48 protein-coding genes, 1 tRNA gene and 2 pseudogenes are annotated in these 45461 nt (G+C 68.7%); 30 read left to right on the top strand and 21 right to left on the bottom strand.

Going from position 1 to position 45461, the window contains the following annotated elements; translation table 11 throughout:
• From ACRC20_RS17090 to ACRC20_RS17080, 3 genes are all read right to left on the bottom strand, one after another.
• The coding region (locus ACRC20_RS17090) for a HAMP domain-containing protein (RefSeq protein ID WP_438687595.1) at positions 1 to 872 on the bottom strand (872 nt) is incomplete at its 3' end.
• A 13-nt stretch (positions 873 to 885) separates the two neighbouring features.
• On the bottom strand, positions 886 to 1602 hold the full coding sequence (locus ACRC20_RS17085; RefSeq protein WP_438687594.1) for a response regulator transcription factor: 717 nt from the start codon (positions 1600 to 1602) through the stop codon (positions 886 to 888).
• An 11-nt stretch (positions 1603 to 1613) separates the two neighbouring features.
• On the bottom strand, positions 1614 to 2177 hold the full coding sequence (locus ACRC20_RS17080; RefSeq protein ID WP_438687593.1) for a DinB family protein: 564 nt from the start codon (positions 2175 to 2177) through the stop codon (positions 1614 to 1616).
• Positions 2178 to 2311: 134 nt separating this feature from the next.
• Here ACRC20_RS17080 and ACRC20_RS17075 point away from each other — a divergent pair, with 134 nt between their 5' ends.
• Together ACRC20_RS17075 and ACRC20_RS17070 are read left to right on the top strand one after the other, a co-directional pair.
• Complete coding sequence (locus ACRC20_RS17075) at positions 2312 to 2764, top strand: MarR family winged helix-turn-helix transcriptional regulator (protein ID WP_438687592.1); 453 nt, start codon at positions 2312 to 2314, stop codon at positions 2762 to 2764.
• A complete protein-coding gene (locus tag ACRC20_RS17070; RefSeq protein WP_438687591.1) occupies positions 2761 to 4188 on the top strand; it encodes an MFS transporter in 1428 nt (475 codons plus the stop codon). The genes ACRC20_RS17075 and ACRC20_RS17070 overlap by 4 nt, the downstream gene beginning before the upstream one ends.
• Before the next feature lie 25 nt (positions 4189 to 4213).
• On the opposite strand, the gene ACRC20_RS17065 is transcribed toward ACRC20_RS17070, so the two are convergent.
• Both ACRC20_RS17065 and ACRC20_RS17060 read right to left on the bottom strand, forming a co-directional pair.
• Positions 4214 to 4954, bottom strand: coding sequence for a dienelactone hydrolase family protein (locus ACRC20_RS17065; RefSeq protein WP_438687590.1), 741 nt, complete (start codon positions 4952 to 4954; stop codon positions 4214 to 4216).
• A gap of 14 nt (positions 4955 to 4968) precedes the next feature.
• The gene (locus ACRC20_RS17060; RefSeq protein ID WP_438687589.1) at positions 4969 to 5661 is read right to left on the bottom strand and encodes a hypothetical protein; all 693 of its coding nucleotides are present in this window, start codon (positions 5659 to 5661) and stop codon (positions 4969 to 4971) included.
• Between the two features lie 150 nt (positions 5662 to 5811).
• On the opposite strand from ACRC20_RS17060, the gene ACRC20_RS17055 reads away from it, so the two are divergent.
• Entirely contained in the window at positions 5812 to 6819 is a 1008-nt protein-coding gene (locus tag ACRC20_RS17055) for a sucrase ferredoxin (protein WP_438687588.1), read from the top strand.
• A gap of 33 nt (positions 6820 to 6852) precedes the next feature.
• On the opposite strand, the gene ACRC20_RS17050 is transcribed toward ACRC20_RS17055, so the two are convergent.
• The 4 genes from ACRC20_RS17050 to ACRC20_RS17035 all read right to left on the bottom strand — a co-directional run bounded on the left by ACRC20_RS17050 (position 6853) and on the right by ACRC20_RS17035 (position 9281).
• The gene (locus tag ACRC20_RS17050) at positions 6853 to 7020 is read right to left on the bottom strand and encodes a DUF3073 domain-containing protein (protein ID WP_438687587.1); all 168 of its coding nucleotides are present in this window, start codon (positions 7018 to 7020) and stop codon (positions 6853 to 6855) included.
• A 122-nt stretch (positions 7021 to 7142) separates the two neighbouring features.
• Entirely contained in the window at positions 7143 to 8165 is a 1023-nt protein-coding gene (gene ygfZ / locus ACRC20_RS17045) for a CAF17-like 4Fe-4S cluster assembly/insertion protein YgfZ (protein ID WP_438687586.1), read from the bottom strand.
• A 22-nt stretch (positions 8166 to 8187) separates the two neighbouring features.
• Positions 8188 to 8697 carry a hypothetical protein gene (locus ACRC20_RS17040; RefSeq protein ID WP_438687585.1) on the bottom strand — a complete coding sequence of 170 codons (510 nt, stop codon included), beginning with the start codon at positions 8695 to 8697 and terminating at the stop codon, positions 8188 to 8190.
• A 38-nt stretch (positions 8698 to 8735) separates the two neighbouring features.
• Positions 8736 to 9281 (bottom strand): hypothetical protein, encoded by a 546-nt coding sequence (locus ACRC20_RS17035; RefSeq protein WP_438687584.1) that lies wholly within the window; start codon positions 9279 to 9281, stop codon positions 8736 to 8738.
• Positions 9282 to 9373: 92 nt separating this feature from the next.
• On the opposite strand from ACRC20_RS17035, the gene ACRC20_RS17030 reads away from it, so the two are divergent.
• Positions 9374 to 10231, top strand: coding sequence for an aminodeoxychorismate lyase (locus tag ACRC20_RS17030; RefSeq protein WP_438687583.1), 858 nt, complete (start codon positions 9374 to 9376; stop codon positions 10229 to 10231).
• Positions 10232 to 10324: 93 nt separating this feature from the next.
• On the opposite strand, the gene ACRC20_RS17025 is transcribed toward ACRC20_RS17030, so the two are convergent.
• From ACRC20_RS17025 to ACRC20_RS17000, 6 genes are all read right to left on the bottom strand, one after another.
• Positions 10325 to 10933, bottom strand: coding sequence for an FABP family protein (locus ACRC20_RS17025; RefSeq protein ID WP_438687596.1), 609 nt, complete (start codon positions 10931 to 10933; stop codon positions 10325 to 10327).
• Positions 10934 to 11022: 89 nt separating this feature from the next.
• The gene (locus ACRC20_RS17020) at positions 11023 to 11328 is read right to left on the bottom strand and encodes a DUF1416 domain-containing protein (protein ID WP_438687582.1); all 306 of its coding nucleotides are present in this window, start codon (positions 11326 to 11328) and stop codon (positions 11023 to 11025) included.
• 152 nt (positions 11329 to 11480) lie between these two features.
• Positions 11481 to 12314: a sulfurtransferase gene (locus ACRC20_RS17015; protein ID WP_438687581.1), complete on the bottom strand. Its 834-nt coding sequence runs from the start codon at positions 12312 to 12314 to the stop codon at positions 11481 to 11483.
• Between the two features lie 37 nt (positions 12315 to 12351).
• On the bottom strand, positions 12352 to 12846 hold the full coding sequence (locus ACRC20_RS17010; RefSeq protein WP_438687580.1) for a DUF4395 domain-containing protein: 495 nt from the start codon (positions 12844 to 12846) through the stop codon (positions 12352 to 12354).
• Positions 12847 to 13048: 202 nt separating this feature from the next.
• Positions 13049 to 13501, bottom strand: coding sequence for a thioredoxin family protein (locus ACRC20_RS17005; protein ID WP_438687579.1), 453 nt, complete (start codon positions 13499 to 13501; stop codon positions 13049 to 13051).
• Positions 13498 to 14286: an LmeA family phospholipid-binding protein gene (locus ACRC20_RS17000; protein WP_438687578.1), complete on the bottom strand. Its 789-nt coding sequence runs from the start codon at positions 14284 to 14286 to the stop codon at positions 13498 to 13500. The genes ACRC20_RS17005 and ACRC20_RS17000 overlap by 4 nt, the downstream gene beginning before the upstream one ends.
• Before the next feature lie 123 nt (positions 14287 to 14409).
• Here ACRC20_RS17000 and ACRC20_RS16995 point away from each other — a divergent pair, with 123 nt between their 5' ends.
• On the top strand, positions 14410 to 15147 hold the full coding sequence (locus tag ACRC20_RS16995) for a winged helix-turn-helix transcriptional regulator (RefSeq protein WP_438687577.1): 738 nt from the start codon (positions 14410 to 14412) through the stop codon (positions 15145 to 15147).
• A 14-nt stretch (positions 15148 to 15161) separates the two neighbouring features.
• Entirely contained in the window at positions 15162 to 15962 is an 801-nt protein-coding gene (gene mshD / locus ACRC20_RS16990) for a mycothiol synthase (RefSeq protein ID WP_438687576.1), read from the top strand.
• Here mshD and ACRC20_RS16985 read toward each other — a convergent pair.
• The 3 genes from ACRC20_RS16985 to ACRC20_RS16975 form a co-directional block, all read right to left on the bottom strand.
• The gene (locus ACRC20_RS16985) at positions 15947 to 17599 is read right to left on the bottom strand and encodes an FAD-dependent oxidoreductase (protein ID WP_438687575.1); all 1653 of its coding nucleotides are present in this window, start codon (positions 17597 to 17599) and stop codon (positions 15947 to 15949) included. The genes mshD and ACRC20_RS16985 overlap by 16 nt on opposite strands.
• A 24-nt stretch (positions 17600 to 17623) precedes the next feature.
• On the bottom strand, positions 17624 to 18664 hold the full coding sequence (locus ACRC20_RS16980) for an AurF N-oxygenase family protein (protein WP_438687574.1): 1041 nt from the start codon (positions 18662 to 18664) through the stop codon (positions 17624 to 17626).
• A 210-nt stretch (positions 18665 to 18874) separates the two neighbouring features.
• On the bottom strand, positions 18875 to 19843 hold the full coding sequence (locus ACRC20_RS16975; protein ID WP_438687573.1) for a pirin family protein: 969 nt from the start codon (positions 19841 to 19843) through the stop codon (positions 18875 to 18877).
• 44 nt (positions 19844 to 19887) lie between these two features.
• Between ACRC20_RS16975 and ACRC20_RS16970 the strand changes: the two genes are divergently transcribed.
• A complete protein-coding gene (locus ACRC20_RS16970) occupies positions 19888 to 20394 on the top strand; it encodes a MarR family winged helix-turn-helix transcriptional regulator (protein WP_438687572.1) in 507 nt (168 codons plus the stop codon).
• A 36-nt stretch (positions 20395 to 20430) separates the two neighbouring features.
• Positions 20431 to 21978, top strand: a complete 1548-nt coding sequence (gene purF / locus ACRC20_RS16965) for an amidophosphoribosyltransferase (protein ID WP_438687571.1) — start codon at positions 20431 to 20433, stop codon at positions 21976 to 21978.
• Between the two features lie 63 nt (positions 21979 to 22041).
• On the opposite strand, the gene ACRC20_RS16960 is transcribed toward purF, so the two are convergent.
• A complete protein-coding gene (locus ACRC20_RS16960) occupies positions 22042 to 23550 on the bottom strand; it encodes a UbiD family decarboxylase (RefSeq protein WP_438687570.1) in 1509 nt (502 codons plus the stop codon).
• Between the two features lie 145 nt (positions 23551 to 23695).
• Between ACRC20_RS16960 and ACRC20_RS16955 the strand changes: the two genes are divergently transcribed.
• From ACRC20_RS16955 to ACRC20_RS16875, 17 genes and pseudogenes are all read left to right on the top strand, one after another.
• Entirely contained in the window at positions 23696 to 24214 is a 519-nt protein-coding gene (locus tag ACRC20_RS16955) for a MarR family winged helix-turn-helix transcriptional regulator (RefSeq protein ID WP_438687569.1), read from the top strand.
• A gap of 32 nt (positions 24215 to 24246) precedes the next feature.
• Entirely contained in the window at positions 24247 to 24738 is a 492-nt protein-coding gene (locus ACRC20_RS16950) for a hypothetical protein (protein WP_438687568.1), read from the top strand.
• Between the two features lie 409 nt (positions 24739 to 25147).
• Positions 25148 to 26098 (top strand): transporter substrate-binding domain-containing protein, encoded by a 951-nt coding sequence (locus ACRC20_RS16945; protein ID WP_438687567.1) that lies wholly within the window; start codon positions 25148 to 25150, stop codon positions 26096 to 26098.
• A gap of 47 nt (positions 26099 to 26145) precedes the next feature.
• Positions 26146 to 27030, top strand: a complete 885-nt coding sequence (locus ACRC20_RS16940) for a 2OG-Fe(II)-dependent halogenase WelO5 family protein (RefSeq protein ID WP_438687566.1) — start codon at positions 26146 to 26148, stop codon at positions 27028 to 27030.
• Positions 27027 to 27797, top strand: coding sequence for a 2OG-Fe dioxygenase family protein (locus tag ACRC20_RS16935; RefSeq protein WP_438687565.1), 771 nt, complete (start codon positions 27027 to 27029; stop codon positions 27795 to 27797). The genes ACRC20_RS16940 and ACRC20_RS16935 overlap by 4 nt, the downstream gene beginning before the upstream one ends.
• Positions 27787 to 28530 carry an SDR family NAD(P)-dependent oxidoreductase gene (locus ACRC20_RS16930; RefSeq protein WP_438687564.1) on the top strand — a complete coding sequence of 248 codons (744 nt, stop codon included), beginning with the start codon at positions 27787 to 27789 and terminating at the stop codon, positions 28528 to 28530. Before ACRC20_RS16935 ends, ACRC20_RS16930 begins: the two co-directional genes overlap by 11 nt.
• Positions 28531 to 28561: 31 nt before the next feature.
• Positions 28562 to 29851 (top strand): ATP-grasp domain-containing protein, encoded by a 1290-nt coding sequence (locus ACRC20_RS16925; protein WP_438687563.1) that lies wholly within the window; start codon positions 28562 to 28564, stop codon positions 29849 to 29851.
• Positions 29848 to 31077, top strand: coding sequence for an MFS transporter (locus tag ACRC20_RS16920; RefSeq protein WP_438687562.1), 1230 nt, complete (start codon positions 29848 to 29850; stop codon positions 31075 to 31077). Before ACRC20_RS16925 ends, ACRC20_RS16920 begins: the two co-directional genes overlap by 4 nt.
• Before the next feature lie 42 nt (positions 31078 to 31119).
• Positions 31120 to 31632, top strand: coding sequence for a protogenin (locus ACRC20_RS16915; RefSeq protein WP_438687561.1), 513 nt, complete (start codon positions 31120 to 31122; stop codon positions 31630 to 31632).
• A 35-nt stretch (positions 31633 to 31667) separates the two neighbouring features.
• Positions 31668 to 32162 (top strand): hypothetical protein, encoded by a 495-nt coding sequence (locus ACRC20_RS16910; protein ID WP_438687560.1) that lies wholly within the window; start codon positions 31668 to 31670, stop codon positions 32160 to 32162.
• Between the two features lie 91 nt (positions 32163 to 32253).
• Positions 32254 to 33669: pseudogene (locus tag ACRC20_RS16905) on the top strand (ABC transporter substrate-binding protein); the annotation flags it as partial.
• Between the two features lie 269 nt (positions 33670 to 33938).
• Complete coding sequence (locus tag ACRC20_RS16900; protein ID WP_438687559.1) at positions 33939 to 34979, top strand: ABC transporter permease; 1041 nt, start codon at positions 33939 to 33941, stop codon at positions 34977 to 34979.
• The gene (locus ACRC20_RS16895) at positions 34979 to 36070 is read left to right on the top strand and encodes an ABC transporter permease (protein WP_438687558.1); all 1092 of its coding nucleotides are present in this window, start codon (positions 34979 to 34981) and stop codon (positions 36068 to 36070) included. The genes ACRC20_RS16900 and ACRC20_RS16895 overlap by 1 nt, the downstream gene beginning before the upstream one ends.
• Before the next feature lie 92 nt (positions 36071 to 36162).
• Positions 36163 to 36930: pseudogene (locus tag ACRC20_RS16890) on the top strand (ABC transporter ATP-binding protein); the annotation flags it as partial.
• A gap of 465 nt (positions 36931 to 37395) precedes the next feature.
• Positions 37396 to 38217 carry an ABC transporter ATP-binding protein gene (locus tag ACRC20_RS16885; protein WP_438687557.1) on the top strand — a complete coding sequence of 274 codons (822 nt, stop codon included), beginning with the start codon at positions 37396 to 37398 and terminating at the stop codon, positions 38215 to 38217.
• Between the two features lie 43 nt (positions 38218 to 38260).
• Entirely contained in the window at positions 38261 to 39349 is a 1089-nt protein-coding gene (gene purM, locus ACRC20_RS16880) for a phosphoribosylformylglycinamidine cyclo-ligase (RefSeq protein ID WP_438687556.1), read from the top strand.
• Between the two features lie 47 nt (positions 39350 to 39396).
• A tRNA-Phe gene (locus ACRC20_RS16875) sits at positions 39397 to 39469 on the top strand.
• A 150-nt stretch (positions 39470 to 39619) separates the two neighbouring features.
• On the opposite strand, the gene ACRC20_RS16870 is transcribed toward ACRC20_RS16875, so the two are convergent.
• Positions 39620 to 40084, bottom strand: coding sequence for a winged helix-turn-helix transcriptional regulator (locus tag ACRC20_RS16870; protein WP_438687555.1), 465 nt, complete (start codon positions 40082 to 40084; stop codon positions 39620 to 39622).
• Positions 40085 to 40150: 66 nt separating this feature from the next.
• On the opposite strand from ACRC20_RS16870, the gene ACRC20_RS16865 reads away from it, so the two are divergent.
• Complete coding sequence (locus ACRC20_RS16865; RefSeq protein WP_438687554.1) at positions 40151 to 40729, top strand: nuclear transport factor 2 family protein; 579 nt, start codon at positions 40151 to 40153, stop codon at positions 40727 to 40729.
• Positions 40730 to 40817: 88 nt separating this feature from the next.
• Complete coding sequence (locus ACRC20_RS16860) at positions 40818 to 41663, top strand: MBL fold metallo-hydrolase (RefSeq protein WP_438687553.1); 846 nt, start codon at positions 40818 to 40820, stop codon at positions 41661 to 41663.
• Between the two features lie 25 nt (positions 41664 to 41688).
• Here ACRC20_RS16860 and ACRC20_RS16855 read toward each other — a convergent pair whose 3' ends face one another.
• Positions 41689 to 42777 carry a helix-turn-helix domain-containing protein gene (locus ACRC20_RS16855; protein WP_438687552.1) on the bottom strand — a complete coding sequence of 363 codons (1089 nt, stop codon included), beginning with the start codon at positions 42775 to 42777 and terminating at the stop codon, positions 41689 to 41691.
• Positions 42778 to 43012: 235 nt separating this feature from the next.
• Here ACRC20_RS16855 and ACRC20_RS16850 point away from each other — a divergent pair, with 235 nt between their 5' ends.
• From ACRC20_RS16850 to ACRC20_RS16840, 3 genes are read left to right on the top strand one after another with little or no spacing between them, the layout of a single operon-like run.
• On the top strand, positions 43013 to 44188 hold the full coding sequence (locus tag ACRC20_RS16850; RefSeq protein WP_438687551.1) for a hypothetical protein: 1176 nt from the start codon (positions 43013 to 43015) through the stop codon (positions 44186 to 44188).
• Positions 44189 to 44223: 35 nt separating this feature from the next.
• On the top strand, positions 44224 to 44547 hold the full coding sequence (locus tag ACRC20_RS16845) for a hypothetical protein (RefSeq protein ID WP_438687550.1): 324 nt from the start codon (positions 44224 to 44226) through the stop codon (positions 44545 to 44547).
• Positions 44548 to 45081, top strand: a complete 534-nt coding sequence (locus tag ACRC20_RS16840) for a hypothetical protein (protein ID WP_438687549.1) — start codon at positions 44548 to 44550, stop codon at positions 45079 to 45081.
• Positions 45082 to 45461 lie beyond the last annotated feature (380 nt).

Genomic DNA, 45461 nt, shown 5'->3' with positions numbered 1-45461 from the left:
TGGGCGGAGAGGAGGGCGAAGTCGCGGGCGGTGGCGAGGGCGGCGTCGCTGGTGGCGCGTTCTTCGCCGATGCGCGAGAGCATGGCCCGCATGGCCTCCGCGATGGCCTCCACCTCCCGAGCACCCGTCACATGGGGCGGTTCGCCGACGCCGCCGGAGGAGGCGATCTGGTTCGTGGAGTCGGCGAGCTCGCGCAACGGCCGCACCGCGAACCCGCCCAAGAGCCACCCCAGCACCCCGCCAGCCACCACAGCGGCGAACCCGACCCCGACGATCACGCGGTGCTGGTCGTCGATCCGCTTGAGGGTGGGGTCCAGCGGTTCCGCCACCGAGAGCTTGATCTGGTCGCCCAGGCCGACGTTCACCGTGTAGACCCGGTACAGGCGCCCGTCGACCAACGCGGTGACGGGAGTGTTCCCGACCGGCAGGTCGGGAAGGGAGATGCCTCGGACGAGGTTCAGGCCCGAGGTGCGCACGGTGAAGTTGAGATTGGGGTCGAGATTGGCGTCGGGGAACTGCCTGCGGATCGCGGGCCCCTGCACGACGGTGGTCAGCCGTTGCAGCCGGGTGTCCGCCTGGTTGAAGTTGAAGTCCTCGATGAGGGTCCACAGGGGGATGGCGATCATCGTCACGATGATGAAGATGCCGATCGCCGCCGACAACGCCACTTGGGCCTGCAGGGAGCGCGAATGCCGACGGCTGAAGAGCATGCGCCGCACGCATGCCTCCCACCACTGGTGCAGCCTGTTCTGTTTCAGGTGGCTCGCATGGTGGTGGTGCGCGTCGTCCGGCAGGATGGTCGGCGGATGGGTTTCGTCGACCACGTGGCGCGCGGCCTCCGCGCGCGCATGCTGGTCGTCAGATCCCGTCATCGAGAGAGCGGTCCTATTGGCCTGCGCGCAGCACGAAACCGTAGCCGCGCACCGTGTGGATGAGCCGGTGCCTGCCTTTGAGCTCTAGTTTCTTGCGGAGGTAGCCGACGAACACGTCCACGACGTTCGTGTCCGCCGCGAAGTCGTACCCCCACACCCGTTCGAGCAGCTCGGTGCGGGAGAGCACCACGCCGATGTTCTCGGCCAGCGCGGCCAGCAGCTCGAACTCGCGCTTGGTGAGCTCCACCGGCTCGTCGTCCACGGTCACCCGCCTGCCGGGGATGTCGACGCCGAGGTAGTCGACATGGATGACGCCGAATTCGACGGTCGGGGCGGGGCGGCTCGTCGTGGAAGGCCTGCGCAGCAGCGCCTTGACCCGCGCGACGAGCTCGCCGAGGACGAAGGGTTTGGTGAGGTAGTCGTCGGCCCCGGCTTCGAGCCCTTCGATCCGGTCGCCGACGGAGCTGCGGGCGGAGAGGACGCAGATGGGGATGTCGTCGCCCATCGCGCGCAGCGCCGTCACCACGCTCACCCCGTCGAGGCCCGGCATGTTCATGTCCAAGATCAACGCGTCGGGATGCTGTTGGTGCACGGCGGAGAGCGCGGCGGCGCCGTTGTCAGCGGTGACCACGGAGAAACCAGACAAACGCAGTCCTCGTTGCAACGAGGACAGCACGTCCGGGTCGTCGTCCACGACGAGCACGGTCGGCGAGGGGGAGTTGGTCTCCATAATCCCGCATCTTACTCTGGGGGGAGCCCCAAAGCCGCTCGCCAGAGCGGATAGGCCTTCGCGCCGTCCAGGCTTTCTCGGATGATGTCGGCATGGCCCGCGTGCCGGGAGTGCTCGTCGACGAGGTGCGCGAGGATCCAGCGCGGCGAGAGCTCGGACTGGAAAACAGACAGCCAGGGATGGGCGGGCATCGGCAGGGACTTCTCGTACGCCTCGGCAGGGATGGCCCGGAAGTACGCCTCGGTGAGCTGTCCGGCCAGCCGCAGGCTCGCCACCGCGCCCGCGAGCGTCTCGTCCTCGCCGAGCTGGAAGCTCTTCTCGAACGCCTCGGCCCCGCCGCCTTGCGGCCTCGGGCCGGGTGCCCAGAACGTGAACGCCAGCGAGATCCAATTCTGCTCCCCGAACGCGGCGTGCTTGACCAGGCCCCCGAGGCTGAGGCTCGACGCGGTCGGCGTGGCCCTGGCCTGTTCCTCGCCCAGGCCGTGGCAGCTTGCGATGAGGGATTGGCGCTGCACGGCGAGGATGTCGAGCAGGATGTCGCGCTCGGCGTGCGGTCGGATCGGGGCTTCGGCCATACAGCAACTGTAGTGAACAGCCGTGCCGGCAATGTTCTCCGGCAGAGATGAACAACACGGCTGTGTATATATCGCGCATAATAAGTCAAAAATAGACTTCCTTCCGGAAAAGTATTCAGCTAAGCTGTGTAACTATGACGGAGACGACCATGGCCGCACTGGAGGCGGCGCAGTTGCAGGAAGACCTCATGGCGTTCCAGCGGCGGCTGCGCGCCAAGCGCGCGGACCACATGCTCACCCCGACGCAGCTGCAAGCCCTCGGGCACCTGCTGCGGGAGGGCTCGATGTCGTTGACCTCCCTCGCGCACTACGAGCAGGTCACCCCGCAATCCATGGCGCGGATCGTGGCGGTTCTGCTCGAACAGGGGCTGGTGCGGCGCGACCCCGACCCGCACGACGCGCGCGCGGGCATCATCTCGCTGACCGAAACGGGCGAGAGCACCCTCGCCGAAGACCGGCTGCGCCGCTCGAGCTGGCTGCAGGAGGTGCTCGACCAGGAGTGCACGGAGCACGAGCGCGAGCTGCTCTACCTCGCGGGCAAGCTCATCCGCCGTCTCGGGGCGGCGAGCTGGCGGGAGGCCCGATGAGCGCGCCGACGACCGGGCAGGAGCGGGCAAGCCCGGCGAGGCCGCAGGGCAGGGCCGAAGAACGGGACGTCCCGCTGCGCCTCTCCGCGTCGCTCGGCACTGGCTCGATGCTCCAACCGTTGAACTCGTCCATGATCGGCGTCGCCCTGGTCGGGATCGCGACCCAATTCGGCAGCGCGTCCAGCGTGGCCTGGGTGCTGTCGGCGTTCTACATCACCTCGGCGGTGTCCTCGACGGTCTCGGGCGCGCTCGCCGAGATGTTCGGCCCCAAACGGGTGTACCTCGTCGGCCTCGCGGCGATCGCCCTCAGCGCGGTGGTCGGGGGCCTCGCCCCGAACCTCGCCGTCCTGTTGTTGGCCCGAGTGCTGTTGGCGATCGGCACAGGCACGCAGTACCCGTCCGCGATGACCATCGTCCGGCGCTACGCCGACGACCACAACGCCAGGGCCAGCTCGGCAATCGTGGTGCTGTCGGTCTGCTCCCTCTCCGTCGTGGCGCTCGGCCCGACGATCGGCGGGGTCCTGGTCGGCGTGTGGGGCTGGCAGTCGATCTTCTGGGTCAACGTGCCGGTGGCCGCGCTCGCGGCGTTCCTGGTCTCCGCCGTCGCCCCGAAGGACGGGCCGATCACGCGCCTCGGCTTCGCCCAGCGGCTGCGCAGGCTCGACCTGCCGGGGATGGGCGCGTTCGCGCTCACGGTGACCTGCTCGATGCTTTTCCTCTTGTCGCTGACCACGAGCCCGGATTGGTGGTGGCTCGTGGCGGCGGCAGTCCTCGGCGGGGCGTTCGTCGGGCTGGAGCGCCGGGCCCCGTATCCGTTCGTCGAGGTGCGGTCGTTGACCGGCAACCGGACGCTCGCGACCACGATGCTCCGCGCGCTGTGCACGTACATCGCCTTCTACCTCGTCTTCTTGGAGATCCCGCAGTGGCTGCAAACGGCCAGGGCCCTCTCGCCTGAGCATGGCGGCCTGGTCCAATTGCCGATGGCGGTCGTCGGGGTGTTCGCGACGATAGCCGCAGGCCGCGTCTACGCGCGGGCGGGCGCGGTGTCGACGCTCTTGACCGGGACGCTCTCGCTGCTCGTCGGCGGCGCGGCGCTGGGCTTCGGCGTGCGGCACGACTCGCCGTGGCTGCTGCTGATGGCGGTGTTCTTGGTGCTCGGCGTCCCGAACGGGTTCAACAACATCGGCAACCAGAACCTCGTCGAATCCTCGGCCCGGCCGCATGAGCTCGGCGTCGCGCTCGGCTTCTACCGGACGGTGCAGTCCATCGGGGCGCTGGTCGCCGCCGCGATCATCTTCTTCGCGCAGCACGGCGCGGGCTCGGCAGACACGGTGCTGCACCGGGTCGGGCTGGCGGTGGGGGTCATCGGGCTCGTCCTGACGGCAGAGGTCGTGCTGCGCCGGAAGGCATTGGCGCGGCGCTGACGGCTCTGCGCTCAGCGCGCGGCGTTCAACCCAACATGCGGGCCAAGAAGTCCCAGCCCAGTTGGTGCGCGAGCGCGGCTTCTTGCGGGGCATAGCTCGGGAAAACCCCCTCGCCGATGGAGAACGCGTGGTCCACGCCCCGGAGCACGGCGACCGAGGACGGGGCCGAGCTGTGCGCCCGCGCCTGGTCGAGCAGGTCGAGCACTTCGGGGGGGTTGCCTTTGTCCAGCGAGCCGTAGACCCCGAGCCACGGCGCCCGCAGCTTGCCTGCCGACGCGAGCCCGCTTTCGACTCCTGGCCAGCGCTCCTCGGCGAGGGCGCCGCCGTAGTACGTCACGGCCGCGTCCACGGGCAGATTCGCGGCGGCGTACAGGGCCACCGTGCCGCCCATGCAGAACCCGGTGACCGCGACCTTGTGCGCGCCCTTCTGGCGCAGCAGCGAGATTGCCGCCGAAACGTCCTCGGCGATGCCGTCGCCGGTCAGTCCGGCGAGGAGCGGGCGGATGTCGTCGAAGTTCTCGGCGCTCTCGAAGACCGGGGAGCCTGCCCGGTGGTACAGATGCGGCACGGCGACGAAGTAGCCGAGCTGCGCGGCCTCGGCGGCGAAGCGGCGGATCGCGGACCAGGCGCCGAGCGCGTCGTGGACCACGACCAGCCCCACGACGGGGCTGTCCTGGCTATGGCCGCCCGAGGTGGGCATGTACACGCTGACCGGTGTGGGGCCGAAGGCCCATTCGTGGACGACCGGCGTGCTCGTTCGGCTCATCTGCCAGCCCGAGCTTATTTGATCGGGGCCGGGGCGAGGAGCGACTTGTTCGAGGCCGGGGCGGCCTCTTCGCTCGGGGTCGCCTGGGCGGGAGCCCCCTGGCTCGGGGCCTGCTGGGCAGTCGCCTTCGGGGCCGGGCTCAACCCGCCGAGGCCTTTCGCGAGCCCGCCGAGGTCCTTGAAGCCGAGGTCGACGCCGCAGGTCTTCTGGTAGCTCTCCCCGAAGCGCTGCAGCGAGTTCGCGGCATGCGTCGAGAGGTCCGCCACTTTGTTGGAGAGGTCCTCGCCGCTCGGCTTCGGCGCGCCGACGTTGGTCATCTGCTCTGCGAAGTCGGAGCCTTCGTCCAAAGTGCTCGCCAGCGAGAGCGTGGAGTCGTGCAGATCAGGCTCGCTGACCTCGTCCGCGGCGCCCCGGAGCTTGCCGCTCTCGTCCCGCAGAGTGTGCAGGATGTCTTGCGACTGCGAGTACAGGGAGACCAGGCTGCTGAGGTCCAATCCGTTTTGGACGCCGCCGACGAGGCGGGTGAGTTTGTCTTTCAGCCCGTTCAGGTCGCCTGCGGGCTCGGCGAGGGCGGCGCACGACGGGGAGGAGCCGGGCTTGGGCTGCGGGTCGCTCGGCGCGGGGTCGGCGGCCGCGACGGCGGCGGCGCTCAATGTCGCCGTGGCGGCGGCCAGCAAGGCCGCGAGACGGTGCGTGCGTCGCGTCATGAGAGTCAAACCTCCGGGTTGGGCCATGTCGTTCGGCTCCACTGTAGACACGCGGACCTGGCAACTCCCTGAAGACAGTGGCGGGTCTCGCGATTTCGTGACCTACTCGGGACAGAGCGACAAGGCGTTTTCCGCGCTACAGTGGGTCCGGTGACCCCCACCTGCTCTGCGGTTTCAGAGCGTGACGAGCCGTTGGCGGGGACGGCGGGCACGGGACGGCGCTGGCTGTGCGTGGAGCATCCGGGCCCATGGGGGCGCGATGTCATCGAGGCGAGGGTCTTCGGCGATCTCACCGACGCTGTGGCCGCATGGGCGGAGCGGGCAGGCGCCCGACTGCTGTGCGTGCGCAGGCCCGACGCGAGCTTTTGGCCCGACGGAGAGCCGCCGCGCGTGCGCCGCGTCCTGCTCGCCGCGACGGAGCAGACGGCAGGCGCGAGCCGTGCGCGCGAGGTGGAGCTGGGCGACATTCGGGATCTGCTGGACGCGGACCCGGAACTGCTGTTCTCCTGGGACGAGCAGTTCTGGGGCCAGGCCTTCTCGCCGGATCCGCAGGCGCAAGCCCAACGGGCTTGGAGCGAGGTGCGGCCGGTGCTCGTGTGCGCGCATGGGCGCCGCGACCAGTGCTGCGCGGTCAAGGGCAGGCCGGTCGCCTCGGCGCTCGCCGCCGCAGGCCAGGACGTGTGGGAGTGCTCGCACACCGGCGGCCATCGGTTCGCCCCCTCGGTGGTCTTCCTCCCCGAGGGGAGTGTGTACGGCAGGCTGACCCCGCAGTCGGCGACTGCTGTGGCCGCAGCCGCGGACCAGGGGCGGATCGAGCTCGTCGGTTTGCGGGGGCGGACCTGCTGGACGGCCCGAGAGCAAGTCGCCGAGATCGCGGTGCGCCGCCTTCTCGAAGACCGGGCCCAGCCCGGCGACGATGTGGCGGAGCTGCGCGCCAAGGAGCGAGAAGACGGCGACGTGGAGGTCGTGGCGAAGCTTCAAGGCGACCGAGAGCAGGTGTTTCTCGTGGTCGTTCAGTCGGAGGAGCTCCCGCCACGACCGGCGAGCTGCGGCGCGGAGCCCAAGCCGGTTGTCGCGCTGCGCTGTGCCGGAGTACGGCCGGTCGGAGTGCGGGCAGAAGCGATGGCTGCGCAGAAGCCGGGAAAGGCCTCGGAATGAAAAACGCGTGCGTGAGGGTCGGCTACGGCGAGGTCAGATACGACGATCCGGCTCGGCCTCGTACCACTGGTCGTCGTCAGACTCCTCGGCATGCGAGCCGCCCAGCTCACGCTTGAGCTGGTCGAAGTCTGTATTGGGCGAGTTGTACTTCAACGACCTCGCCACCTTTGCCTGCTTTGCTTTGGCACGGCCACGGCCCACGGGGAACCCCCTCGCGCTGATGGGAAACCTTAGGGGGTGGCTCCCATGTGTCTTCATTACTATTGGCTTACTTATTCATCATAGCGCGTCCTTGACGCAGGTGCGCACGATCCCCGTCGCATTCACCGAATGTTTCGACCAGCTGTGCTCGTCAAGCGCCATTTTGCCACAGCCGCGCGACCGGGCTTGTGCTCTTCCTCACCAAGGACGGAATCCGGATCGAGCTGCGCCGCCCGCCCTCCGACGACGAGCGGGCGGGCGGGGTCGAGCCCGCGCTTGACCAACGCCAGCGCGATCGCCCCGAGCTCGTAGTGCGAGGCCGTGGTGCCGAGGCGGCCGACCGAGGCGCCGTGCTCGTCGACGACCGCCTCGCCGGGGCGCAGGTCGACCGCGTCGTCGCCGTCGAGATGGACGAGGGCCAGTTGGCGCGGGGCGCGGCCGACGTTGGCGATTTTCGAGACCGTCTCCTGGCCCCGGTAGCACCCCTTCTCCAGGTGCACGGCCTTCCATTCGCCCAGCTCCGCGCCGCGCGGGTTCACCCAGCGCGCCTCGTGGGGGAGGGTCCGCTCGTCGGTGTCGAGGCCGAGCCGGGGCTCGAGCGCCGCGACCCGCAGCGCCTCGACGGCCCAGGTCCCGACCGGGCGGAAGCCCTGCGCCCCGGTCAGCGCCCCCCAGGTCTTCTCGAAAGACTCGGCGGAATGCACATCGTCGAAGCATTTGCCCTGTTCGAACGTGGTGATCACCCGGCGGTCCGGCGCGGCCTCGGGCACGACCTCGGCCCAGAAGACCATCTTGGCGAGGTAGCCGAGGAGCGCTTCGCCTTTGCCGGGCTCGGTGACCACCCAGGTCGTGTCCTCCCCGGTCTCGAAGAGGCGCATGTGGTGCTCGACCCGGCCATGCGCGTCGAGGATGAGCGCCTGGGCCTGCGAGGCGGCGGGCAGCTCGTCCACTTTTTGGGTGACGACCTTGTTGAGCCAGGTCAGCCGTTCCGGCCCGGTCAGCTTGAGCACGTCGAGATTGGACCGGTCGGCGATCGCGCGGCCCTGCTCGGCGGCGCGCTGCTCCCCGAGGGGGTCGCCGTAATGCCACGGCACGCCTTGGTCCGGCCAGTGCTCGGGGGGGAAGACAGGCGCCGGGGTGCTCATTGCTCCATGCTACTCGTCGCGGCTACCCGTCGGCGGGAGCCGAGGAGCCGTCGTCCACGCCGCCCAGCGGCGCGTCGGGGCCGCTGCCGGACTGCTTGCCGATGGCGTCGTTGCATTGGGCGAACAGCGCGTGCTGCGCCGCGTTGCGCTCGTCGACGTCCGTCTGGAACGAGTCCAAATCCTCGCTCACGATCGCTTCGGCGAATTTCCGCTCGGCGGTGGTGTAACGCCTCGTCGTGGTCTGGAAATCCGTGGGCGTGTCCTCCGCGTCGATGGCGTCGGCCTCGTCGCGCAGCTGATGGATGAGGTCCGCGCGCGTCGCCCGGAACTGCGCCTGCGCCGTGTCGTCGGTCGGATCGCTGTGGTTGAGCACGTCGGTGAAAGCGTTCGACGCGTCGAACACGGACGAGGCGTGGGCGTGCGCGACGTCGCACACGGGGGGCGCGTCGCCGATGGCTTGGGCGGCGGAGGGGAACAGGATTGCCGCCAACCCTGCGGCCGGGGCTGCTACAAGAACAGGGATACTTCGCATCGGGCTTCCTTCAGTAGGGTCGTCTGCAGTGACACAGCTTACTCGTCGGAGCTTGCGTGCGGGTAGTTCGGATACTGCGCGTCGCATCGCGAGAAAAACGCGACGCTTGTCTCGTTGAGGTTGTCGACGGCGGGCTTGAGGTCGGGAAGCTCCTTGTACAGGATGGTGTCCGAGAGATCGCGCTGCGCGGCGACGAGCTGGTCGGCGAGCTCCCGCCAGTCGTATGCCAGCCCGGGAGGCTCGTTGTCCTCGATGTTGTCGGAGCTGGTCCGCAGCTGCTGCCCGGCGGCGGCGCGCAATCCGTGGATACCGGCCTGGGCGCGTTCGATGGTGGCTTCGCGGTCTGCGGGAGCCGACTCGTCGACACGCTTGCCCGCCTCCTGCAACGCGGTGACCATGCCCTCGATCGAGCGTTTCGCGGCGGACGCCTCCCCGAGGGAGTCGTGGCAGAACTTCTCGACGTCGGTGCCGGCGTCTGCGCGAGCGGAAGCCGCGAAGGGCCCGACGAGGACTGCGCCGCAGGCTGTGCCCGTGGCGAGGGCACAAGCGCCCAGGATCCCTTTCCAGCGGAGCGGACGGTTCACACGGACCTCACTGACTTGATGGGACTGGTTCGGCGGTTGCTCGTCACCAGGGTAGTCGGTCTTGCTGGGAGTCGGCGCTAAGCTTTTCGACTATGTCCGCAGCGTTCCTCGTCACCCTCGACGGCCGTGTCCACGATGTCGCGAAGCCGTTCCTCCACGCCGACGATTTGGCCGTCCTCCGGGGCGACGGGGTGTTCGAGACGGCGCTGGTCCGCGGCGGCAAGGCGCTCAAGCTCGATCTGCACCTCGAACGCCTCGCAGGCTCTGCTCGGCGGATCGGTCTGCCCGAGGTGGAAGCCGGCGTGTGGGCGAGGGCCGCCGGGGTCGCGGCGCGCGAGTGGGGGACAGAGCGCGAGGGGGTGCTGCGCTTGGTGCTCTCCCGAGGACGGGAGAGCGTGCCCGTCGAGGCCAGGCAGCCGACCGCGTTCCTCTACATCTCCCCGGTGCCGGAGGCGACGCTCGCCAGGCGGGCCGACGGGGTGGGCGTGGTGACCTTGGAGCGGGGGTTCCCCGCCGACCTCGGCGCGCGCGCCCCGTGGCTGCTGCTGGGCGCGAAGACTCTGTCGTACGCGGTGAACATGGCGGCGCTGCGCCACGCGGCAGAGCGCGGCGCGCAGGATGTGATTTTTCTCGACGCGCTCGGCCAGGTGCTCGAGGGCCCAACGGCCACAGTCATCGCGACCTCGGGCAGAACCTTGCGCACCCCGCCGCCGAACGAGGGGATCCTCAACGGCACGACGATGCGAGCCCTGTTCCGGCACGCCGGAGAGATCGGGCTCGAATGCCGCACGGAGCCACTGGTGAGAGAAGACCTTTTGGCGGCGGACGGGGTGTGGCTCGTCTCGAGCGTCGCCTTGGCGACAAGGGTGCACACGTTGGACGGGGAGCCGCTGCGCCGTCCGGAAGGCGCGCTGGACCTGAAGCCTTTGATCGACGAGGCACTGGTTTAGATCGACGAGGCACTGGTTTAGCCAGCGCCCGCGCAGCTCCTCGCCGCGTTGTCGGCGCATCCACGCGTCTCGCCGGCTTTGGCGCGGTTTGCTTTAGCCGATGTAGCGCTGGAGGCGGGCCGACCTGGCAGGATAGAACTCGCCTTCGCCGACGCTGCGCTCTTCGACGTAAGCGAGGTCGCCGCCCGCCCGGTCAGGGTCCGTGACGATGCCGTACAGGCGTTTCGCGGCGGCGCTGATGCCGCCGGAGCTGGTGCGCACCACGACGTCGGTGCCGAGCTCCCAGGAGGTCTGATTGCGCGGTTTGCCGTAATACACCTCGATGGCCCCGCTGGCGTGCGTGAGGATGAGCTCGACGTCGTCGTTCGCGTCGATGCGCCAGAAGCCGGACTCGCGCGCGTCCGGGCCCGCGTAGTTCCCGTCCTGGTCGATCCGCCAGGAGCGCGACTCCCAGATCAGGTAGTCGCCGCCGTCGTGGGCGGCGACGATCTGCTGCCCGAAGTGGTAGTCGCCCTGTCCTGGCTCGTGCGCCTCGCCCTCGCCGCGCCATACGCCGACGAGCGGCAGCAAGCCCAAAAGCCCCTGGGAGAGGTCCGGCCCGAACCGCAGGTTCGCCGTGTCCTCGGGCAGCGGCAATCCCGGCAGGGCAGGGAGGTTCTGCGGCGGCGAGGTTTCGGTCACTTCTGGTTGCTGAACAGCGATTTCGCCAGGATTGCGCCGAACCAGACGATGACGACCCCCGCGATCACCAGGAGGGCTTCGAAAAAGTGCACGACCATGCCTTCAGCCTATCAGGCCGAGACGGTGAGGTCGTTCTGGTGGATCCCTGCGGCCTGCGGCCGCACCTCCAGCGTCGCGGAGCCGTTGCGGGAGATCGCGCGCAACGTCCACGTGCCGGGGGCCGCGAAGAAGCGGTAATCGCCGGATGCGGAGGTGACCACCTCTGCGGTGAACTCGTCGGTCCCGTCCAAGAGCCGGACGAAGGCGCCCGCGACGGGCGAGCCGTCGGAGCGGAGCACTCGGCCGGTGAGCACGGTCTCCTTCTCCAAGTCGACGCTTGTCGGCAGGGTTTGGCCCTGGCGTGGCGCTGCGCACATAATTTCTCCTTCAACGGTGAGACAAGGCCCTAAGTCCTTGAGGAATCAGATAGATGGGATGCAAGGCCGCGAGTGCCGACGTGCACAAGAACGGAGGCCACCGAGTGGGCACACGAGGCGCGAAGTAACGCCGCAGACCGCTTATCTGAGCCTCAAGCCCCCAGTTGGATGGGGACGCCGACCAGGGCGCCGTATTCCGTCCAGCTGCCGTCGTAGTTCTTCACCCGGCTCTGGCCGAGGAGCTCTTTGAGCACGAACCAGGTGTGCGAGGAGCGCTCGCCGATCCGGCAGTAGGCGATGGTCTCTTTGCCGGGGTCCAGGCCTGCGCCCTCGTACAGGGAGCGCAGCTCGGCTTCGGATTTGAAGGTGCCGTCCTCGTTCGCGGCCTTGCTCCACGGCACGTTGATCGCGCCGGGGATGTGGCCGGGGCGCTGGCTCTGCTCTTGCGGCAAGTGCGCCGGGGCGAGGATTTTGCCGGAGAACTCGTCCGGCGAGCGCACGTCCACGAGGTTCGCCGTCCCGACGGCCGAGAGCACCTCGTCGCGGAAGGCCCGGATCGAGGCGTCCGGCTCGCTCGCCTGGTAGCTGGTCGCCGGGCGGGGGTCGACGGTCGCGATCAGGGGGCGGGCGTCGAGCTCCCATTTCTTGCGCCCGCCGTCCAACAGGCGCACGTCGGGGTGCCCGTACAGCTTGAAATACCAGTACGCGTACGCCGCGAACCAGTTGTTGTTCCCGCCGTAGAGGACGACGACGTCGTCCCGTCCGACTCCTTTGGACGAGAGCAGCGCCTCGAAGCCCTCTTTGGCGATGAAATCTCGTCTGACGGGGTCTTGCAGCTCGGTGCGCCAGTCGAGGCGAACCGCTCCGGGCAGGTGGCCGAACTCGTAGGCGGCGGTGTCTTCGTCGACTTCGACGAAGACGACGGCGGGGTCGTCCAAATGCTGCTGGGCCCAATCGGCGGTGACGAGCACGTTCTCGCGAGACATGGGTGTTCCTTTCTTCGCGTCGGGTCGGGGGGTTGCTTTATTGGGAGGGTTGCGGGCGGGCGCCGCGCAGACGAAGGGCCAGCGGGTACAGCTCGCAGCCGAGGCAGAGGCCGAACGCCGCGTTGAGGAACGCGGCGACCAGGGCGAACGCGGTCGCGACGACGCCGGCCAGGGTCGCGGCGGACGACGGCAGGGCCAAGCCGAGCGCGAACCCGACGACGCCTGCCGCGCCGAAGACGAAGCCGACGAGCTGCGCGAACCGCAGCGGGGCGACTGGCTCGCGCTCGCGCGTCGGGCCGAGGCGGGGCGCCACGAACCGGGCGAAGAACTGCCCGTAGGGGCCTTGCTTCGGGCCGAGGGCGGCGGTGGTCGCGAACACCGCCGTTTGCAGGGCGAGCAAGACCAGCGCCGCGGGCTGGCTGACGCTGGAGAGCAGGAGGACCAACGCGATGACGACGCTGGTGACGGTCGCGGCGAACCGGGGCCCGCGCACGTCGACTTGGTCGGACGGAACAGACGGAGAAGGAGCCATGGCGAATTCCTTGGAATGGGGTGTGGATCTCAGGGGGAGTCGGGAGGGCGGAGCGGCTCGGCTTCGGCCTGCTCCGTGCTCAGGGGCGCAGCAGACAGAGCTGCGAGCTGCACCGGCCCTGGTCGAGGGCACGACGACTCGTGAGACACAAACCCATGGCTCTCAGCATACGCGCCAGCCCGCCCGCCTCGTCCGCGTCGGATCAGGCGCGGGCCGGGTCGGATCCGAGGAGCTCTCGCAGTGTGTCCGCTTTCGGCACGCCCGCGATGCGGGCGACAAGGCCCCCCGCGCCGTCGTAGACCAAGGTGGTCGGCAAGGACAGCACGCCGAGCTTGCGCGCCAACGCTTGGTGCTCGTCGAGGTCGAGCTCCACGTCGCGCCCCGCGCCCTGCGCCACCACGGATTGGATCACGGTGCGCGCAGCCTTGCAGGGCGCGCACCAGGCGGCGGAGAAGTGCAGCACCACCGGCTCGCCCGCGCCGACCCCGTGCTCCGCCAGCTCGCCGAGATGCGGAGCCTGCAAGGCTGCGTCGGGCCGGGCCCGTTTGACTTTGCCCTGGCGAGAGCGCCACAGCGCCCCGACCGCGATCGCGACGACGAGGGCGACGGCCAACGCCGCGAGCGGCACAGCGGGACTCGAAGCGGCGGCGTTCATGCGAAGTAGAACCGCTGGGGGGTGACGTCCATTCCCTTGGTCTGCCCCTCGATCACGATTTTGGACCCGACGACGCTGACTTGCTGCGCCGCGATGTCGAACGGCAGCGGAAGCTGCGGCAGTGTGACGTTGAAGAGGTTCAACACGTCCGACTCCGAGCCCGGCGGGGTCGGCACCGCGTCGGGAGCCTCCGAGCCCGTGTACGGGCTCACCGGCACGATCCGCACGGATTGGCCTTCAAGCCAGACCCCCGCGCGGACGGCGACCCGGCTGGCGAAGCCGTCGCCGAGGTGGACCGTCCCGGTGAGCACCACGCCGTAGGTGGTGAGCGTGCGCCGAAGGGCGGGGAAGCTGTAGGGCATCTCCTGCGTGTACGCGGTCGCCGAGGAGATCCTCAAATCGGGGACGCCGAGATAGCGTCCGAGGTTGCGGGCGTCGAGCCGGGTCCGGGCCCGCGCGGAGTCGACGTGCAGCCGGTCGGCCCCGAGGATGGCCACCCCGCCTTTGGCCGCGGAGACCTGGCCGAGGGTCGCCTCCATGTCCGCGTACCTGCCCTCGCCGAGGGGCACGTCGGCGGCCTGGATGGTGATCTGCTCGTATTTCCCCTGTTCGCTGTGCCACAGGAAGGGGAAGCCGTCGATGGTGACCGCCGGGTCGTCCTTCAAGCCGCTGGCGCCCCGGACCGCGCGGGAAAACCGGTATTCGGAGTGGGCGGCGAGCAAAAAGTCGGCGAGCACGAGCGCTCCGCAGAGGAGCGCGACGCCCGCGAGGGCCTTTTTCCACATCACATCATTGTGCATTGCGCGAGTGCCGAGAGCCGCACGATACAGTAGCAATGCCGCAACCGCCGCAGGTTCTGTGACGGACGGCCCGAGAAGTCAACGACAAACCAGATGTATGGAGGCGCGATGGACCTGCTGTTCATGAGCGCCGACCCCCGCCCGGAAGTCGCTCTCCCGGCGTTGAGCCTGTTGGCGCACAATGTCCGGGTCCTGCCGCAGGACTTCGCGGCCTTGGTGGACGTGGGCCCGGTGGACGTGATCCTCGTCGACGCGAGGACAGACCTCGGATCCGCGCGGGGCTTGTGCCGCGTCCTCGCCGGGGCTGGGACCTCGCCAGTGATCGCCGCCTTGTTCCAAGAGGGCGGGCTGGTCGCGCTCTCCCCGGACTGGGGCATCGACGACTTCTTCCTCCCCGGCATCGGCCCGGCGGAGCTCGACGCCCGGCTGCGCCTCTTGCGCGGTCGCGCGGCGGCGAGCAGCGGATCGGACAAGGTGACGCTCGGCGAGCTCGTCATCGACGAGGGGACCTACACCGCGCGGTTGCGCGGGAAGTCCCTCGACCTCACCTACAAGGAGTTCGAGCTGCTGAAATACCTCGCGCAGCACGCAGGCCGGGTGTTCACCCGCGCGCAGCTGCTGCAAGAGGTGTGGGGCTACGACTTCTTCGGCGGCACCCGAACCGTCGACGTGCATGTGCGCCGCCTGCGGGCCAAGCTCGGCCCCGAGCACGAGGCGCTCATCGGGACGGTGCGCAACGTCGGCTACAAGGCGGTCCGCCCCAGCAATCGCAACGCGAAAGACCGTCGCCGCGACGAGGAAGAAGACCAGGAAGGCGAGAGCGCGGTCGCGGAGGCGGCCAACTAAACGGCGGCCTGCGGATGATGGACGATTTCAGCCGGGAAGAACTGGCCGACGGGACGCGGCGGATCGTCGCGCTCGTCGGGGAGGGCGACGAGGCGGGGTCGGCGGCCATCGAGCCCGGCAGGCCGGGGCAGCCGTCGATGGTCGAGGTGGAGGTTCGGCCCGAGCACCGGCTTTGCGGCCTCGGGACGAGGCTGGTGGGCGCGGCCCTCGCGGAGGCAGGCCCGGGGGCGTACCTGTGGGACCACGAGAACAGCCCGGTCTCGCAGGCCATCGTCCGGCGGTTCGGGCTGGTGCCGGTCCGCACGCTCCTGCAGATGCGCCGCTGGCTCGCGCATCCGCCGCTGCCCGAAGCGCGGCTCCCGGACGGCGTGTCGGCGCGCGTCTACCGTGGCGCGCAGGACGACGAGCAGCTGCTGCGGGTGAACAACGCGGCATTCGACTGGCATCCGGAGCAAGGCGGCTGGAGCCTCGCGAAACTGCGGGAGCGCTTGGCGCAGCCGTGGGTGGACCCGGCGGGGATCTTCCTCGCCGTGGACGAGGACGACCGACTGCTCGGCTTCCATTGGACGAAGGTGCACCCCGAGACGGCTTCAGAGCAGCGCAGAGGCGAGGTCTACGTCCTCGGGGTGGAGCCCGCGAGCCACGGCAAGGGCCTGGGCAAGGCGCTCACCCTGATCGGCCTGGAGCACCTGCGCGCGCAGTCGCTCGGACAGGCCGAGCTCTACGTGGAGCAGACGAACGCGCCCGCCGTCGCGACGTATCGGGGCCTGGGCTTTCGCGTCCACGCCCAGCACATCGCCTACGTCAGGGGGTGAAGCCCGGCGGCGGCGAGCATCTGCGGCACGGCGGTGAACTTGTCCCTGACCCGGTTCGCCGCATGTCCCCGCGCGAGCTCGGCGGCTTCGATGTTGAGCCAGCCCCGCCGGTCGACGACATCCGGCTGGCGTTGGCGCACCAGCTCGTCGAACGGGCCTTGGCCGTGCTCAGGGTCGGGCAGCAAGCCTTGGTTGTAGTCGTCGACCAGGGCGAACACCGTGTCGCGCGAGCAGCTCTTGTTGGTGCCGATGAACCCGCTGGGACCGCGTTTGATCCAACCGACCACGTACACGCCGGGCAGCGCGGCTCCGGTGGCCGGGTCGAGCACCCGCCCGTCCTCGTTCGGCACGACGGCGCGAACCTCGTCGAAGGGCAGGTCCTTGACCGGGAGCGCCCGGTATCCGATCGAGGTCAGCAGGAGCCCCGCCGGGATGGTCGTCGGCTCGGACGAGCCAGGGACCGAGCCGCCCGCTTCGAACTGGACTCCTTCGACCCGGTCTTCTCCGACCACGCGGACGGGGGAGAGCTGGTAGCAGAGCCGGATGTGGCGGCCAGAGCCCGAGGGCTCCGTCGGGAGGGTCGCGAGAAGCTCCAGCTTCTCCCTGCGGACCCGGTCGTCGGTCTCGGCGAGGGCCTTGAGCACCAGCTCGCGCGCGGGCGGGTCGAGCACGACCTCGACCGAGGAGGCCAAACCGATCAGCTCGGGCATGGTGAACGCCGAGAACTCCGGTCCACGGCGGCCGACGACGACCACTTCGCGCACCTTGCTGTCGTGCAGCGCGGCGAGCGCCGTCCGCGAGATGTCGGTGCCGTCGAGCGCAGCGGGATCGAGGGTCAGGACGCGGGCCACGTCGAGCGCCACGTTGCCGTTGCCGACGATCACGACCCGCTCATGGTCCAAACGGACGGGCAGCTCGGCGTGGTCGGGCAGCGCGTTGACCCATGTGACGAACTCCGTGGCCGTGAAGCTGCCAGGCAGGGCCGCCCCCGGGATGTCGAGGCGGCGGTCCGACGAGGCTCCGACCGCGTAGACCACCGCGTGGTGGTGGCGCAGCAGGTCCGCATGGGTCAGGTCGCGCCCGACGTCCACGTTCAGGTAGAAGGAGAAGCCGTCCTGGTCCGCGATCATGTCGAAAAGCTCGGCCACCTGCTTGGTGTGCTGATGGTCCGGGGCGACCCCCGCGCGGACCAAGCCGTACGGGGTCGGCAGTTTGTCGAACACGCTCACCTCGACTCCCGCCTGGGTGAGCAGCTCGTCCGCCGCGTACATGCCCGCGGGGCCGGAGCCGACGACCGCGACGCGCAGCGGGGTCCGCCGTTCCTCGACCTTCGGCGCCTCGGGGATCGGGGCGAGCATCGGGCTGTACCACAGCGGCCGCTTCCCCTTGGGGAAGTACGAGGCGTTGATCTCCAGGAACGGGAGCTGCTTCGGGCTGAGCTTGCTGTCCGGGACGATGGCTTCCACGGGGCAGGCGTCGACGCATGCCCCGCAGTCCACGCAGGCGCGCGGATCGATGTGCAGCATCTCGGCGGTGAGGAAGTCCGGCTCGTCCGGCGTGGGGTGGATGCAGTTCACCGGGCATGCGAAAACGCAGGACCCGTCGCTACAGCAGGACTGGGTGATGACGTGCGGCATAGAGGGCTGTGTCCGAACGCCGGGTCAGCCGACGAGGGCCGGTTGCTGCGGCTGGGGCAGGGGCTGCGAGAAGTGCCTGCGCTGCGGCTCGCTGCGGAAGCGCGAGGGGCGCCCGTCGATGGCCATCGCTTTCCACAACAGCTTCGCGACCGGGTTCATGATGCCCATCTCGTGCGCCAGCGCCCGCGAGTCCGCCAACAGGCGGCGGCGGAAGTCGCGAGCCTCGGGGCTCTCCCAGAAGATCTCCTTCTTGACGGCCTTGGGGATGTCGAACCGCCGCCAGAACGACTTGGGTGGCACCACGATCAGCTCCTCGACGAACCGCATGATCAGCGGGTACGCGATCGACAGCGCGAAGCGCGGCAGCCTGCCGACGCGCGGCGTGCGCAGTTTGAGGAACTCGTGCGCGAACGAGATGTGCCGGGCCTCCTCGGCGACGTGGATCGCCATGACGCCCTCCATGATCGGGTGGACCGACTTGCCCTCGCGCAGGATGGACTTCTGGATGAAGTCGATCGGCTCCTCGCCCGCGAGCACCGCGGTGAAGAACGCCGAGGGGAAGAACTCGGCCAGAAGCTCGGCCCCGAGCCCGATGACAGCGCGCTTGATCCTGCCGATGCCGCCCACCTCGGCCCCGATCCGGTTGACCATCTCCTGGAACATCTGGTTGTGGTTGCACTCCTCCGCGATCTCGTGCACGCAGTAGCGGTACTCCGGGGAGCCGTTGGGCAGCGAGACGCTGTAGAGGACCATGCCGCGGATGAGGAACGTCTCGAACTGGAGGCCGACCTTCGCGACGTTGGCCTGGCGCCACATCCCGACCTCGATCTGCTTCTCCTCGGGAAGGGACTGGTACCAGTCGGTCTTCGCGATGGGGTCGGTCTGCGGGAGGATCCACCGGGCGTCGTTCGGGACCACGTCGAACTCGGGCGAGTCCCAGGCGATGTCTGTGAAGGGGTTGAAGCTGCGTCGCACCGATCCCTCGGAGAGGGTCGCGAGCCTCTCGCTGTAGGCCTCGTCAGCGACGGGGTCCAGCTCTGCCAGCCAAGTCTGCCGCTTGATCACGGTGCCTCCTCATGGTGGATCGGTTTTCGTTGTCTAGATCACGGATGCTCCGTAACCTGTGTCACTAACTTTAGTCCTGCGGGCGGGGGGTTTCAATGCGCTATGGCCCATTCGTGCCGCATAGATCACATCGGCTAGATATGTGACCGATCTCTCAAACGGGGGATTGGGGAGGGTTTGTTCCACGTGGAACAAACCCTCCCCGGCGGCTCAGTCGGTGTGTGTCAGGCGTTCGGCGGGCTCAAGGCCGAAGCGTCCCGCCTGGTAGTCCTCGAAGGCCCGGACGATCTCGGCTTTCGTGTTCATCACGAACGGGCCGTAGTGGACGACCGGCTCGCGCAGCGGTCGTCCGCCGAGCAGCAGCACTTCGAGCGCGGGCTCCGCCGAGGGCTGGGCCGTGCTCGCCGAGAGGCTCAGGGCTTCGCCGTGTCCGAACACCACGAGCTGGCCTTTGCAGATCGGGCGGCCTTCGCTCCCGGCGGACCCGCTTCCCGCCAGCACGTAGGCGAGGGCGTTGAAGTCCGCGCGCCACGGCAGGGCCAGGCGGGCGCCGGGGCTGATCGTGGCATGGGCCATCGTGATGGGCGTGTACGTGGCCCCGGGGCCGGTGTGGCCCGCGACCTCGCCCGCGATGACCCGGACCAGCGCCCCGCCGTCGGCCGTGCTCGCGAGCGCGGCCGACGTGCCACGGATGTCCTGGTAGCGGGGCAGGACGAGTTTCTGCGCGCGCGGCAGGTTGACCCAGAGCTGCACGCCGTGGAACAGGCCGCCCGAGACGACGAGCTCCTCCGGCGGGCGCTCGATGTGCAGGACGCCGCCGCCCGCGGTCATCCATTGCGTGTCGCCGCCCCGGATCGTCCCGCTGCCGCCGTGCGAGTCGCGGTGCTCGAAGGTCCCGTCGATCATGTAGGTGACGGTCTCGAACCCTCGGTGCGGATGCCACGAGGTGCCCTTCGGCTCGCCGGGGGCGTATTCGACCTCGCCCATCTGGTCCATATGGATGAACGGGTCCAGCTCGGACATGGGCACTCCGGCGAACGCGCGGCGGACCGGGAAGCCTTCGCCCTCGTGCCCGGTGGGCGCGGTGGTGACGTACCGGACCGGGCGCTCTTCGGTCGTGACGGGATCCGGCGTCGCGATGCGCGGCAGGGTCAGAACGTCTGCGGTGATGGCGGGCATGTCAGTCCTTTCGGTTGTTCCGGGTTTCCGGTAACATAGTTGCTATGTCAACTACTACTGGGCCAAACGATCCCGAGGACAGCTTTATTCCGCCGTCATGGCTCGACGAGCGGGAGACCGCAGGCTGGCGCGGGTTCATCGACATGCACGCCGCGCTCATGGCGAAGCTGGACCGAGAGCTGCAGCGGCAGAGCGGGCTGTCCGGCGCGGATTACGGCGTGCTCGTCGAGCTGTCCGAGGCGGCGGGGCGCAGGCTCCGGTTCGGCGAGCTCGGCGGGCGGCTCGGCTGGGAGAAGAGCCGGGTCTCGCGCCAGGTGTCTCGGATGAACACCCGAGGACTGGTGGGCAGGGAGGACTGCCCCGACGACGGGCGGGGCGCGTTTGTCGTGCTCACGGCAAAAGGCCTCGCCGCGATCGAGCACGCGGCGCCGCGCCACGTCCGCGAGGTGCGGCGGTGGTTCGTCGAGGCGCTCACGCCACAGCAGCTGGAAGCCATGGCCGAGATCGCGGGCGCGGTCGTTCGCCGGTTAAGTGAACGCGAGGTAGACTGAGCTCAGAGCAGCCCCTCGTCAGTTTGGAGACTTCCTGTGACCGTCCCCCACTCGGAGAGCTCCCGGGAGGCATTCCCGGCCCCGGACCCCCTTGAGAATCCTCCCGGCGAGGAATGCGGCGTCTTCGGCGTGTGGGCTCCGGGCGAAGACGTCGCGAAGCTCTCCTACTACGGCCTGCACGCCCTGCAGCACCGAGGCCAAGAGGCGGCAGGGATCGCGGTGAGCGACGGCAGCCGGATCCTCGTCGTCAAAGACTTGGGCCTGGTGAGCAAGGTCTTCGACGAGTCGTCGCTCTCCACGCTGACCGGCCACATCGCGATCGGCCACTGCCGTTACTCCACCACGGGCGCCCCGGTCTGGGAGAACGCCCAGCCGATCTTCCGCACCGTCGCCTCCGGCGGGTGCGTCGCGCTCGGCCACAACGGCAACCTGGTCAACACCCTTGAGCTCTTGGAGCGCAGCACGGCGGGGGCGAGCGTCTTGCCCGTCGACCCGAAGAACTACAACCGGGACACGGTCGGCACGGACTCCGATCTCATCTGCGGCCTGCTCGCACAGGTGGCGGACGACCCGCAGCTCGAATTCGAAGACCTCGGCGGCGGCCGCACCGCGCTCGAGCGGGCGGCGTTGAAGCTGCTCCCGACGTTGCGCGGCGCGTTCTGCCTGACCTTCCTCGACGAGCACACCCTCTATGCGGCCCGCGACCCGTGGGGCGTCCGCCCGCTGTGCCTCGGGCGGCTGGAGCGCGGCTGGGTCGTGGCCAGCGAGACCAGCGCCCTGGACATCGTCGGCGCCTCGTTCGTCCGCGACATCGAGCCGGGCGAGCTGCTGGCCATCGACATGGACGGGGTGCGCTCCACTCGGTTCGCGAGCCCGCAGCCCAAGGGCTGCGTCTTCGAATACGTCTACCTCGCCCGGCCCGACTCGGTCATCGCGGGGCGCTCCGTGCACGCGGCGCGGGTGGAGATCGGCCGCCGCCTCGCCGAGGAGCACCCGGTGGACGCGGACCTCGTGATCCCCGTCCCCGAGTCCGGCACGCCCGCCGCGATCGGCTACGCCCAAGGCTCCGGCATCCCGTACGGCCAGGGCCTCACGAAGAACGCCTACGTGGGCCGGACCTTCATCCAGCCGTCGCAGACCATTCGCCAGCTCGGCATCCGGCTCAAGCTCAACCCGATGCGTGAGATCATCCGGGGCAAACGGCTCGTGGTGGTGGACGACTCCATCGTCCGTGGCAACACGCAGCGGGCCCTGGTGCGGATGCTGCGCGAGGCGGGCGCGATCGAGGTGCATGTGCGGATCGCCTCGCCGCCGGTGCGGTGGCCGTGCTTCTACGGCATCGACTTCCCGAGCACGACCGAGCTCATCGCGAACGGGGCGGACGGGCCCGAGGGCATGCTCGAAGGGGTGCGCCGCTCGATCCGCGCGGATTCGCTCGGGCATATCTCCCTCGAAGGGCTCGTCGCGGCCACCGAGCAGCCGCCGACCCGGTTGTGCACGGCTTGCTTCAACGGGGTCTACCCGATCCCGCTGCCAGAGGAGTCGGCATTGGGCAAGTCGGTGCTGGAGGGCCGCGCGGGCTAGTCCGCAGGCGCGGGGCTGCGCAGGCCGTGCCCCCGATGAGCGCGCCTCCTTATGCCGGAGGGCTCACCCCCGGCAGGGTCGGCCACGGAATCCGTATTCGTCCCATTTCTCGATGACATGGGTTTGCAGGTGCTCGGGGTACGCGTTGGCGAAGCTCGCGACGGCGCCTGTCGTCACGCCGGAGAGTTGGCTTGGCTGCAGGCAGCTGATGATGGCTTTCCCGCCGCGTCCCGCCGCCCGGTCCTCGTCGGTGAGATAGGGGACGAGCGGGATGCCGGGAGCGTCGTCGAATCGGTACACGCCGGTCCGGGGGTGGTGGCGGGTCGCGAGAGCCCACACCACTTGCTCGACGTCGGTGATGTCGATATCGTTCGCGACGAGCAGGACCTTGGGCACGAGCCAGCCTGCGTGCGAGGCGAAGAGCACCCGCGCGACGGCGTCCACCAGCTCGTGCTCGCTGGCGGGCCGAAGCCGGAGCGCGTCGAGGTCCACCGACACGACGAGCCAGCAGGTCGCGGCCTCGTAGCTGCACCAGGCCATATCGACCGGCAGCCCGTTGGAGCGCAACAGGTCCAACACGGAAGCGGAGATCATGGTTCCCCACACGGTGTGGTTCTCCTCTGCGGGAAGCCCGGCGACGCAGAACGGCAGGATCGGATTGTCGCGATGGGCCACGGCCTCGACGTGGAACACCGGTTGCGGTTTCGGATCTTCGAACTGGTAGCCGTGGTACTCGCCCATCGGTCCTTCCAGCGCGGTCTCGTCCGGGCTGATGTGTCCTTCGAGGACGATCTCCGCGTTGGCCGGGACCAGCAGCCCGTTGGTCTGCGCCCTGACGACTTCGACCGGGCTTCCGGTCAGCGCTCCGATGTACCCGTCCTCGCTGACCTGCGCGGGCAGCGGCATGCCCGCCGCGATGATCGACGCGGGCGGGGCCCCGACGACGAATGCCCACGGGGTCGGTTCGCCCCGGTCGCGCCACATGCCGTGGATCATCCCCAGATGTTGTTGCGGCATCGCGGGTCCGACGAGCGACCTGCGGTCGCGCAGCATCGCGCGCGAGATGGACCAGCTGGTCCACGATCCGTCCGGAGTCTGGACCACGTGGAAGCCGTACGTGCCGAAATAGCGTCCGCCGTCCTGCATGTGGAGCAGCGGGACGGGGAACTGTTCGAGGTCCACCGCATCGCCGAGCTGGATGTTCTGCCGCACGGGCCCGGTCTCGACCACGCGCGGCGGGATGGGGGCGGCGCGCATCGCGGCGACGAGGTGGTCGAGCAAGTCTTTGGGCTTCGCGCCCCGAGGCAGCCCCATGTGCGCGGCGAGGCGCCCGTAGCGCCCCCCGGGCAGCGAAGAGAGCCCTGCTGGGGCCCCGAAGAGCCGGAAGCCCGGCTCTGCTCCGGCCAGCCGTTCGAACAAGGGCGCCGGGCTTCGCGTGTCGTAGACCCGCCGGGCGATGGCCGCCGCTTCGAGGTTCGGGTCCACCTCGGCATGGATGCGGACCGCGTCCCCCTCGTGGAGGAGCTGGGCCACGAAATCCCGGAAATTGAGCTCGCTGCCGTGCTGTGCCACGGGATGCCCTCCTCAGATGTCGAGCGTGGGGACTGGTCTGCGGCGGGGCGCGTGCCCGCCGCCAAAATAGGACGTGCACGTCCTAGTCGGTCAGGCTCTATAATAGGACGTGTACGGAATTTTGTGTAGCCGCGACAGGGAGACGATGACCACAGACCGCTCGGCAATCCTCGCGGCCTTGGACGGGGTCGGCCCGTTGATCCGCAGGCTCGGCCAAGCGCACACGCAGCTCTGGCAGGAGCGCGTCGGGGGCGAGACCACCGGTCCCCAGTTCACGGTCCTCGGCCTCCTCTGCGTGCACGGCGCGATGGACCAGGGCGCGCTCGGCGCACGGGCCCATCTCGATAAATCCACTGCCGCAGACGTGGTCGAGCGCCTTCGTCAGCGCGGTCTCGTGACGGTCGGGCGAGATCCCCGGGATCTGCGGCGCAAAATGATCGGAGCCACCGACCAAGGCTGCGCCCTCGCGACGGGCCTCGCCGGAGACGTCGCTCGCATCGCCGACCAGCTCCTCGCCCGCCTCGCCCCAGAGGAACGGGCGGCGTTCATCGCCTTGGCCCGCCGCCTGGCCGCAGGCGATGAGGAGCCCGAGCCGTGGGGGCCGTCCGCTGGACCAGTCCGACCGAAGCGGGCACACGTCACAACTCCAGGGCAACGAGACTAGCGGAACGGGGAACGCGCGGTAGAATTCGCCGCATGTTCGTGCGGCGGGTGGTTTGTGCTCTTTTGGGAATGTCGGGCGTGCTGTGGGGAGGCCTCGCGGCGGCGCATGCGGGGCCGATCGACCCCGCGCAAGCCGTCCTCCAGCTCACGGAGCTCCCGGCATGGGGGCCTGTTGCCGATCAGAGCGCCCGCTTTGTCGGATTCACCATCGACCGCTCGCATGCTGAAGCCGCCGTGAAGGACGGCGAAGGGCGAGTGCGCGCGCGGGACGAGCGGCCGCTGCCCTCCGAGTTGTGGACGACGCTCGTCGCCAGGGCGAGCGGGCTCGCCCTCCCCGCGACCCCGTTCGTGCCTTCGGCTCCGCCCGACGGGCCGAAGACCATGCTCAAAATCCTGCAGAACGATGTCGAGGTCGCGCGGTTCGACACGACGAAAAGTGCGGCGGTCGCACAGGGGATCAAGGACATCGACACGCAGGTGAGAGCGCTTTTCGACATCCGCGCTTTGCAGGACAAGGCGAAGTAGCGGATTCCCGCGCGCTGGGCGCTCTCCGGCGGACAACCGGGAGCGGGCCGTGCCGCAGGCGCGCGCCTCTGCCGCCGTTGGCGCGACTCGGCTTTGCGCGGCAAAGCGCCTGTCCGCCAATATTTTAGATTCTTTCCGGGCGGATGTATTGACAAAGGGGCCGGAGGCTATTCACTGCAATTGATCTCAATTCGATTTGACACATTGTGCAGGATCATCTGACATATTCGAGCCTCGAACGGGGGCGGCCGCAGGTTCCGGCGATTAGTCTTCTCCGTTGAGAGATTGGCCAGGAACACGGGCCGAGCGCCCTGTCGCGATGGCTGTCGGGCGCGAATCTCTAGGAATCGTGAAACGGATGAATTGGGAAAGGCTGGTTGGAGCGGTTATGCCAGAATTCGCTTCGACTTTGCCAGCGAGCAATTTCCGGGTCGGTGTGAGCCGGGGCTTTCTAGGATTGTCGGAGATCGACCCCGCCACCGGCGAATGGGCCGGGTTCGACGTCGATGTCGCCCGAGCGGTGGCTGTCGCCCTCTTCGGCTCCGAGTCCGTGCTCGAGTTCGTGCCGCTCTCGTCGGCGGAGAGGTTCGAGGCCCTCGCGTCGGGGGAGGTGGATCTGGGTTGTTTCAACGCGACGACGACCTCGCTGCGCGAGCTCGTCGAGGGCGTCGTGTTCTCCCCGCCGACCCTGCACGACGGGGAAGTGTTCGCCACTCGGGCTTCGAACCTCGAAGACGCGGGGGAGCCGGTCTTCGCGCGGGCGAAGAGCAGGCGCGTGGCAGTGCTCAACGGCTCCACCACGCTCGTGAACGTCGAGCAGTACAGCCGGGAGCAGGGCGTCGACTTCATCCCGGTCTTCTACGACCTCCCCTCGGAGGCGTTGGCGGGCTACCGCGACGGGGCGGCTGACGTCGTCTGTTTGGACTCCTTCCTCCTCGCGGGCGAACTGGCCCGGCTCGGGGAGGCCGGGCATGTCCTGCTCGACGACGAAGTGACCCTTGAGCCGATGGCCCCGGCGGTGAGCATCCGCAGGCCGGAGCTCGCGACCGCCGTGCGGTGGGTCGTGCACACGCTCGTCGAAGCCGAACGTCTCGGGATCTCGCAGGAATCGCTCCGCGGCGGGTCCGCCGAGCGGGCCGATCACGGCGGCTATGTGTCCCAATTCCTCGACGGAGGACATCTGAAAGGGCGGGAATCGATCTTGCGGCCGGGATTTGTCCGAGATGTGGTCGGCGCGGTGGGAAATTACGCCGATGTCTTCCATCGAAATCTTGGTGCGGGTTCGGCGCTCAATTTGGACAGGAAAAAAAACCGGCTTGCGCAATTCGGCGGACTGCTCCACTCGCCACGGTTTATTTGATCACCACACATATTGGATTATTGGATGAGATATCGAAAAGGAATAGCATGACCAGCACTCTCTCGCGGCCTCCGCTCACGGGTAAAATTATTTCGGAAGGCTTTTCGTTCATCGAATCCGGCGTGGACGACATCAACGCCGAGGCGATCAGGTCGATCATCTTGGACGGGGACCACAACGGCGCGGTCGTGTACGTCATCCGGAACTCCTTCAGCGAACAGACCGGCGCCGCGATCGTCGAGGAGTTTGACCGGATCCTCGAACGGACGCAGGGCGGAAGCCGCACGAACGACAGCTACGTGCGGACCCAGCAGATCGGCTCGACCCAGTTCGCCAAGACCGGGCGCGAGTACGCGCTCGACCACGCCTCGCGCGCCCCGGAGCTGCTCGGCCTGCTCGACTCGGTCAGCGAGGAGGAGCTGGAGACGGTGTTCCGCACCGGGCTGGTCGAGAAGGTCCTCGGCTCGGCGGGCGTGACCTTCCGCGCGAGCCGGTACAAGAACCTTTCCGCGGGTTTCGCGACGTTCCGCCGCTGGCTGGACAACGGGGAGATGTCGCTCATGCCGCACGACGACTCCGCCCAGTTGAAGTACGCCGCGCGCGACAGCTTCGAAATCGCCTCGGTCCCGCACGTCGTCAGCTACAACGCGGCGATCCAGAGCAGCGCCAGCGGCGGATTGCTCAGCGTGTGGAACCTCAGCCCCGACGACGAGTACCGAGCCCATTTCGGCGTGGTCGAGACGGGCTACCCGTATCCCGTCGACGTGGTGGTCGAGATCGAGTCGATCCGCCTCGAGCTCCGGGTCGGCGATGTCTACTTCCTGAATTCGAGCTTCATCCATGGCGTCACCAGCGTCGCCGCCGGGCAGCGCCTGACGGCGGGCCGGTTCATCGGGCGGGTCTCGGCGGACGCGGCGGTGTACTGGACATGACGACGAGCCCTCTTCCTGTCCGAGGCCCCGAGGTCGGCTCCTCCGTCGCGGCATTGCGCGCCGACGGATACGCGATCATCCGGGGGAGCGTGTTCGAGGAGGCGATCGTCGGGCAGCTCGGGGTCGAAGCCGCGAGGGCAGGCCTCGCCGAGCTGCGCGACGGTTTCGGCGGGTCCCCGAAGGACCCCTATTCGCCCGGCAACCGCAGGCGCTCCTACGCCCAGGTGCGGCTCACCGGGTTCGACGATTTCGAATTCGGCATATACGAGCCCTACCTGCAGACCGCGAAGTACAACCCGGACACCGGCGGGGTCGTGCGGGAGTACCCGCTCATCGAGCCCGCGCTGCGGGAGAACTCGGTGCTGCGGGCGCTCGTCTCGGCGGACGTGGGTTTTGTCCGCGAGTACCGGGAGATCGGCGATCCGTCGGAGACGATGATCGGCGTGCATCTGTTCCGCTACGAGGCGTATCCGGGCGACCCGGCCTACAGCTCCCCCAACTGGCTGCACCGGGACGACGAGGATGTCGTGTTCGTCCACCTGGTCGACAGGTCGCGCGACGCCGTCGGCGGCGACAGCGTCATTGCGGCGAACGCGAAGCAGATCGAGCTCGTGCATCCGCTGGCGGACGTCTTCGACACCTTGGTCACGAACCACAAGAAACTGCACGCCGTCACCCCGGTGGGCAGCGCGAGCGCCTCCGTGCTCTCGCCCGCGGTGCGCGACATCATCCTCGTGACGTTCCAGCGGCGCGCCCATGCCGAGTGAGCCGCGGCCCAGCGTCGCGGTGGTGACCGGCGCGTCGGGGGGCATCGGGCAGGGGATCGTGCGGGCCTTCCTCGACGAAGGGGCTTCGGTCGTCGGGATCGACGCGGTCCCGGGCAAAGACTTCGGCGGACGCTACCGGCACCTCGCGCTCGACGTGACCGACGCGCGCCGCGTCGCCGAGGCCGTCGCCGAAGCCGTGGATTCGAGCGAGGCGACATACACATTGGTCAATGCGGTCGGCGTGCGCGAAATCGTGCCGACCCGCGAATTGCCGGTCGCGGAGTTCGAGCATGTCCTGCGCATCAACACGACTTCGCTGTTCGTCGCCAGCCAGGCGTTCTGCGAGGCGGTCATCGCGCGGTCCGCGGCCCACGCCAGCATTGTCAACATCGCTTCGGTGTCCGGCTTCCTCGCGGAGCCCAACCGCACCGCGTACACCACGTCGAAACACGCGGTGATCGGCCTGACCAAGCAGTTCGCCCTGGAATACGCCAAGCACGGGATCCGGGCCAACGCCGTGGCCCCCGGCGTCATCCGCACGCCGCTCACCGAGGCGTACTTCCATGACGAGGAGCAGCTCGCCCGAGTGCTCCGAGGCCAGCTGCTGGACCGAGTCGGAGCCCCGGAGGACGTCGGCCATGCCGTCGCCTTCCTCGCCGACGAGCGGTCCGCGTTCATCACAGGGGCTATCCTCGTCGTCGACGGCGGATGGACTGTGGGAAAAGACCTCTGAAAACGGTATTCCGTAGGAAAGGATCCACACTATGACGACTTCGCCCGACCACGCGGACGAGGACTACATCCTTATTGTCGGGGCCGACGTGGTCCTGCGCGAGCGCACCCTCGCAGGCGCCCTCAGGGCGGCGGCGGGCAGGCCCGTCTTCTCCGTCGGGTCGGACCGCAGCTCGCCAGGGCTGCGGTATTTCGACGGCAGCCTCCTCGCGAACATCGCCGACGGCGAGGGCATCGTGGCCGCGGCTCGCGAGCACGAGTCCCGCACCGGGGCCAAGCCGTTCGCGGTCGTCCCGACGAACGATTTCACCGTCACCTCGGCGGCGCAGGTCGCCGCCGAGTTCGGCCTGCCGCACAACTCGTTGGAGACCGTCGAGCGGTGTCGGGACAAGGCGCTCATGAAAGAGGCGTTCGCGCGGGCGGGGGTGCCGACGCCCCAGCACCGCGGGTTCACCTCGTACGACGAGCTCAAGCAAGCGGTCGCCGACCTCAGGTTCCCCGTCGTGATCAAACCCCGGCAGATGGCGGGCAGCCTTGGCGTCATCAAAGTGGACGACCCCGAGCGGTTGGAGGAGGTCTACCGCGAGTCGGCCGCCGCTGTCGAATCCCTCGGCGGGATGGCGAACTCCCCCGAAGACCTCTTCCAGGTCGAGGAGTACATCGACTATCCGTACGAGGTCAGCGTCGAAGTCGCGCATATCCCGGGCGTCGGCAGGCAAGTGCTCGCGGTGACCGACAAGCTGACCGGGGCCGAGCCGTATTTCGTCGAGGTCGGGCATATCGTCCCCTCCCGCCACAGCGCCAACGAGGCGCTCGCGGACATCGCCCTGCGCGCGTGCGAGGCGCTGGGGATCGAGTACGGCGTGGCGCACTTCGAGGCGAAGGTGAGCGAGGAGGGCGACGTGCGCGTCATCGAGGTCGCGGCCCGGACGGGCGGCGACGCGATCATGGATCTCGTCGAAGACGTGTACGGGATCAACCCGTACCAGGTCCACGTGCAGTCGTATCTGCCGGGCGAGCAGCAGTCTCCCGCGCGGCGGGAGCCTGAGGTCGTGGCGGGCATCGGCTTCCTCAAAGCCCAGCCGGGGGTCGTCGCGCAGGTGCGGCCCGCCGACCTCCTCAAAAGCCCGGAAGTGAAATTCTTCTCGATCACCGCACGCAAAGGCGACCTCGTCAAACCGCTGACTTCGTGGCGGGACCGGGAGGGGTTCGTCCGCTACCGCTGGCCGATCGACGGGGCGGGCGCCGACGCGCCGGCCGAGCGCCTGCTTTCGACGACTCGGGCGATCGCCGACGCGACGTTCGTCGTTGTGGGCGAATGACCCGGTCCGGTCAGGCGCTGGACTTCCGGCGTTTCATGCTCTCGCGGGCGCTCGGATCGCTGTGCGACCAGTTCCTCATGTTCGCCGTGCCGCTCGCCATCTTGCAGGAGACGCATTCGGCGCGGCTGACAGCGACGGCTTTCGTCATCGAGTGGATACCGCGAGTGGTCGGCTTCCCCGTCGTCGGAGCCCTCATCGACGGGTTGAATCTGCGCCGGACCTTCGTCTTCCTCGATCTCGGACGTGTTGTGGCGCTGCTCCTCGCCGCCGCGCTGCTCCACACGACAGGGACGTTCGCCACGCTGTCCGCGCTCATGGCCTGCATGTCGATCGGGTACGTCACGAACTTCCTCGGCATCGAGGCCGTCATCCCGAACAATCTGGAGCCGTCGAGGTTCCCCGCCGCGCATTCGACGGTGCAGGCTGTCGAGCAAGGGTCCCAAGTCTTGGGGCCCGCGCTCGCCGCAGTGCTCTACCAGCACGACGGCATCACGCTCGTGCTCCTCGTGTGCGCGGGGGTCTTCGCGCTTTCGGCCCTCAACACGTCCGCGCTCTTTTTCAAGGATTCGTCCCATGCGAACACCGCGTCCATCAAATCCGCCGTCGCGACGAACCTTTTGGCCGTCCGGACGCTGATGGAGAGGCCCTCCGTTTTCTACCTCAGCGGCATGACGTGGGTGGTCAACCTCGTGTTCGGGACCACGCTCGCCATCGCAGCAGCGGTCGTCGTGCAGTACTTCGCCCGCTCGTCCGCGACGTTCGGGCTCATGCAGTCGAGCGCGGCCGTCGCGGCTATCGCAGTGTTCGGGGTGGTCCCGTTCCTGACTCGCCGGCTCGGAGTCGCCGCCGTTGGCAGGTTCGCCCTGATCGCGATGATCACCGCCGGGCTCGTCCTCGGGCTGGCGCCTGCGTTTGTGCCCTTCGCCGTCGGATATTGCGTGCTCAACGCTTTCGACGGCGTGTTCAACGTGTACGTGCGCACGATGCGCAGCACGATCCTCCCGAAAGAGCACCTCGGCAAAGTCATGGGGATCGTCGGGGCGATCAATCTCCTCTCCATACCGCTGGGCGGGCTTGTCGCCTCGGTCTTGAGCGCGACGCTGCCGTTGCCGAGGGTCATCTTGGTCTCGACCGCGCTCGCCGTTGTGCTGTGCCTCGCGCTGATCCTCGTCGGCAAGTTCAAGCTCGGCTACCGGGACGGGTTCCCGGCAGTTCCCGTCGGTTGAGCCCCTGCTCGGCGCGATCCGCCTTGCTGTAAGCTGCATCACATGCTCAGGTCCGTCCTCGCGCTCGCCGCGCTCCTCGCGCTCGCGCCTGCCGGGGTCTCGCTCGCAGATCCCGACGAGATCACCGCGGCAGACGTCACGCGCGGAGTCCCCGCCGCGCGCCAGGGCGCCCTGGGCTGGGCGACCTACACGGTCACGGTGCGCCCGAACTCGGCGGACTTGGTGATCCGCAACCGCGCGGGCGACGACCTCTCCCACTCCATGGTGCCGCTGCGCGATGACGGCGGGGCGCCCGTCCTCGCGGCGCTCGGCGGCGCAGGCGGCTCGTGCGGCGGCGGCGGCTCGTGCGGCGGCGGCGACCGCCTCGTGGTGTGGTCGGGCGGAACTGTCGTCGCGGACCGGGCTGCCTGCTCGGGGGCCTTGGGCGCGGCGCTCGCGCCGGTGGACGAGGCGCTTGGCCTGCCGGAGCTGTTCAGCCAGATGTCCGAGCCGCACGAGTGGCCTGCCGACCCGAACGGATATCCGCTCCAGCCAGGCCGTCAGCCGTACATCTGAAGCCGGCCGCGTCTCCGAGTTGTAAGGTATGACACATGCGTAGAACCAGCTTGATCATGGCGGCGATGCTCGGGCTGGCGGCCGCGCCCGCCGTCCCCGCTGCGGCGGACGGGGGAGAGGTCTCGGTCGTGTACACCTACCTCGGGAACCATTTCCCGCCCACCGACCACTTCCCGTGGAATGCCACGCCCAACTACCACAGCGAGTACATCATCGTCGCGAAACCAGGTTCGGCGGAGTTGAAGCAGGGCGACTACGGCACGGTCGACGGCTCGGAGGAGCCCGCCGTCCATATCGTCCGGCCGATCTCCGGGGCGATATGGTCCGAGCTGGCCGCCGCCGCCAGCCGCCTGCCCGAGCCGTCCGTGTCCCACCCGAACCTGGTCCGGGGGGACTTCCCGGTCGAGGCCGAGCTCTACCGGGGCGACACCTCGGTGCGGCGAGGTTTTTACTCCGACGCCGCGACGGCGCAGATCCACGACGTCTTCCTCAAAGTCTTCGCGGGCGTGCCTGGGCTTTCGCCGCGCTGACGCTTCCGCTTGCGCTCGTCGGGTCTATACCACATGATGGAACTCACTTGAGCCACAAAAGCTCACTTGAGCACCAATAAGAGAGGATCGGATGCGAACGCTCGCACGGTGGGGCATCCTCGGGTCCCGTCGAGACGTTCCGCCTCGGCGCGCTGGCGCGGGCCGCGCGGGGGCAGTGCTGCAGAAGGCGTCGAAGGGGTCCTTCCTCCTGGCGTTCTCGCTGCTCGCCGCCGCGTGCGGGATCGGCCACGGCTACCGGCACATCCCGAAGGAAGCCACGCTCATCATCGGGACCACCGACCACGTGTCCTCGCTCGACCCCGCGACGTCCTACGAGAACGCGTCGTTCACCCTGTACGGCCAGGTCTACCCGTTCCTCCTGAACTTCCCCTACGGCAAGGCGACGCTGGCCCCCGACGCGGCAGAGCATTGCGACTTCGCCGAGCCGACCCGGTTCCGCTGCGTGCTCAAGCCGAATCTGGCATTCGCAAACGGGCACCCGCTCACCGCGAAGAGCGTGAAATTCTCGTTCGACCGGATTTTCAAGATCAACGACCCGGACGGCCCGATCTCCTTGCTCGGGAACCTCGACCGCGTCGAGACCCGGGACGACCGGACCGTCGACTTCATCCTCAAGGTCGGCAACGACCAGACGTTCCCGCAGGTCCTCGCGGTGAACCCCGGCCCGATCCTCGACGAGCGGGTCTTCCCCGCCGACCGCACCATCAGCGACGCGCAGATCGTCGCGGCGCAGCCGTTCGCGGGCCCCTACACGATCGCGACCTACCACAAGAACGACCTCGTGCTGCTCCAGGCGCGCAAGGGCTATCACGGGCTCTACGAGCACCCCGCCACGGCGAACGTCGTCTTCAAGTACTACGCGAACCAGGTGAACCTCAAGCTCGACCTGGTGGAGCACCACGTCGACATGGCTTTCCACACGCTCTCGGTCAACGACTTCGAGGAGCTTCGGCACAACGCGGGCGTCCGGGTCTGGTCCGGAGCCGTCGGCGAGATGCGCTATCTCGGGTTCAACCACGCGGCGCAGCCGGGCCAGGGCGAAGCGCAGAAGCTCGCCGTGCGCAAAGCGGTGGCCGCGAGCATCGACCGGGGGGCCCTCTCCCGGGAGGTCTACCACGGCCAGTACAAGCCCGCCTGGTCGGTGGTGCCCGATCTTTTCCCCAGCTCCGTCCCCGCGTTCAAAGACGCGTACGGCGAGCGCCCGGACAAGGCCAAAGCGGCGGGCTACTTGCGCGCGGCCGGGGTGCAGACCCCGGTCACCCTGCGGCTGCAGTACACCCCTGAGCACTACGGGTCGGCCTCGTCCGAGGAGTACGCGCTGATCAAAGGCCAGCTGGAGGGCACGGGCCTGTTCCAGGTCGAGCTGCAGGCGACCGAGTGGAACACGTTCGTCAACGAGCGCGGGAAGGGCAGCTACCCGATGTTCCAGGCGGGCTGGTTCCCTGATTTCCCGGATCCGGACAACTATCTGACGCCGTTCTTCGTCGACAACAACAACCTGAACAACGGCTTCTCCTCGCCCGAGCTGGTCCGCCTCCTGAACAGCGAAGTGAGCGACCCCGACCCGGCTTCGCGCGCGGCCAGCCTCGCGGCGGCGCAGCGCGGCGCGGCGCAGGACTTGCTCTCGGTGATCCCGCTGCTCACCGGGACGCAGACCGTGGCGACCGGGGTCTATGTCACCGGAGTGCCCGATTCGATCGAAGGAGCCTACAAGTTGCGGGTCGGCGCTCTGAAGACGACGGGGGGCGGCGCGGCATGAGCGGCAGCTCGCGTTATCGGAGCCTCTTTCGCTACCTCGGAGTCCGGGCCCTGCTCGTGGTCCCGACGGTGTGGTTCCTGATCACCCTGGTGTTCTTCCTCGTCCGGCTCTCCGGAGACCCGATCACCGCCGCCCTCGGCGGGCGGGCCTCGGTGGACGAGATCGCCCGGCGCAAACATGAGGCGGGCTACGACAAGCCCCTCTACGAGCAGTACTGGGAATTCCTGAAAAAGCTTGTGACCGGGGACTTCGGCCTCACGTCCACCGACCGCCAGCCGGTGAAGGACGTGCTGCTGCACTACGCGCCCGCCACGTTCGAGCTCGCGGCCTGGGCCATGCTGATCGCCGTGGCGATCGGAGTCCCCGCAGGCAGGTTCGCGGTGGCGCGGCGGGACCGGCTCCCCGACGTCGTGTCCCGGTTCGGCGCGATCCTCGTCTACGCCGCCCCGGTGTTCTTCGTCGCGATCCTCCTGAAGCTCGTGTTCTCGGTGTGGCTCGGCTGGCTGCCCAACGGCGGGCGCTCCTCCACGCTCGTGGAGCTCGAGCTCGCGGACTACCACCCCCGCACCGGGATCATGATCCTCGACGTGGCCCTCGCGGGAGACGGGTCGGCAGTGGTGGACGTGCTCAAGCACGCGGTGCTGCCCGCCCTCGCCCTCGGGCTCATGACGGCGGGGATCGTCTTCCGCCTCGTGCGCGCCAACCTCATCCAGACCAGCCAGGCCGGGTATGTGGAGGCCGCCAAGGCGCGAGGCCTCTCCAATCGCCGGGTGTTCGGCAGGCACGCCTTCCGCAACGCCCTCATCCCGGTGGTGACGGTGATGGGCATGCAGACCGCGGCCATGCTCGGCGGCGCCGTGCTCACCGAGAACGCCTTCGACTGGAAGGGCCTCGGCTACGCGCTCGCCGACTACCTCGTGAAACGAGACTTCGAGGCGGTGCAGGGCATCGTCGTGTTCGCCGTGGTCGTCATCGCCGTGTTCAGCGTTCTCGTGGACGCGGTGACCGCGATCATCGACCCGAGGGTGAGGTTCTGATGGCCGACGAGGAGTTCTTCCACCCCGCAGCCGACCCGGCGGGTTTCCCCCTGCCCGAGCCCGAGCTGCCCGAGCCTGCGGAGCCCGCCGCCGAGGCCGAGCCGGGCGCGCGCCCGAGGCGGCTCTTCCGCAACGTCCACGGCGTGCAGCGCGCCATCCTGCTCGCAGGCCTTGGCCTATTGGCGTTCCTGCTGATCATCGCAGTCGTCGCCCCGTGGATCGCCCCGTACAAGTTCGACCAGACCACGAACAAGTACGGGGTGGGCTTCGCCCGGCAGGCCGCGCCCAGCGCGGCGCACGTCTTCGGCACCTCGGTCCGAGGGGAGGACGTGTACTCGCGCGTGCTCTACGGGACGCAGACCGCGTTCGAGGTCATCGTGGTCTCGCTCGTGGTCGCGGGCGTGATCGGCGTGGTGCTCGGACTGGTCTCCGGGTACTTCGGCGGGTGGCTCGACAGGATCCTGACCCTGCTCATGGACTCGCTCTACGCGTTCCCGTCCCTCCTGCTCGCGATCCTCGTGTCCGTGGGGCTCTCCAGCGGCGGGTTCAGCGAGTGGACGCGGGAGCTCTCCCGGTGGCTGCAGAGCAACAGCCTGCCCGACTTCACCGGGATCGTCGCCGGGGCGCTGGCGGTCTCCGCCGTGTTCGTCCCGCAGTACTACCGGGTGATCCGCGCCAGCGCGCTCGTCGTGAAAAACGAGCCGTACGTGGACGCGGCCCGCGTCTCGGGCGCCTCAACCGGCCGGATCTTGTTCCGCCACGTCCTGCCGAACATCACCCAGAACCTGCCGGTGATCGCGGCGCTGAACAGCTCCGAGGCGATCCTCACCCTCGCGGGCCTCGGCTTCCTCGGCTTCGGGGTGGAGCCCAGCCAGGCGGCGGAGTGGGGCTACGACGTGAACAAAGGCATCCCCGACATCACTGGCGGCGTGTGGTGGACCAGCGTCTTCCCCGGCGCCGCCATCGTGCTCGCGGTCCTCGCCACCGCGTTCGTCGGCGAAAGCCTGTCGGAGGCGGGGAACCCGCTGCTGCGGTCGAGGCCCAAGCTCCGCCAAGCCGACCTGCTCAAGCTCAAGGGGGTGTCGTCGTGACCGAGCCAGAGGAATCCGCGGACGGCAGTTTCGCCCTTCCCCAGGGCTGGGACGAGCGGGAGCCGTCCGCGTTCGGCGACGCCCCGCACGCGCTGTCCATCGAAGACCTCCAGGTCTACTTCGCCACCGACGCAGGCCCGGTGCAGGCGCTCAAGGGCATCTCCTACGAGGTCGCCCCGGGCGAGATCCTGGCGGTGGTCGGCGAGTCCGGATCGGGGAAGTCGGTGAGCGTGCGCGCGGTCCTCGGCATGCTGCCGGAGAACTCGCACCGCGACGGCGTGATCCGCGTGGGCGGCAGGGACATCGCGGACTGGAGCGAGAAGCAGATGCGCGCGCTGCGCGGCTGCGAGGTCGCCATGGTGTTCCAGGAGCCGGGGGCCGCGCTCGACCCGCTCTTCACCGTGGGCGACCAGATCGTGGAGACCCTGCGCGCGCACCAGAAGATCTCGAAAAAAGCCGCGAAGGCCAAAGCGGTCGAGCTCCTCGACCTGGTTCGGCTGCCCGACCCCGCGCGCCTGGTCAAGCGGTACCCGCACGAGCTCTCCGGCGGGCAGAAGCAGCGCGTGGCGATCGCCATGGCGATCAGCTGCGACCCCAAGGTGATCCTCGCGGACGAGCCGACCACCGCCCTCGACGTCACCGTGCAGGCGGAGATCCTGCAGCTGCTCTCCGACCTGCGGGACCGGATCGGCACGGCAATCGTCTTCATCACGCACAACCTCGGCGTGGTCGCGAACTTCGCGGACCGGGTGGTGGTCATGCGCTCCGGCGAGGTCGTGGAGTCCGGCTCCGTGCGCGAGGTCTTCACCGATCCGCAGAGCGAATACACCCAGGAGCTGCTCGCAGCGACGCCTCGGCTCGACACCGCCTCGGCTCCCGAGGCCGCGTGGCCGCAGACGGAGTGGCCGCAGGCTCAGGGCCATGGAGAGCAGGGCCAAGAAGCGGCATGGCCGGTGACGGAGTGGCCCCAACCAGAGGCGCAGGGCCCTGCGGACCTGTTCCAACCGCAATCATGGCCTGAGCCTGAGCCTGAGCCTGAGCCTGAGCCTGAGCCTGAGCCTGAGCCTGAGCCTGAGCCTGAGCCTGAGCCTGAGCCTGAGCCTGAGACAGCGCCCCAACCAGGGCCTGAGCCTGAGCCCCAACCGGCGTTGAAGACAGACCCTGCGATTGCGGAGGCTGCGGCCGCCGGGATCTTGGCGGCGGCGAAGTCGGGCAAAATCCCATGGCCAGCCGCGCTCGCGAAGATCAAAGAGCTCAAGGCAGGATCGCAAGCCTCCGCGCACAGCGCGGACGACCCGTCGCAATCGCAAGGCTAGGAGCACAGGGTGGAACAACCGACCCCCGAGGGGCCAGCCGCCGAAGGCCCCATCGCAGTGATCGAAGATCTCGAAGTCGCCTACCAAGGCCGCGCGGGCGCGCGAGCCGTGGACGGGGTGAGCCTCACCATCCTCCCCGGCGAGACCGTCGGGCTGGTCGGCGAGTCCGGATCGGGCAAATCCACGATCGCGCGCTGCCTCGCGGGCCTGCAGAAACCGAGCGGCGGGCGGATCGAGTTCCTCGGCCGCGAGCTCGGCAAAGGCTCCGCCCGCACGCTGCGCAAGTCCCGCGCGAGCCTCGGCTACGTCTTCCAAGACCCCGCGACCTGCCTCAACCCCCGGATGACCATCGGCGAATGCGTCGCCGAGCCCCTCGCAGTGCACGGAAAGCTGAAAAAAGCCGAGCGCGCGGCGAAAGTCCGGTCGCTGCTCGACAGCGTGGCATTGCCCGAAGGGGCCGAGAAGCGCTACCCGCACGAGCTCTCCGGCGGCCAGCGCCAGCGCGTCGGCCTCGCCAGGGCGCTGGCCCTCGCCCCCAAACTTGTCATCGCCGACGAGCCGACCAGCGCGCTCGACGTCTCCGTGCAGGCCAAAGTGCTCGAACTGTTCGCCCAGCTGCGGGCCGAGCACGGGTTCGCGACCCTCTTCATCACCCACGACCTCGCGGTCGTCGACCAGCTGTGCGACCGCATCGTCGTGCTCAAGGCGGGGAAGGTGGTGGAGTCAGGCGTCCGAGACCAGGTGCTGCGCGCCCCGCAGGAGGAGTACACGCAGAAGCTCATCGCGGCAGTGCCCGACCCGCGTCCGGAATGGCTGCGCTCCGCAGTCTGACCTCACTGCGCGCGGCGATCCGTCCGCATGGGAGGATTAAGGGGTGACTTTTCCTTCCGATAACCCGCGACCGGCCTCCTACGCCTCTGCGGGCGTGGACATCGAGGCAGGCGAGCGGGCAGTCTCGCTTTTCGCCCCGTTCGCGGGCAAAGCGACCCGCCCGGAAGTCCTCGGCGGCCTCGGCGGGTTCGCCGGGCTCTTCGCCTTGAAGGACGGCTACCGCGAGCCGGTGCTCGCCGCCTCCACCGACGGCGTCGGCACCAAAGTGGACATCGCAGCCAAGCTCGACAAACGCGACACCGTCGGCCTCGACCTCGTCGCGATGGTCGTGGACGACCTCGTCGTCTGCGGGGCTGAGCCGCTGTTCCTCCTCGACTACATCGCCTGCGGCAAACTCGTGCCCGAGCACATCGCCGAGCTCGTCTCCGGCGTCGCCAAGGGCTGCGAGATCGCCGGATGCGCCCTGCTCGGCGGCGAGACCGCAGAGCACCCCGGCCTCATGGAGCCCGGCACGTTCGACCTCGCCGCCACTGCGGTCGGCGTCGTCGAGGCAGACTCCGTGCTCGGTCCCGACCGAGTGCGCCCCGGCGACGTCGTGGTCGCCATGCGCTCCTCCGGCCTGCACTCCAACGGCTACTCGCTGGTCCGTCACGTCCTCTTCGAGCAGGCCAACCTCGACCTGCATGCCCACGTGGCCGAATTCGGCCGCACCCTCGGCGAAGAGCTGCTCGAGCCGACCCGGATCTACGTCAAAGACTGCCTCGCGCTCGTCGCGGAGACGACCGTGCGGACGTTCTGCCACGTCACCGGCGGCGGCGTGGCCAAAAACCTCGAACGAGTCGTGCCGGACGGGCTGACCGCCGTGCTCGACCGGAACTCCTGGACCCCCGGCCCGGTGTTCGACCTCGTCCGCAAGACCGGCAACGTGGAGCTGGCGGAGCTGGAGAAGACCTTCAACCTCGGTGTCGGCATGCTCGCGGTCATCGCCCCCGAAGACCTCGACCGCGCCCTCGCGGTGCTGACCGCCCGCCACGTGGACTGCTGGCTGGTCGGCGACATCCGCGCGGCGGGGGAGGACAACGGGAAAGTCCTGCTCACCGGTTCGCACCCTGGCTTCTCAACTGGCTTCTAGGAGTTTGGCGAGCGAGGCAGGCTCGTGTTAGCCTTGGTAGCCCCTTCGGCCAGGTAGCTCAGTTGGTAGAGCACACGCCTGAAAAGCGTGGGGTCGCCGGTTCGAGCCCGGCTCTGGCCACTTTTGGATTGTTCGCGGAATCAGACTGCGAACGGCCGAGAGACGATGAAAACCCCTCCCGAACTAAATTCGGGAGGGGTTTTCGCTGTTCTAGGCAAGTTTTTTGAGGCTGGCCCACGGTCGGCGCCGTGCCGGGGCCGTGCCGGGGCCTTAGGTCGCGGCGATGACGGGCGGATGGGTGCCGCCGGTGATGGCCAGCTCCTCGAATTGGACGACCTTGCCGCAGGCGGCGCATGTGCAGTCGACGTGCAGGAGGGCGCCGCAGGCGTGGGTGAACTCGGCGGTCTGCTCGCCGTCGCGGCACCAGCGGTCGCCCCACTGCTTGAGCGCGAGCAGCACGGGGGCGAGGTCGCGGCCTGCGGGGGTGAGGAGGTACTCCTCGCGCGGGGGGCGCTCGCTGTATTGGCGGCGGGACACGACGCCTGCGTCGACGAGCTTGGCGAGCCGGGCGGAGAGCACGCTGCGGGGCGCGCCGAGCTGCGCGACCAGGTCGACGAACCGATGGTTCCCGTAGAAGAGCTCGCGGATCAGTTCGAGGGTGTAGCGGTCGCCGACAATGCCGAGGGCGTCGGTGACCGAGCATTCGCGAGGGGTCGGTTTGAAACTTGGACTCACGCTGTGCTAGCTTACTCGCAGGAGTCGGTCCAGATTCCATACCAACTATCCGATTGGGGTACGCATATGTCCACCGATGCCGCCAGCCGCGTCGTGCGCCGAGTGTTGGCCGACGGCGAGTTCGTCGTCAACCATTCCGTTGTCATCGGCGAGTCCGGGCCGTCCGCGGTCCGCTTCGATTTGTGGCGCAACGCCGAGGGCGTGCCGGTGGAGCACTGGTCCGACGAGGAGGCCTGGGCGTCGACAACTGCCAATGGGCACTCGCAGATCGATGGCGGCGCGGCTGTCGACCGCTCCGCCGACTCCGAGGAGACACGGCGGGTCGCCGTCGAGACGGTCCAGAAGATTCTGGTCGAGGGCAAGGTGGATCTGGTCGGCGAGTACCTCGCGGGCGAGGACTATGTCCAGCACAACCCGCGTTTCGCCGATGGGATCAGCGGGCTGGTCGCGGCGCTCGCAGCACTGGCCGCGCAAGGCGTCACGATGTCCTACGACGGGATCCGCCAGGTCGTCGCCGAGGGCGACTTCGCCTATCTGCGCTCAGAGGGCTCGTTCGCCGGAGCGCCGTTCGTGTTCCACGACTTGTTCCGGGTCGCTGGCGGCAAGTGCGTCGAGCACTGGGATGTCATGGTTCCCCGTTCCTGACCCGTTCATTTGCAGGCCGCGCACCGGCGGCGGAGGCCCTGTGCGCCGCGTGCGACTTGGGCAATATCAACCTCATGGAGGAGAAAACGTGACTACCGATTTCGGCTACGAGGTGTTCATCGTCGAGCCGATTCCCCAAAACGTGGACGCGCTGGTTCCCAACGGCGACCGCTACATGTGGTCGCCGCAGTCGGCCACGCTGATCTACGGCGAACGCGACGCCGTCTTGGTCGACGCGCCGTTCACTGTCGACCAGGCCCGCGATGTCGCCGCCTGGATCGGAGCCACCGGCAAGAACCTGACCCACATCGTCGCCACCCACGGCCATGGCGACCACTGGTTCGCCGCCGGGATCCTCGCCGAGGAGTTCGGCGCCCGGGTGGTGGCCAGCCCTGGCTCTATTCGGCTCATGCGCCACGAGGTGGCCAATCGCGCCGCGACCTGGGACCGGCTGTTCCCCGGCCAGATCGCGGCGACCGAGGTCACTGCCGTGCCGGTCCCGGGCGGCCGGATCTCTTTGGAGGGCCACGTCCTCCAGATCGTCGAGGCAGGCCACAGCGACACGGACGACACCACCGTGCTCCACATTCCCGACCTCGGGCTTGTCGTCGCAGGCGATGTCATCTACAACGGCGTCCACCAGTATCTCGCCGAATCTGCGGGGGGAGGCGTCCAGAAGTGGCTCGCGGCGGTCGACATTGTGGAGTCGCTCGCTCCGCGACTGGTGGTCACCGGGCACAAGGACAAGGACCTCGACGACGACGGCCCCCGCGTGATCGCCGAGACCAGGGAGTACCTGCGCTATGCGGATGAGCAGCTCGCGCTGCGCGACACAGCGCGGGGGTTCTTCTTCGCGTTGCTGGAGCGCTATCCAGACCGCCTGAACCCCACCGCGCTTTGGATGAGCGCGACCGCGCTCTACGCCTCGCGCTGAGGCTGCTCCTGCGACGGAGGCTTCCTCACTCTTCTCGACGCGAGAAGGCTTCGGTCGAGCTCACGGACACCATCATGAGGAGGGAGAAGGCGAGATAGCAGAGCGCCGCCTCCAGGGCGAGCAGGTTGGGCTGCGGCAGGAGGAACGACACGGTCAGCAGCACGTCTGCGAGCAGCAGCGCAGCCAGCGCGAACGAGATGAGGCGCGATTCCCAGGAGGGCTCCGATTTCACCGAGAGGAAGGCGAGCGCGAGCATGGCGATATCGGCTGCGACCCGCAGCGCGCGCACGAATATCCCGCTCGTGGGGAGGTCCGTGAAGTGCCCGGCCGCGAGCGAGACAAGCGCCGAGACGGCTATGGCGGCGACAAACGCCCACACGAACACCTGCTTCTGGCCGAACTGCCGAGGGAGCGCCGCCGCGAGCCCTGGCAGCACGAAGAGCGGGAGGAGCAAGGACAAATAGTCGGCGACCGAGAACGCGACGGGATGAGGAAGGGCCCCGATCTCGTCCGCGACCAGCGCCCGCACCCGCCACAGCGTCCATCCGGCCATGCCCAATGCGAGCCAGAGCGACCGTTTGTCCCCGCGTCGGGAGAAGCAGGCGAACCAGGCCAGAGAGGCTGCCGCGCCGAAGGCCGTCAGCGCGATGTCGGTGACGGTCTTGTCCGCGTCCGGGTTTCTCGGGGCGAAAAAGCTCAATGTCGCGGCGAGGGCGAGGAGCAGGCAGAGCGCGACGCCGGTGGCCAAGGCGGGAAACTTGTCGCTGCGGGGAGGCGGGGGGAGGTCCTGCTCGACGGGGACGTGGTCGGTGGTCTTCGGCCCGGTGTCCATACACGCCATCCACAGCTGGCGCAGACGGTCCACATCGCCGTCCAAACGCTGCGCGATGGCCTCGACGACATCCAGGCGCGGGACGGACTCGCAGCTCAAGGCCCTGCTGACGGTGGCGTGGCTCCACCCGGTTTGGTGCGCGATGGCCCGGAGGCTGGGCTGGCCTTTGCGCAGCCGCAGTTGGCGCAGCTCTTCCCGCAAGGCGTCCAGCGGTTCGACGACGCTCTCGCTCTGCTGTCGCTCCGACCGGGCGTTCACCGGTCCAGCCTTGCTCTGACTCACAACTAAAACCTATCCCCTCCCCCAGGCGTATGCAATGCCGCTTTGTCTTGAGCTGACCTGCGCCAGCACGGGAGCGGCGCGGCGTCACAGTTCGTCACACGCTGATTCCGCCACAGGCGCAAGTGTTTCAGCCTGTGACTTTGGCTTGACCAGGGCCGGCCATCGCGCGCAAGGTGGTCGGGAGCGCAGGGCATGCGCTCTCTATTTCCTCCCCCCGGATATCGAGGAGAAGCTCGTGGCGCGTCAGGCACATTTCGACCCCTACCCGAACATGGTGCGGCAATACGGCTATGTCGACGACGAGGAGGAAGTCGTCCCCGTTGCCAAGCCGCAGCCGAAGCCCCGGCCGGTCTCGAAGCGGTCCAAGCATTTCGACCCGTTCCCGAACATGGTGCGCCAGTACGGCTATGCCGAGGAGCCGGACGAGTCGGATTACGCGGCGGTCGGCGGCCGCGACACGCCCGCCGGGCGGGCGACCTCCCGCGCGGCGGCCGCGCTCGCCTACCTCAAGAGGCAGACCGCCTGGTACCCGGGGATCGGCTGGGCGGTCGGCGCGTATTTGAACAGCAGGAACGAGGGGGTCTGCTACGCGGTGAGCAACGAGGGCCGCGGCTATCTGCCGTACGGCCTGCGGTGGGACCCGGAGATCAGGCCGGTGTTCGGGCTTTCGGTGCCGGTGGGCCACTCGCCGTCGTGGCAGGGGGCGGCGAACCCGGCCAGGGTGATCGCCGACCACTACGAGCACCAGCGCCATTTGTCCGGCGGAGCGACGCAGTTGGTGACGATCCTCGCCACCGCCCCGCTGGGCCGCCCGGTGGTCGACATGATGCGCGAGCGCGAGGCCCAGCAGGCGACGACGGTGTTGTTCTCGCCCGCGTTGCTGCCCGGCGACCGGCGGGTGCGCAGGCTGGACACGGTGTCGCCCACGTTGTTCCGGGGCTCGGTGCAGCCGGTGCAGGGCAGGATGCGGTGGGAGGCCGCCTGCGCCTTGGCCGCGAGCGCCGTGGAGGCCAGCGGCGTTGCCAAGCAGCACCCGTTCCTCGCGCAGGCGCTGGCTTTGGCGCGCGGCAAGCAGGGCAGCGAGGCGAATCCGCTGGTCCGCAAGACCTACTGGCGGCTTGCGGCGCAGGCCCAGGCGCTGCGGGTGGAGGACGACCGGGCGGGCGCGGTGCTGCTCAACCCGAACCCAGAGTCCAAGGCGGAGCAGGACGTGCTGCCCTCGGGCGGCATCCTCGGCTACGCGAAGCTATTCTGGGGGGCGCGGGCCTGCTCGATCCTCGACCGGCTCACCGACTTCGTCGCACGGGGCCGGGAGCTGGACGCGGAGGATCTGGCCGAGCTCGCGTACGAGCATTACTGCGTGGTGGAGAACGTCTCGGAGACCGCAGAGATCCTGGGCCGGTTCTCCTAAGCCGGTTCTCCCAAGAGAATGAGGAAGTCGAAATCATGGCGGCAGCAGACGGCGGTGGGATCGACAGGACCAGCATCTATCTGAGCAGGTCGGGGATGGCCGCGCTGGCCCAGGCTCTGCGGTCCTCGGGCCATGAGCTCGCCTCGGTGGGCCAGGACGTCGATGCCGCCCCGGCGGCGCTGTCGCTCGCGGGCACCGGCGCGGGCCGGGCGTTGGCCGGGATCGGCGATGTGGTGCAGCAGGTCTTCGGCGCGCATGCCAAAGAGGCCGACGAGTCCGCCTGGAAGCTGGATCGGGTGGTGGAGATCTACGGGGGCAGGTCCGAGGAGGCCGCTGCGGCTGTGGAGTCGACCGGCTAGATGGGGATCGCGAAATCCAAGTTCCAATCGCTCGACCTGAGCGCGTTGGCCGAGCTTGCCGAGCAGCTGGACAAGGCGGCGCAGGTCGCCGAGGAGCAGGCGGCGGCGCAGTCGAAGGCGCCGGACGAGCTGTCGCAGCATTTCCGTGGCGGCGCGTCGGCTTCTGCCGCTGACAGCCTGCGGCGGAAAGCGGGCCTGCTGCAGTCGAACGCGACGGCGCTGGCCCAGTTGAGCGAGGCGGTGTCGGACGTCTACACGGGGTTGTCCGCCTCGCGCGACGCCGTCGGCGAGCTCCTTCGGGCGGCGCAGGCCCAGGGTTTCCAGGTCGACGAGCATTGGCGGGTCACCGATATCAGCGGCAACCAGGGGCTGGCGCGGGAAGCGGCCTGGCGTTCGTTGAGCGAGCAGTTGCGAGCGGCCCTCGGCGGGTACGACTCCGCGGACCAAGGGGCGGTGCGGCGCATCCGGGAGGCCGTTGAGAGCTTCGCCGTGCCCCAGCTCGACGCGCCACAAGGCGCCAGCGCCGAGGCGTAGCGCGGCGACGTCGCGGGCAGGTCGGATAGGCGAGGTCAGCGGCCTGCTGTCACATTGTGTTTCAGTTCGCCACGCAGGCCGATCGGTGTGTCTCAATGCGTTCCCAGCCCTTGACGGGGGGTTTGTCCGGGCGCGAAGGTCAGATGCACAGGCCTCGGCGCGTCCCGTATCGGGAGTCGTTCTCGGGTTTGGTCATGAACTTCAATTTTGCGAGAAGGAGCAGGGATCGATGGCAGCCAGTGTGACAAAAACAACCAGTGGTTCGCTGGAGAAGGCGGCGCAGACGCTTTCGGGGCATGCGGAGTCGTATTCTTCGTTGAAGAGCTCGTTGGAGAGCCTGTTGGAGTCGAGCGCGAGCTCGTTCCAGGGGCAGGCGGGGT

The organism is Segniliparus sp., from assembly GCF_051660745.1.
In the GTDB taxonomy this organism is placed as follows: domain Bacteria; phylum Actinomycetota; class Actinomycetes; order Mycobacteriales; family Mycobacteriaceae; genus Segniliparus.
This window is presented reverse-complemented; position numbering and strand designations above follow the sequence as displayed.

Coding starts and splice junctions, on each gene's coding strand:
- ACRC20_RS17085 (WP_438687594.1), bottom strand. CDS start 1,602: ATGGAGACCAACTCCCCCTCGCCGACCGTGCTCGTCGTGGACGACGAC.
- ACRC20_RS17080 (WP_438687593.1), bottom strand. CDS start 2,177: ATGGCCGAAGCCCCGATCCGACCGCACGCCGAGCGCGACATCCTGCTC.
- ACRC20_RS17075 (WP_438687592.1), top strand. CDS start 2,312: ATGACGGAGACGACCATGGCCGCACTGGAGGCGGCGCAGTTGCAGGAA.
- ACRC20_RS17070 (WP_438687591.1), top strand. CDS start 2,761: ATGAGCGCGCCGACGACCGGGCAGGAGCGGGCAAGCCCGGCGAGGCCG.
- ACRC20_RS17065 (WP_438687590.1), bottom strand. CDS start 4,954: ATGAGCCGAACGAGCACGCCGGTCGTCCACGAATGGGCCTTCGGCCCC.
- ACRC20_RS17060 (WP_438687589.1), bottom strand. CDS start 5,661: ATGACGCGACGCACGCACCGTCTCGCGGCCTTGCTGGCCGCCGCCACG.
- ygfZ (WP_438687586.1), bottom strand. CDS start 8,165: ATGAGCACCCCGGCGCCTGTCTTCCCCCCCGAGCACTGGCCGGACCAA.
- ACRC20_RS17040 (WP_438687585.1), bottom strand. CDS start 8,697: ATGCGAAGTATCCCTGTTCTTGTAGCAGCCCCGGCCGCAGGGTTGGCG.
- ACRC20_RS17030 (WP_438687583.1), top strand. CDS start 9,374: ATGTCCGCAGCGTTCCTCGTCACCCTCGACGGCCGTGTCCACGATGTC.
- ACRC20_RS17020 (WP_438687582.1), bottom strand. CDS start 11,328: ATGTGCGCAGCGCCACGCCAGGGCCAAACCCTGCCGACAAGCGTCGAC.
- ACRC20_RS17015 (WP_438687581.1), bottom strand. CDS start 12,314: ATGTCTCGCGAGAACGTGCTCGTCACCGCCGATTGGGCCCAGCAGCAT.
- ACRC20_RS17010 (WP_438687580.1), bottom strand. CDS start 12,846: ATGGCTCCTTCTCCGTCTGTTCCGTCCGACCAAGTCGACGTGCGCGGG.
- ACRC20_RS17005 (WP_438687579.1), bottom strand. CDS start 13,501: ATGAACGCCGCCGCTTCGAGTCCCGCTGTGCCGCTCGCGGCGTTGGCC.
- ACRC20_RS17000 (WP_438687578.1), bottom strand. CDS start 14,286: ATGTGGAAAAAGGCCCTCGCGGGCGTCGCGCTCCTCTGCGGAGCGCTC.
- ACRC20_RS16995 (WP_438687577.1), top strand. CDS start 14,410: ATGGACCTGCTGTTCATGAGCGCCGACCCCCGCCCGGAAGTCGCTCTC.
- mshD (WP_438687576.1), top strand. CDS start 15,162: ATGATGGACGATTTCAGCCGGGAAGAACTGGCCGACGGGACGCGGCGG.
- ACRC20_RS16985 (WP_438687575.1), bottom strand. CDS start 17,599: ATGCCGCACGTCATCACCCAGTCCTGCTGTAGCGACGGGTCCTGCGTT.
- ACRC20_RS16975 (WP_438687573.1), bottom strand. CDS start 19,843: ATGCCCGCCATCACCGCAGACGTTCTGACCCTGCCGCGCATCGCGACG.
- ACRC20_RS16970 (WP_438687572.1), top strand. CDS start 19,888: ATGTCAACTACTACTGGGCCAAACGATCCCGAGGACAGCTTTATTCCG.
- ACRC20_RS16955 (WP_438687569.1), top strand. CDS start 23,696: ATGACCACAGACCGCTCGGCAATCCTCGCGGCCTTGGACGGGGTCGGC.
- ACRC20_RS16950 (WP_438687568.1), top strand. CDS start 24,247: ATGTTCGTGCGGCGGGTGGTTTGTGCTCTTTTGGGAATGTCGGGCGTG.
- ACRC20_RS16940 (WP_438687566.1), top strand. CDS start 26,146: ATGACCAGCACTCTCTCGCGGCCTCCGCTCACGGGTAAAATTATTTCG.
- ACRC20_RS16935 (WP_438687565.1), top strand. CDS start 27,027: ATGACGACGAGCCCTCTTCCTGTCCGAGGCCCCGAGGTCGGCTCCTCC.
- ACRC20_RS16930 (WP_438687564.1), top strand. CDS start 27,787: ATGCCGAGTGAGCCGCGGCCCAGCGTCGCGGTGGTGACCGGCGCGTCG.
- ACRC20_RS16925 (WP_438687563.1), top strand. CDS start 28,562: ATGACGACTTCGCCCGACCACGCGGACGAGGACTACATCCTTATTGTC.
- ACRC20_RS16920 (WP_438687562.1), top strand. CDS start 29,848: ATGACCCGGTCCGGTCAGGCGCTGGACTTCCGGCGTTTCATGCTCTCG.
- ACRC20_RS16915 (WP_438687561.1), top strand. CDS start 31,120: ATGCTCAGGTCCGTCCTCGCGCTCGCCGCGCTCCTCGCGCTCGCGCCT.
- ACRC20_RS16910 (WP_438687560.1), top strand. CDS start 31,668: ATGCGTAGAACCAGCTTGATCATGGCGGCGATGCTCGGGCTGGCGGCC.
- ACRC20_RS16900 (WP_438687559.1), top strand. CDS start 33,939: ATGAGCGGCAGCTCGCGTTATCGGAGCCTCTTTCGCTACCTCGGAGTC.
- ACRC20_RS16895 (WP_438687558.1), top strand. CDS start 34,979: ATGGCCGACGAGGAGTTCTTCCACCCCGCAGCCGACCCGGCGGGTTTC.
- ACRC20_RS16865 (WP_438687554.1), top strand. CDS start 40,151: ATGTCCACCGATGCCGCCAGCCGCGTCGTGCGCCGAGTGTTGGCCGAC.
- ACRC20_RS16845 (WP_438687550.1), top strand. CDS start 44,224: ATGGCGGCAGCAGACGGCGGTGGGATCGACAGGACCAGCATCTATCTG.
- ACRC20_RS16840 (WP_438687549.1), top strand. CDS start 44,548: ATGGGGATCGCGAAATCCAAGTTCCAATCGCTCGACCTGAGCGCGTTG.